Source organism: Amycolatopsis sp. NPDC004747 (assembly GCF_053601335.1).
This window is the reverse complement of record NZ_JBSGBQ010000052.1, coordinates 1-47592: the sequence shown is the minus strand read 5'-3', so window position 1 is coordinate 47592 and position 47592 is coordinate 1. Positions and strand designations below refer to the sequence as shown.

The following is a 47592-nucleotide window of genomic DNA, read 5'->3' as shown; positions in this document are numbered from 1 at the left end:
CCCGTGATCAGAAGGGCATCACGCGTGATCAGCTGGGTGTGCCCCTGGCGGGGCGCTCGTTCGGGGTTGAAAATGGGGTTGGTCGCTCGCTGACGTCGTAGCTCTGTGGTCGTTGGAGGCCGTTGATCAGCGGGACGCCGGGGGCCACGCCTTGGGCTCTTCAGTGTTGCTTCGAGCACGCGGATCAGATTCGCAGACTTTGCCTGGTGGCTCCCGCGGGCGACCGCAGCGGCAGCGGTGAGGAGCACGGGATGCTGACCGAATCTGAGGACACCGAGGAAATCGTCGCGCGGGTCGCGGCGCTGGACATCGGCAAGGCCGAGCTGGTGTGTTGTGTGCGGGTTCCCGACGAGCGCAGGCCGGGACGGCGGCTGCAGGAGATCACCACTCATCCGACGATGACCCGGGCGGTGCTGCTGCTGGCCGACCGATTGCGTGAGCTGCGGGTCGGCAGGGTGGTCATGGAGGCCACGTCGGACTACTGGAAACCGGTCTTCTACCTGCTGGAAGCCCACGGTTTCGACACTTGGCTGGTCAACGCCCGCGACGTCAAGCACCTGCCCGGCCGGCCCAAGACCGACACCCTGGATGCGGTGTGGTTGTGCAAGGTCGCCGAGCGGCAGATGATCCGGCCCAGCCTGGTCCCACCACCGCCGATCCGCCGGTTGCGGGATCTGACCCGCTACCGCATCGACCTGGTCAACGCCCGCGGCGCGGAGAAGAACCGGGTGGAGAAACTACTCGAGGACGCCTGCATCAAACTGTCGGTCGTGGCCTCGGACATCTTCGGAGTCTCCGGCCGCGACATGATGGCCGCCCTGATCGCCGGGGAACGAGACCCGAAGGTCCTCGCGCAGCTGGCACGGACCCGGATGCGCACCAAGATCACCTTGCTGGAAGAGGCGTTCACCGGGCACTTCACCGACCATCACGCGTTCCTGCTGACCCGGATGCTGGGACGCATCGACGCGATCAACACCGACATCGCCGCGGTCGAAGACCGGATCGGTGAGCAGATCATCCCTTTCGCCGACGCGGTCGGCCGGCTGGCTGAGATCCCCGGCATCGGCCCCACCACCGCGGCCGTGATCATCGCGGAGACCGGGAGGGACATGAGCCACTTCCCGACCGCCGGGCATCTGGTGTCCTGGGCCCGGTTCGCGCCCACCGTCAAGGAATCCGCCGGCCGCAAAAAAGGCACCGGCAGCACCGGGCACGGCAACCCCTACCTCGCCCGAGCCCTCGGCGAGGCCGCCGTCGCCGCCGGCAAAACCAACACTTTCCTCGGCGAACGCTACCGGCGCATCGCCAGACGACGCGGCAAGAAACGCGCCATCGTCGCCGTCGGCCGCTCCATCCTCGTCATCGTCTGGCACCTGCTCACCGAACCCGGCACCCGCTTCCGCGACCTCGGCCCCGACTTCCACACCGCCCACACCCACCCCGACCAGCGCAAACACAACCACATCCGCCAGCTCGAAGCACTCGGATACAAAGTCACCCTCGAACCCGCCGCCTGAACCCCACCACCCCAATCCGGCTCCGCTCCGCTACGCCGGATGCTGACGCATGCCACCCAAGACCCATTTTCGGATCAGAGGGGACACACCCGTGATCGGAGGGGAATCACGGGTGATTGAGCGGGCATCAGCGCGATGCCCCGCCAATCACGCATGATGCCTCTCCAGACACGCGAGATGCCTCCCTGATCACGCGAGTTACGTGCTCAATCACGCGAGTTGCGGGTGTGGAGGCGGGCGGCCTGGCGGGTGAGGTGCTCGACCTCGGCGAGACTCGACGCCTTGGCCGCCGCCTCGGCGTACAGCTTCGCCGCCGTTTCGAGGTCGCCGTCGCGCTCGTGGAGGTAGGCCGACACCGCCGTGTGGCGCGGGACCGCGGGGTCCACCTCGGCCAGGGCCGCGAGGCCGGCGCGCGGCCCGTCCGCCTCGCCGACGGCGACCGCGCGGTTGAGCCGCACGACCGGGCTGCCGGTCAGGCGCACGAGCTCGTCGTACCACTCGACGATCTGGACCCAGTCGGTCTCGGCGGCGTCCTGCGCGTCGGCGTGCAGGGCCGCGATGGCGGCCTGGGCCTGGAACTCGCCCAGCCGGTCGCGGGACAGCGCCCGTTGCAGGACGGCCACTCCCTCGGCGATCAGCGCGGTGTCCCACCGGGACCGGTCCTGCTCGGCCAGCGGGACCAGGTCGCCGGCGTCCGTGGTCCGGGAAGCGCGGCGGGCGTGGTGCAGCAGCATCAACGCCAGCAGCCCGGCCACCTCGGGGTGGTCGATCGACGCCGCGAGCTGCCGGGTCAGCCGGATGGCCTCGGCCGCGAGGTCGACGTCGCCGGAGTAGCCCTCGTTGAAGACCAGGTAGAGGACGCGCAGCACGGTGGCGACGTCGCCGGGCCGGTCGAACCGGACGCCCGCCACCGTCCGCTTGGCGCGGCTGATGCGCTGCGCCATGGTCGCCTCGGGCACCAGGTACGCCTGCGCGATCTGCCGGGTGGTCAGCCCGCCGACGGCCCGCAGCGTGAGCGCCACCGCGGACGACGGCGTCAGCGACGGGTGCGCGCACAGGAAGTACAGCTGCAGCGTGTCGTCCACCGCCGCCGCGGGCTCGGGCGCCACCTCCGCGTCGACGACGTCCTCGCGCCGCCGGCGGGCGGCGTCCGCCCGGGTCGCGTCGAGGAACTTGCGCCACGCCACGGTGACCAGCCAGCCCTTGGGGTCCCTCGGCGGCTCGGCGGGCCAGACGCGCAGCGCCTCGACCAGCGCCTCCTGGACGGCGTCCTCGGCCGCCGCGAACTCGGCCCCGCGGCGGACGAGGACGGCCAGGACGCCCGGGGTGAGGCTCCGGAGCAGGGCTTCGTCCACCGGCTCAGCCGATCCGCTCGGCCAGCTCGACGATGATCCCCTCGGGCCCGCGGACGTAGCAGAGCTTGAAGCTGTCCTCGTACCGCACCAGCTCCCCGACGAGCTCGCCGCCGTGCGGCCGCAGCCGCTCCAGGACGCCCTCGATGTCCGCGACCTCGAACAGGATGTGCCGCAGCCCGGGCACGTTGGCCGGCGCCGCCGGGTCCCCGGCCGGCCCCGCCGGCGTCCGGTACCGGATCAGCTCCAGCTTCCCGTGGCCGTCCGGCGTCCGCAGCATCGCCACGTCCGACCGGACGCCGTCCAGCCCGACGATCCGGTCGACGGCCTCGCCGTCGACCGCCATCTCCCCTTCCACCTCGAGCCCCAGCTCGGCGAAGAACGCCTTCGCCGCCTCGAGGTCGCCGACGACGACGCCGACGTGCTCCAGCCGTGGCAGCACCGTGGTCTCCCCCGTCATTCCGTGATGGTGGGCGGCGCGGCCAGGAACGGGCGCAGCTCGAGCCACTCGTGGATCGGCTCGCCGTTCGGGCCGGGCGCGGCCGACAGCTCCGCGGCCAGTTCGAGGGCGCGTTCGTGGCTGTCGACGTCGATCACCGTCCAGCCGGCGATGAGGTCCTTGGTCTCGGGGAAGGGCCCGTCGGTGACCGGCGGCTTTCCCTCGCCGTCGTACCGGACCCACGTCCCCTCCGGGGCGAGCGCCTGGTGCTCGACGAACTCGCCGGTGGCCACGAGCTTGTCCCCGAATTCCCGCATGTACTGGATGTGCGCCCGGATCTCCTCCGGCGTCCACTGGTCGATGGTGGTGTCGCAGTTGGCCGGGGCCGGCGCGCCGCGGTAGTGCTTCAGCAGCAGGTACTTGGCCATCGTGGTGCTCCCTCGGTGTCGGACGGCCCATTCTGGCCGCTCTCACCCCGGGGACGGAGCCGGTTCCGGCGTTTCGACATCGCCGGAGAAGATTTTTGCCGTGACATCCGGGGCTCCGCCACCCGGACCCCCGCAAAGACTTCGCGGTGACATCCGGGGCCCCGCCCCGGGCCGGGGGCTCCGCCACCCGGACCCCCCAAAGACTTCGCGGCCGCCCCGGACAGCGGGGCGGCCGCAACCGCTCACTGGCGGTAGGACTCCACCTCGGACACCGGGCGGGCCGCGGCGTCGTCCGGGTTCTCGTGGAACTCCGCCTTGGCGCGCCGCTGGCGCAGCAGGTCCCAGCACTGGTCGAGCTGCTGCTCGACCGCGGTGAGGCGGTCCTTGTCGCCGCCGCTCAGCCCCACGCCGACCGAGCGCGACCGGAGCTCGTGCTCCTCCGCGATCAGCTCGTCGATCCGGCCCAGGATCTCGCCGTCGGCCATCAGGTCCTCCTCTTCGCAGGTGCGCTCGGTGCAGACGCTACCCCGGCCCCGGGAATTCCCGCCGGGCCCGGTTCGTTGACCAGGTCATGAGCACCGTTGAGCTGACCGCCGAGAACTTCGACCAGACGGTAACCGACAACGAGTTCGTCCTGATCGACTTCTGGGCGAGCTGGTGCGGGCCGTGCCGCCAGTTCGCGCCGGTCTACGAGAAGGCCTCCGAGAAGCACGAGGACATCGTCTTCGCGAGCGTCGACACCGAAGCGCAGCAGCAGCTCGCGGCCGCGTTCGACGTCCGCTCGATCCCGACGCTGGCCATCATTCGGGACAAGACGCTGATCTACGCCCAGCCCGGTGCGCTCCCCGAAGCCGCCCTCGAGGACCTGATCAAGCAGGCCCGCGAGGTCGACATGGACGAGGTCAAGCGCAAGGCCGCCGAAGCCGAGGCCGAACAGGCCTGACCACCACCACACGGCGAAGGCCGCTCCCGCGGGAGCGGCCTTCGCCGTGTTCAGGACCGGGTGGCCAGGCCGCGCAGGAAGAACGCCAGGTTCGCCGGGCGCTCGGCCAGCCGCCGCATGAAGTAGCCGTACCACTCGTCGCCGTAGGGCACGTAGACGCGCATGCGCGCACCCGAGGCCGCGATGCGCCGCTGCTCCTCCGGACGGATGCCGTAGAGCATCTGGAACTCGTGGTCGTCGTCGGTCCGGCCGTTCTCCTCGGCCAGCGCGGCGGCGATCTCGATCATCCGCGGGTCGTGCGAGGCCACCATCGGGTAGCCCTGTCCCGCCATCAGGACGCGCAGGCACCGGACGTAGGACTTGTCCACTTCGGACTTCTCCTGGAACGCCACCGGCTCCGGCTCGGCGTACGCGCCCTTGCACAGCCGCACCCGGGAACCCGGGCCCGACAACGTGCGGCAGTCCGCCTCGGTCCGGTGCAGGTAGGCCTGCAGCACCGCGCCCACCCACGGGTACTCGCCGCGCAGCTCGCGCAGGATGCCGAGCGTCGAGTCCGTGGTGGTGTGGTCCTCCATGTCGAGCGTCACGGTGGCCCCGACCGCCTCGGCCGCCGCGCAGATCTTCCGGGCGTTCTCCAAGGCGACGTCTTCGCCGTTCGACGGCAGGAACTGGCCCACCGCCGACAGCTTCACCGACACGTCCGCGCCTTCGGCCAGGCCTTCCGCGGCCAACGCGGTCAGCACGGCCTCGTAGGCCGCCACGGTCGCCGCCGCCTGGGCGGCGTCGGTGGTGTCCTCGCCGAGGTGGTCGAGGGTGATCCGCCGTCCGTCCGCGGCCAGTTCCCTGGCCACCCGGACGGCGTCGGCGGTCTCGGACCCGGCGACGAACCGGCGCACCACGGACCGCGTGGCGGGGACGGCTTCCACGAGCCGCCGGATGCCCTTCGACCGGGCGGCGGCGAGCAGCGGGGCACGCAGCATGACGGTCTCCTTCTCAGCCCTGGTGCGGGTAGCGCACGGAGGTCGGCGGCACGAACGTCTCCTTGACCGAGCGGGGGCTCGTCCAGCGGAGCAGGTTGAAGACCGAGCCTGCCTTGTCGTTGGTGCCCGAGGCCCGCGCCCCGCCGAAAGGCTGCTGGCCGACGACGGCACCGGTCGGCTTGTCGTTGACGTAGAAGTTGCCGGCGGAGAACTTGAGCGCCTCGGACGCCTTCGCCACGGCGGTGCGGTCGTTGGCGATCACCGCGCCGGTCAGCGCGTAGGCGGCGGAGGAGTCGATCAGCTTGAGGACGTCGTCGAACCCGCCGTCCTCGTAGACGTACACCGAGAGGATCGGGCCGAAGTACTCGGTCGAGAAGATCTCGTGCTTCGGGTCGTCCGAGACCAGGATCGTCGGCTGCACGAAGTAGCCGACGCTGTCGTCGGCGGTCCCGCCGGTGAGGATCTCCACCGAAGCGTCGCCCCGCACGCGGTCGAAAAGGTCGGCGTGCTTGGTGAACGCGCGCCGGTCGATGACCGCGCCGCCGAAGTGCGAGAGATCGGTGACGTCGCCGTAGGTCAGCGCCTCGGTCTCGGCGACCAGGCCGTCCTTCAGCTCGTTCCAGACGCTGCGCGGGATGTACGCACGCGAAGCGGCCGAGCACTTCTGGCCCTGGTACTCGAAGGCGCCGCGGACCAGCGCCGCGCGCAGGACGTCGACGTCGGCGGAGGCGTGCGCGAGCACGAAGTCCTTGCCGCCGGTCTCGCCGACCAGCCGCGGGTAGCCGCGGTAGCCGGCGATGTTCGCGCCGACCGTGCCCCACAGGTGCTGGAAGGTCGCGGTCGAGCCGGTGAAGTGGATGCCGGCCAGGTCGCGGTGGGTCAGGGCGACCTCGGAGACGGCCTTGCCGTCGCCCGGCAGCAGGTTGATCACGCCCGGCGGCAGGCCGGCCTCTTCGAGCAGCCGCATGGTCAGGTGCGCGGCGAACGACTGCGTCGGCGACGGCTTCCACAGCACCGTGTTGCCCATCAGCGCGGGCGCGGTCGGCAGGTTGCCGGCGATCGCGGTGAAGTTGAACGGCGTGATCGCGTAGACGAAGCCCTCCAGGGGCCGGTGCTCCATCCGGTTCCACACGCCCGGCGAGCTGATCGGCTGCTCGGCGAGGATGCGGCGGCCGAACTCGACGTTGAAGCGCCAGAAGTCGGCGAGCTCGCAGGCGGAGTCGATCTCGGCCTGGGTAGCGGTCTTGGACTGGCCGAGCATGGTGGCCGCGTTGAGCGTGGCGCGCCACTTGCCGGTGAGCAGGTCGGCGGCGCGCAGCAGGATCGCGGCGCGGTCGTCGTAGGACAGCGCGCGCCACTCCGGGGCAGCCTTCGCGGCGGCCGCGATGGCGTCGGTCGTGTCCTGCTGGGTGGCGCTGTGGATGGTGCCGAGGACGTGCTTGTGGTTGTGCGGCTGGACGACGTCGATCTTCTCGCCGCCGCCGGGGCGCTGCTCGCCGCCGATGGTGACGGTCAGGTCGACCGGTTCCGCCTGGCCCAGCCGCTGGAGCGCACCCTCGAGCTCGGCGCGCTCGGCGCTGCCCGGTGCGTAGGTCAGCACCGGCTCGTTCGTCGGGGCGGGGGTCTGGGTCACGGCGTCCACGGCGGCTCCTCTGCTCTGTAGTCCAGATGCCCCGAACGGTAACTCCGGACACGCCCCGGCGGCTTGTCCGATCGGCTAAAATCGATCGGGTGAGCTTGGCCGATCGAATAAGGCTGTCGTGACGTCGCTGCGCCACGTCCTGGCGACCTTGGGCGAGCCCCTCGTCGAGGTCGTCGTGGCGCCGCACGGGCTCGGCGTTCCGGTCGGCGACGTCGTGATCCTCGACCCCGAAGACCCCTTGGAGGCGTCTCCGGGCGACCTGGTGCTGGTGATCGGCGCCCGCGGCCGGGCGGCGGCCCCGGCGATCCGCGCGGCCGGGCGCGGCGGGGCGGCCGCGGTGGCGGTCAAGGGCGCCACGGGCGCCGACGTCGCCGCGGACGCGGGTGTCGCGCTGCTGACGGTCGGGGCGGAGGCACGCTGGGAGCAGGTGGAATCGCTGGCCCGCGGGGTCGTCGAGGCCGCCCGCGCGGGTGGCGAGGCCGCCAGCGGCGAGGTCCTCGGCGACCTGTTCGCACTGGCCCAGACCATCGCGACGCTCACCGGCGGCCTGGTCAGCATCGAAGACACGGCGAACCGGGTCCTCGCGTACTCGCGGGCGGGCGACGAGGTCGACGAGCTGCGGCGGCTGTCGATCCTCGGCCGCGAAGGCCCGGAGCGCTACCTCGCGATGCTGCGCGAGTGGGGCGTCTACCAGCGGCTGCGCGCCGGCGAGGGGATCGTCCGCATCGACGAACGGCCCGAGCTGGGCATCCGCCGCCGCATCGCGGCCGGCATCCACGCGGGCAAGCAGCCGCTGGGCACGATCTGGGTCCAGGAGGGCGCCCAGCCGCTCACCGAACGAGCCGAGACGGCGCTGCTGGGCGCGAGCCGCACGCTGGCGCCGCAGCTGATCCGGGCACGCACGCTGCCGAGCCCGGAGCTGCGGCTGCGCGAGGACCTCCTGGCGAGCCTCCTGGAAGGCCGGCTGGACGCGGAGTCCGTCGCCGACGACATCGGCGCGGACCCGGCGCGGCCGGCGCAGGTCCTGGCGTTCTCGCTGGAGCGTTCGGACAACCGGCAGCTGCGGCGCGCCGAGCTCGTGCACCTGATCGCCGTCCACACGGCGGCCTACCGGCGCAGCGCGCTGGTCAGCGTGATCGGCGGCCGCGTCTACGCGCTGCTGCCGGACCTGCCCGAGCACTCGGACGCCGCGGTGCTGGCGCTGGCCCGCGAGATCACCGCGACGGCCCGCCGTCACCTGGACGTCCCGGTCCGCGCGGCCCTCGGCGGCGTGGTGCCGCGGCTCTCGGAGGCGGCGGCGTCCCGCGGCGACGCCGACCGCGTCCTGGCGGCGATGACGCGCGGGCACTGGGCGGCGGACGTGGCCTCGCTGGCCGACGTCCGCGCCGAAGTGCTGCTGTCGGAGGTGCTGGCGTTCCTGGGGTCGCAGCCGCGCATCCGCGACCCGCGGCTGGTTTTGCTCGTGGAGCACGACACCGAGCACGGCGGCATCCTGGTCCCGGCCGTCCTGGCCTGGCTGAACGCGTTCGGCGACGTCCGCGCCGCGGCCCGGGTGCTCAACATCCACCCCAACACGGTCCGGTACCGCGTCCGCCGCGCGGCCGAGGTCTCCGGCGTCGATTTCGACGATCCGGCACAACGGCTCTTGACTCAGCTGCAGCTGCGGCTGGGACAACCGGGGCTTCGCCACCCGAACCCCCCAAGCGAGCTGTGCCCCTGCTAGCTTCGCGCGCGTGGATCTCTTCTCGCGCACGTGGTCGGCGTTGCGCCTTGCGGTCGCTTCCCTTTCCGACGCGGACTTCGGGAAGCCGTCCGGCTGCCGGGGGTGGCTGGTCCAGGACCTGGTCTGCCACCTGGTGATCGACGCGCAGGACGTGCTGATCACCCTCGCCACCCCGGCGTCCTCGGCCTTGACCCACGACTCCATCACCTACTGGGCGGTGTCTTCCGAGCCCCCGACGGGCGAAGACCCGCTGTCGGCGCTGATCGTCCGCCTGGCGGCGGCGTACGAAGACCCGGCGCTGCTGAAGTTCCACCTCGACGACGTGGGTGCGGCGGCGGGCCGCGCGGCGGACCTGGTGGACCCGGGCGAGCGGGTGTCGACGCAGGAGATGGTCCTGACCGCGGGCGACTACCTGTCGGCGTACGTCCTCGAGTGGACGCTGCACCACCTGGACCTGGTGGCGCACGTGCCGTCGGTGGCCGGGCCGCCGGCCGAGGGCCTGGCCCGGACGCGGGTGATGGTCGAGAAGATCGCGGGCGCGGAGTTCCCGGCGTCGTTCTCGGACACCGACGTCCTGCTGGTGGCGACGGGCCGGCGCGCGCCGACCGAGCCGGAGACGGCCGCGCTGGGCGACCTGCCCGAGCGGCTGCCGCTGGTGCTCGGGTGAGGCAGGGCGCCCTGCCTCACCCGGCTCACGTCACGCCTTCACCAGGCTGAACCGGCGCCGTTCGACGTCGATCCGCTCGATGCGGACGGGCAGCCGCGTTCCCGGCTGCGGGGCCGCGTCCGTCACCAGCAAGCCGTGGACACCGTCCGCGACTTCGACGAACGCGCCGAACGGCAGCACCCGGGCCACGACGCCGTCGAGGACACCGCCCTCGGCGTGGGCCGAAACGAACTCCTGCCATGGGGTCATGCGATTTCACCTCCTTCCCGCGCACGTCCCGATCGGGGTTGGTGCGCGGGACCGGCGGCCCGCGGGGCCGCCCGGAGGTCACGGCTCAGCCGGGTACCCCGTCTGCTCACGGCTCGAGGCCGACCCGGCAGTCACGGGGAAATCGTACCACCGGAATACGTCGCCGAAATTCTTTGACGCGATATCCGCGGATCAGGAAATGGGCTGACGCCGGTCGGCCAGTTCGGCCAGCGCGGCGAATGAATCGAGCCGCGCGGATTGGTCGTGGGCGGCCGTCGTGGCGAGGATTTCGTCGGCGCCGGTCAGCGCGACCAGCCGTCCCAGCCGGTCCTCGACTTCGGCCGGTGTCCCGGAGATCTGACCGTCCAAAGTCTCTTCGAGCCGGCGGCGTTCGCGGCCGGTCATCGGGGCGGCGAGGACGTCGCCGGGCGGGTCCAGGGGCGGGAAGACGCCGTGGGAGCGCGAATACACCGTCGCCCAGGCCTCCGACACGAGCAACCGGCGGGCTTCCGCCGCGGAGTCCGCCACCGCGATGGCCGACGACACCACCACGTACGGCTCGCGCGCCCACTCGGACGGGCGAAACCCGTCCCGGTAGCGCGTCACGGCTTCGGCCAAGGCCTGTTCTCCGCGCACCGGCGCGATCACCAGCGGCAGCCCGAGCTCCGCGGCGAGGTCCGCGCCGGACCCGGTGGCCAGCAGGAACGGCGGCACGCGCAGCCCCTCGGCCGGATAGGCGTGGACGCCCGGGTAGGCGTGCTCGCCGGTGAAGAACCCGAGCAGCTCGCGGACCTGCGCGCCGAAGTCGTCGGCGGCCTCTTTGCCGTGCCCCAGCGCCGATCGGACGCCGCCGGTGAAGCCGACCGACCGGCCGAGGCCCATGTCGATCCGGCCGGGGTGAAGCGCTTCCAGGACGCCGAACTGCTCGGCCACGACCAGCGGCCGGTGGTTCGGCAGCATCACGCCCCCGGTGCCGACGCGGATCCGGCTCGTCGCCCCCGCGACGGCGGCGGCCAGCACGGTCGGCGCGGACCCGGCGACCCCGGGCACGCCGTGGTGTTCGGACACCCAGAACCGGTGGTAGCCCAGCCGTTCGACGCCGGCGGCGAAGGCGACGGTGTCCCGCAGCGCCTGCGCGGGCCCGCGGTCCCGCCGCACGGGCGAGCGGTCGAGCACGGAGAACCTCACGCCGGGTGCAACGCCCGGCGTCCGGCGGGATTCCCGTCAGGGCCGCCAGCGCTCGCTGTACTCCGGGTGGTCGGCGTAGGGCAGGGCCAGCAGGCGCAGCGTGAGGCACCAGTTGGAGCCGGCCTCGTCGGCGGGCACGTGGCAGGTCTCACACCAGTATTCGCTGCCGTAGAGCGGAAAACCGGGCACCTTCTCCGACACGGTGGTGCGGTGGGCGAGCAGGATCCGCCGGGTCGCCTCGATCTCGTTGATCATCTGGTTGACCACGTCGAGCTCGAGATCGGTGAGCCCCCGGATCTTCTGCTCCACGGCGACCTTGGTTTCGCCGCGGTTCATCGCCTCGCCGGCCTTCGCCTTGTTGACGGCCTGCATGATCAGCGCCTGCCGCGCGCCCACACGTGCCGCGAGGAAAGCGATCAGGTCGTCCACGAACGGCCTCCTTCCTCGGACCCGCTCCCCGATGGTCCCGGGGAGTCGTCGATCCGGGACCGCACGTTACGCCGTCGGAGACCAAGATCGTGACATCGAGAACGGCCGTGCAACATTTGTGACCCGAAAGGCGACAGCGGGCGCTTGAGTGATCACTCGCTGTTCGGGATTCGTTCTTTCAGCCGAATGAAAGCCGCAGCTCGGCCGCTGATTCGGTGATGGCAGCCACCGCTGTGGCCGTGGTTACTCCGGGCGGGCTTTGCTCGGCTGGACCCGCTTCGGCTCCCCCGGCATCTTCGGATAGTCCGGCGGATAGGGCATCTCCCCCAGCCCGTGGTCCCGCAGGTCCCGCTCGTACCACTCCAGCGCCGTCTCCAGGCCGAACGCTGCCGAGTCCATCCCCGCGTGCAGGTCGCCGTGCCGGTCCAGGAACTCCGGGATCGTCAGCACGTCGAAGTCGTCCGCGTCCACCTCGCCCAGCAGGTCCCACGTCAGCGGCGTCGACACCGTCGCGCGCGGTGTCCCGCGGACCGACCACGCCGAGGCCACCGTCCGGTCGCGGGCCGCCTGGTTGTAGTCGAGGAACACCCGGCCCGCGCGTTCCTCCTTCCACCAGGCGATCGTCGCCTTGTCCGGGATGCGGCGCTCCACCTCGCGGCCCAGTGCGATCACCGCGTGGCGGACCGCGACGAAGTCCCACTCCGGCCGGATCCGGACCAGCACGTGCACCCCGCGGCCGCCCGAGGTCTTCGGCCAGCCCGTCAGGCCCGCGTCTTCCAGGACCGCACGGACCACCATCGCCACCTCGACCGCGTCCGCGAAGCCCGCCCGGTCCGGCGGGTCGACGTCGATCCGCAGCTCGTCCGGGTGGTCGACGTCCGACCTGCGGACCGGCCACGGGTGGAAGTCGAACGTGCCCAGGTTGGCCGCCCACGCGAACACCGCGGGCTCGGTCGGGCACACCTCGGCCGCCTTGCGGCCCGACGGGAACGTGATCTCCGCGGTCGACACCCACGGCGGCGCCCCCTTGGGCACGCGCTTGGCGTAGAACCACTCGCCCTCGACGCCGTCGACGTAGCGCTTCAGCGTCGTCGGGCGCTCGCCGATCGCGCGCAGCAGCGGCTCGCCGACCGTGATGTAGTGCTCCACCACCTGCCGCTTCGTGATGCCGCGCTGCGGGAAGTACACCTTGTCGGGGCTGGTGACGCGGACCGTGCGCCCGCCCACCTCGTACTCGACCGGATCACCGTTCTTGGGCATGCGGCCACGCTAGCGCCCGGACGCCGCCCGGTAGGCTCGAACGGGTGTCCGGCCGCACCAAGCTGATCGTCGCGCTCGCCGTGCTCGCCGTCTTCGCGGTGGCCGCGGTGCTGCTGCCGATCCCGGGCCCGGCCGAGCTGCGGGCCTGGGCCGCCGCCACCGGCCCCGCGACGCCGCTCGTGCTGCTCGTCGCGTATTCGCTGCTCACCGTGGCGCCCATCCCGCGGACCGTGTTCAACCTCGCCGCCGGCCTGCTCGTCGGCACCGCGGCCGGGATCGTGATCGGCCTGGTCGCCACCACCGTCGCGGCCGGCCTCTCCTTCGGGCTGGCCCGGCTGCTCGGCCGCGACCTGGTCACCCGGCACCTGCACCGCTCGGCCGTGAAAACGGTCAACGACCGCCTTTCCGACGGCGGTGTCCTCGCCATCACGTCGCTGCGGCTGATCCCGGTGGTGCCCTTCGCGCCGTTCAGCTACCTCTGCGGGGTGTCCTCGGTGCGCCTGGCCCCGTACCTGGCCGGTACGCTGCTCGGGAGCGTGCCCGGCACGGTCGCCGTGGTCGTCCTCGGCGACGCCCTGACCGGCGACACGCCGCCCGCGCTGCTCGCCTGTTACGGCGTGTTCGCGCTGGCCGGAGCGATCGGCCTGGTCAAGGTGTTCAAGAAGCGGGCACCGGCCGAACCGCAGCCCACCGGACCGGCTGGCTGACGGGAAGAGCACGCGGCCGACCGCTACACTCGATCGGGTGCGCGAAGCGGTAACGCGCTGAGCAGGGCCACCACCACCGGGAATTTCGTCAGGAGCAGTCGCCATCGACACCGGTCAGCTGATCGCGGGGCACTACCGCCTCGTCGAGCACATTGGTAGCGGTGCCATGGGTGTCGTGTGGCGCGCGACCGACGTGCGCCTCGAACGCGACGTCGCGGTCAAGCAGATCCTCCCGCAGCCGGGCGTCTCCGAGACCGAGCGCGACAACATGCGCCAGCGCGCGATGCGCGAGGCGAAGAACGCCGCCCGGTTCCAGCACCCGAACGCGATCGTGGTCTTCGACATCGCCGAGCACAACGGCGACCCGTGCCTGGTGATGGAGTACCTGAACGGGCCCAGCCTCTCGACGATCCTCGCCCAGGAGGGCTCCCTCCCGCTCGGCCGGGTCGCCCGGATCGGCGAGCAGGTCGCCTCCGCGCTGGTGGCCGCGCACCGCGCCGGGATCGTGCACCGCGACGTCAAGCCGGGCAACATCCTCATCGACGAGACCGGCACCGCGAAGATCACCGACTTCGGCATCTCCCGCGCGGCCGGCGACATGACGCTGACCGCGACCGGCCTGATCGGCGGCACCCCCGCGTACCTGGCGCCCGAGCTGGCCCGCGGCGCCGACCCGGTGCCCAGCTCCGACGTCTTCGCCCTCGGCGCGACCCTCTACCAGGCGATCGAGGGCACCACGCCGTACGGCAACACGACCAACCAGCTCGCGCTGCTCTACGCGGCGGCGAACGGCCAGATCAACCCGCCGGTGCAGGCGGGCGCGGCCACCGCGCTGCTGATGAGCCTGCTGCGCAGCGAGCCGGGCGAGCGGCCGAGCATGGCCGAGGCCCGCGAGCGGCTGGCCGCGCTGGCCCGCACCGAGCCCGGCGGCATGACGGCGTCCCCGCCGCTGCTGTCGGGCGGCGCGGGCCGCAAGCCCGCCGCCGCGCCGGCGGCACCGGCGTCTTCGGACGACGGCGAGCGGCCCCCGTGGCAGCGGACCGTGAGCAAGGCGCCGTCGTCCCCGCCGGTCGGCACGCCCGCGCCGGTGAACAAGGCCGCTTCGAACCCGCCGCGCCCGACCGCGGCGTTCATGCCGATGCGGTCCCCGGCCGCGCCGCCGAACACCCCGCCCAGACCGATGCCCGCGGCCGCGCCGACGGCCAGGGCGCCCCAGTACTCGTCGAACGCGCCGAAGCCGGACAACAAGCGCAAGTACGCGCTGTTCGCCGGGGCCGGCGCGGCGGTCGTCGTGGTCGCGGTGATCGTGTTCCTGGTCCTGAACTCGGGCAACGGCGGCTCGGGCGGCAACCAGACGGCCCAGTCGCCGGGCAACCAGCCGACGACGGGCCACAGCACGTCGAAGAGCAGCAGCCCGACCAACTCGGCCGCGTCCGCCGATCTCGGCAAGACGCCATCCGAGGGCAAGATCACCGACTACGGTGCCGCCGGGCGGCTGCTCGCCAACAGCTTCTACCCCAACGTCGAGCAGGGCTGGGGCCTGCTGACGCCCGCCGCGCAGGCCGTCTACGGCTCGCAGGCCGACTACCAGGCGTACTGGGCCGAGCACAAGAGCGAGCTGTCCGGCTGGCAGAAGGCCCAGGCGAACGGCCCCGGCGGATCCGACGGTTCGCTGAACCTCTCGATGGAGCTCAACGGTGTCCGCCGGGCGTACCACATCGTCCTGGTGGGCGGGCAGCTGCTGATCGACAGCAACACGAAGCTCGACGCGAACCCGAACACCGGTCTCTGAGACGTAACGCGCGTCCGGTGGGCTGAGCGGCCCGGATGGCCTACCGTGGTGGCATGGCCGACGACGGAGCTTCGCTGCCGGGCCAGAATCCTCGCTTCCACGAGGACCTGGTCGGCCTGGACCCGTACGACCCGGAGGCGCGCGCGTTCGCCGAGCACCTCGACCGCATCGAACGGTGCGGCCCGAACTTCACCATCGAAGCCGCCCTCGACGGCGTGGCCGACTTCGCCGACTCCAGCAACCGGCTCGGCGGGCTCCGCTACTGGGTGTCCGCCCTGATCGTGGTCCTCATCGTGCTCGGCGTGATCGTGGCCGCATGGGACATCGTGGTGCACGCCCTCGCCTGGCTCGCGGCGTAACGTGGGCCGGGTGAAAGGTATGAAACCCGTTGTCGGCGCGACCCCGCGCGTCGTGAAGTCCGAGCAGGAGTGGCGGGCGCAGCTCAGCCCCGACGAGTACGCCGTGCTCCGCCAGGCGGGGACCGAACGGCCCTTCACCGGCGAGTACACCGACACCAAGACCACCGGCGTCTACGAGTGCCGCGCGTGCGGTGCCGAGCTGTTCCGCAGCGACACGAAGTTCGAAAGCCACTGCGGCTGGCCGTCGTTCTACGACCCGGCCGATTCGGACGCGGTGCTGCTGCGCGAAGACCGCACCATGGGCATGAAGCGGATCGAGGTGCTCTGCGGCTCCTGCCACAGCCACCTCGGGCACGTCTTCGAGGGCGAGGGCTACCCGACCCCGACCGACCAGCGCTACTGCATCAACTCGATCTCGCTGAAGCTGGTCCCCCAGCCGTAACAGCCGGCAGCCTAAATCTCCCTTAAACCGGCAACCCGCCGCCCTTCCTCGAACGTAGTCTCCGCACACGGACGAGGGAGGGCGGACTCATGACCGACACCTGGGGCATTCCCGGACCGGTGTTCGCGGGGCTCTACGGGGGCCTGCTGCTCCTGACGGCGCTGGCCGCCGTGCTGCGGGCCGGGCTCGTGCTGCGCGGCCGCGCGGGCGGCGGCCCGGACCGGCCGGAAGAGCTGGCCCTGCTGACCGGCGGCCGCCGCCGCTTCGGCGAGTACGTCGTCGCCGTCCTGCTGGAGCAGCAGGTGATCCGGCTGGCGGGCAACGGGCGGCTGAGCCGGGTCAAGGGCACCGCGCCCGACGCGGTGGGCCGCGAGGCGCTGAGCCGGATCGGCAAGAACGGTTCCGCGGTCGAGCGCGTGTGCGACGCCGCAGGCAACCACAAGGTGGCGCACGAACTCGAGACCGCGCTCATCGGCCGCGGCCTCCTCGCCGATCCCCGGAAACTGCGCTCGAACTGGATCGCCACCGCGGTGGCCTACTGGGCCGTGGTCGCACTGGGCCTGGTCCGGCTGATCGCCGGGGCGAGCACCGGGCACCCGGTGGGGATCCTGCTGGGCCTGCTCGCCGTGGGCACCGTCATCGCGATCTTCACCACGGTCAAGGCGCGGAACCGGCCGGCGGTCAAGGCCACCTTCGCGGGCCGGGCGGCGGTCCGCCGGGCCGGCCCGCTGTCGACCGGCGCGGCCGCGGCCGTCGCCGCGGAGGGGCTGGCCGGGCACCCCGACCAGGATGTCCGCGCGGCGGTCACCCGGGCCGCGCAGCACGCCACGACCCGCCTCCACAATCGCCGCGCCCGCCTGGCCGGGGCCGGCGGAGGCACCGCCGTCGGCTACTACGGCGGCAGCTCCTGCGGCGGCGGGGGCGGCAGCTCGTGCGGCGGCGGGGGTGGCGGCTGCGGCGGTGGTGGTGGCGGGGGCTGCGGCGGTTGAAACGCCGACGCGAGCGCGTGCGTCTCACAGCTACGGTAACCGCGACACACTGAGGGGAGACGGGCGATGACCGACCCGTGGGGCATCTCGGGCCCGGATTTCGTGGTCCTCTACATCGCGTTGCTCGGCGCGGTCCTGGTGATCAGGGCGATCGTGTCGGGGATCGCGAACAGCCGGGCGATGCGGGCGGACGCCGTCACGCCCGGCCCGCCGCCGACCGTCTACCAGCTCGCCTTCCTCGCCGGCGGGCCCGACCGGGCCGTCGACGCGGCGATCGCGGCTCTGGTCGAGCGCGGGCAGCTGCGCGTCAACAGCTACAAGCAGGTCAGCCAGGCCGGGGCGCGGCCGGTCGAGCCGCTGGAGCGGGCCGTCTTCGACGCGGCGCAGCTGAAGACGACGGCGGCGCTGCGGGCGCACGGCCGCCAGTCGGCGGCGATGCGGGCCCTGGAGGAGGACCTCGACCGGCGCGGGCTGCTGGCGTCGGCGAACGCCAAGCGGCAGGCGCGGACGTTCGGGCTCCTCCTGCAGCTGGGCGTGCTGGCGTTCGGCGTGGCCCGGCTGGTCAACGGCATCTCCCTCGGCCGCCCGGTCGGGATCCTGGTGTTCCTGGTGATCGTCGCGGCGGTGCTGGCTGTCCTGGCGGCGGTCCGCCGGTCGAAGACGGGTGCCCGCCGGCCGTCGGCCGCCGGGCACCGTGTGCTCGGCCAGGCCCGCGCCGCGGCGAGCGGGCCGATCCCGGCCGGCATGCTGGCGGGCGGCGTCCTGCTCGGCGGGGCGGCGGCCGCGGTCGCGCTGGGCGGCTGGGCGATGTACCCGGACGAGGAGATCAGCGCGGCGCTGATGCCCCCGGTGAACTACGGCGGCGGCTCCTCGGGGTCGTCCGGGTCGTCGTGCAGCAGCGGCTCGTCCTGCTCGAGTTCGTCGTGCAGCAGCGGTTCGTCGTGCGGAGGCGGCGGCTGCGGCGGAGGGGGTTGCGGTGGGTGAGCTGGGCATCGGGATCGGCTGGCGGCACGAGCTCGACCTGTCCATCGCGCGGCTGCCGGGCGTGGACTGGGTCGAGGTCGTCGCCGAGAACCTGCACGCCGACCACCTGCCGGAGACGCTCGTGGCATTGCGCAGGCGAGGCCTGCCGGTGCTCCCGCACGCGGTTTCGCTCTCCTTGGGCGGCGCCGAGCCGCTCGACACCGGGCGCGTGCAGCACCTCGCGGAGATCGCGCGGGCGCTGGACGCGCCGCTGGTCAGCGACCACGTGTGCTTCGTGCGCGCGGGCGGGCTGGACTCGGGCCACCTGATGCCGCTGCCCCGCACGCGCGAGGCCCTGGACGTGCTGGTGGCGAACGTCCGACTGGCCCAGTCCATCGTGGACGTGCCGCTGGCGCTGGAGAACATCGCCGCGGTGCTCGACTGGCCGGACGCCGAGCTGACCGAGGAGCAGTTCCTCACCGAGCTGACCGACCGGACGGGCTGCCGGCTGATCATCGACGTGGCGAACCTGTACGCCAACGCCCGCAACATCGGCACGGACCCGGTGGCCTTCCTGGACGGAATCCCCTGGGAGCGGCTGGCGTACGTCCACATGGCAGGCGGCATCGAGCGCGACGGCGTCTACCACGACACGCACGCGCACCCGGTGCTGCCGGAGGTGCTCGCGCTGCTGGCGGAACTCCGCCGGCGCACGGACCCGCCGGGGGTCCTGCTGGAGCGCGACGACGACTACCCGACCGACGCCGAGCTGGCGGCGGAACTGGCTTCGCTGCGGGCGGCGGTGACGGCATGAGCCGCGAGGAGCTGGCCCGCCGCCAGGCGGAGCTGCTGCAGGCGTTGCTGGCGGGCGGGCCGGCCCCCTCGGGTTTCGACCCGGCGCGGCTGCGCGTGGAAGCCGTGGTGCTGCGGCGGAAGCACGGCCGGGTGCTGGCTCATCAGCGGCCGGAGCTGGCGGAGGCGCTGGGTGAGCGGTTCGGGCCGCTGTTCGCGCAGTTCAGCGCGGAGCGGCCGAAGAAGGCAACGGAACGCTCAGGGGCGTACGCGGACGAGTTCGTGACGTGGCTGATCGAGGGGGGCCACCTGCCGAGGCCGAAGCGACGGCTGGTGGACCGCCTGCGGCGCCGCTAGGGCGTCCAGGTCGGTTTGTCGACTCCCGGCTCGCGCGTCCCGAACTCCCAGTACGGCTCCGCCCCCGGCAGCCCGCCGGCCATCTTCACCCGCGTCAGCCGCCCGTACCCGCTGTCCGCCTCCTCCAGCAGGTCGCCGAAGTCCACGTCGGCCGAAGCCGGGTCCTTGCGGCCCAGCGAATCCAGCCACCGGCCCGTCCCGGCCAGGGACAGCCGTGCCCGCCACGTTCCGCCCTCGGTCAGCTGGCGGCGCAACGCCGTCATCACCGCCGCCGCCGTGAGCCAGCCCGTGGCGTGGTCCAGTGCCTGGACCGGCAGCGGCGATGGCGGGTCACCCCAAGCCAAGCCGCTCGACATCTGGACCAGGCTGTCGAACCCGCGCCGGCGGGCCCACGGGCCCTCCCAGCCGTACGCGCTCAAGTCCGCGATGACCAGCCCGGGCCGGAGCTCGGCCAGCTCCGCGGGACCGAATCCGATGCGCTCCAGCGCTCCCGGGCGGAACGACTGCACCAGCACGTCCGCCCGGCTGATCAGCTTCTTCAGCCGCGCGCGGCCGCCCTCGGTGTCCAGTGCGACGAACGTCGAGCGCTTGCCCTGGTTCGTGTCGCGCACCAACGCCTCGACCCGCGGCAGGTGCGCCGCCCCGACGTGCAGGACGTCCGCGCCGTGCGCCGCCAGGACCCGCCCGGCCACCGGGCCGGCGAGGACGTGGGTCAGCTCCAGGACGCGGATCCCGCCCAGCGGCCGGTCCGAGTAGAACAACGTCCGCTTCGGCGCGTCGGCGACCGGGGAAAGCGAAACCAGCGGCAGCGAGGCCACCGCCTCACCCTGCGGGTGCGCGGCCCAGTCCGACGGCGACCGCAGCTCGGCGGCCGCTCCCCCGGCCGACACGACCGCGTGCTCCACCTCGCGCGCCGCCCGTCCGGCCACCGCCTTCTCGACGGCTTCCCGTACCGCGGGGACGCCGAGGCCCCAGCACACCGCCGCTTCGTGGCGCGGGTAGTTGCAGTGCAGGCGCACCCAGCCGTCGGCCGTGCGGTAGTCGCCCGAAAGCGGCGCCCAGACCGACTCGGCGGCGGCACCGTCGACCCGCAGCAGCTGCTCGCTCCGGAACGCCGCCGCCGCGTGGCGCGTGTCCGCCGTGACCACGCCGGGTTCGATGCCGCGCACCCGGAGCATTTCGCCGGCCGCCAGGGTCGCCGCCGCCACGGAAGCCGTGGCCGCCGCCGCGACCCGGTACCGGCCCGGCAGCACGTCCTCGGTCCCGGTCAGCTCGAACGGCCCCGGCGAACCCTCGGAAAGCGCGGCCCAGACCCCTTCGACTACGTCGCGCACTACGGGAGCGCCGCGACGAGCTCGGCGGGCGGCACGCGGGTGCCGGTGTAGAACGGGATCTCCTCGCGCACGTGCAGCCGCGCCTCGGTGCCGCGCAGGTGGCGCATGAGGTCGACGATCCGGTGCAGCTCGTCGGCCTCGAAGGCGAGGATCCACTCGTAGTCGCCCAGTGCGAACGACGCGACCGTGTTCGCGCGGACGTCCGGGTAGTCGCGGGCTTCCTTGCCGTGGTCGGCGAGCATCTTGCGGCGGTCGGCGTCCGGCAGCAGGTACCACTCGTAGGACCGCACGAACGGGTACACGCAGACGTACTTGCGGGCCTCTTCCCCGGCCAGGAACGCCGGGATGTGGCTCTTGTTGAACTCGGCGGGCCGGTGCAGCGCGGTCTGGCTCCAGACCGGCGTCGACGCGCGGCCCAGCGGCGTCCGCCGGAATCCGGCGTAGGCGGCCTGGACCTGCTCGATCTCCTCGGCGTGCCACCAGATCATGAAGTCGGCGTCGGCGCGCAGCGCGGACAGGTCGTAGACACCCCGGACGGTGACGCCCTTGGCCTCCAGGCCGTCGAGGTACTCGGCGGTCTCCCGGCCGGCGGTCCCCCGGTCCTCACCCAGCCTGCCCGGTTCGATCCGGAAGACCGACCAGGTGGTGTAGCGGATGGTGTCGTTGAGCTCGTTGTAGTTGACCCGCGCCATGGGTCCATCCTGTCACCGCGGCGGTGCGCCCGCCGCCACGGGTCGAGTGAGCGCACTCACGAAGAGAGCTGGGCCGCGATCCGCTGCGCCGCCGCCTCCGCGGTGGCCACGCAGGCGGGCAACCCGACGCCGTGCAGGGTCGCGCCGGCGACCGCCAGGCCCGGCACGGCCGCCACGGCCTTCTCGATCCGCTCGACCCGCTCCAGGTGCCCGGTGCCGTACTGCGGCAAGCCGCCGCCCCACCGCGTCACCAGCGTTTCGATCGGCGCCGCCGTCACCCCGGTCAGCCGGGCGAGGTCGTCGCGGACGACCCGGACCAGCTCGACGTCGTCGTACCGCAGCGCGCCCGGCTCGCCGAACCGGCCGACCGAGCCGCGGACCAGGACCGGACCGGTGCCGTAGTGCGCCCACTTGCGCGAAGAGAAGGTGAACGCCTTCGACGCGTACGGCACGCCGAGTGCGTCCCGCTCGCCCTGGCCGATCAGGATCCCCGACGCCTCGGGCAGCTCGGTGCCCGGCGGCAGCGCCAGCGCGACCACGGCCATCGACGCCAGTTCGACCTCGCCGAAGGCCGCCGAAGCCGCGGGGACGACGTCGGCGAGCAGGCGGCGGGCCGACGGCGCGGGCACGGCCAGGACCACCGCGTCGGCTTCGGCGGTGTTGTCCGCGGGCGCGTGCGCGGTCGGCGCCGCGCCGATGCGCAGCCGCCAGCCGTCACCGTGGCGCTCGATCTCGCACACGGGCAGCCCGGTCTTCAGCTCCGCTCCGGACGCCGTGGTGAGCCGGTCGATCACCGTGCCCAGGCCGCCCGGGACGGTGCCGAACACCGGCGCCGTCGAGGGGTTGGCCGGGAGCTGGGCGGCGGCCGCCGCGGTCAGCGAACCCGCGCCCGCGGCCAGCGCGGCGGCCAGGCCGGGCATGGTCGCGCGCAGGCCGAGGCCGTCGGCCCCGCCCGCGTAGACGCCGCCGAGCAGCGGGTCGACCAGCCGGTCCACCAGTTCGTCGCCGAAGCGCTCGCGCAGCAGCGGCCCCAGCGGCAGGTCCCCGCCCGGCAGCCGCAGCTCGGGCAGCGACGGCTCGGTCTCGACGGCCTGCCGCCCCGCCTCGGAGAGGACCCCGGCCACCGACTCCGCGGACGCCGGCACGCCCATCACCGTGCCCGGCGGCAGCCCGGTGACGGCGCCGCCGGCGTGGATCTTCGCGCGGGCCTTCGTGGGGTGCACGACTTCGAGCCCCAGCTCGCGGACCAGCGCGAGCATCTCGGGACGGCGGACGAGGAAGGCCTCGGCGCCGACGTCGTAGGGCACCCCGGCGAGCTCGGCGGTGCGGAGCTTCCCGCCCGGCGTCGTCGTCTTCTCGTAGACCGTGATCTCCGCGTCCGCGCCGAGCAGCTGCCGCAGCCGGTGGGCGGCGGTGAGCCCGGAGACGCCCCCGCCGACGACCGCGACGCGCTTCACAGCTCGTGCACCAGCCCGACCACGCGGGTCAGCACGTCCGGGTCGACGCCCGGCAGCACGCCGTGGCCGAGGTTGAAGATGTGGCCGTCGGCGGCCTTGCCCTCTTCGACGATGCGGCGGACCTCGGCCGCCAGGACCGGCCAGGACGCGTGCAGCAGCGCCGGGTCGAGGTTGCCCTGGACCACGGCGCGGCCGCCGAGGCGCCGCACGGCCTCGTCCAGGGGGACCCGCCAGTCGACGCCGACGACGTCGGCGCCCGCGTCGCGCATCGCGGCGAGGAGCTCGCCGGTGCCGACGCCGAAGTGGATCCGCGGCACGCCGTACTCCGCGACACCGGCGAGGACCTTCGCCGAGTGCGGCAGGACGAACTCGCGGTAGTCCCGCTCGGACAGCGCGCCGGCCCAGGAGTCGAACAGCTGGATCGCGTCGACGCCGGCGTCGAGCTGCGCGCGCAGGAACGTCGTGGCGACGTCGGCCAGGCGCCCGGCCAGCTCGTGCCACACCTCGGGCGAGGAGTGCATCAGCGCCTTGGTGTGCTCGTGGTTGCGGCTCGGGCCGCCCTCGATGAGGTAGCTGGCCAGCGTGAACGGCGCGCCGGCGAAGCCGATCAGCGGGGTCTCGCCGAGCCGCTCGACCAGCAGCCGGACGCCGTCGGCGACCTTCGACACCTGCCCGGGCTCCAGCTCCGGCAGCGCTTTCACGGCGGCGAGGTCGCGCACCGGCTCCGCCACGACCGGCCCGGTGCCGGGGACGATGTCGAGGTCGACGCCCGCGGCCTTGAGCGGCACGACGATGTCGCTGTACAGGATCGCCGCGTCGACGCCGTGGCGCCGGACCGGCTGCAGCGTGATCTCGGCGAGCATCTCGGGGTCGAAGCAGGAGTCGAGCATCGGCACGCCTTCGCGCAGCGCGCGGTACTCGGGCAGCGAGCGGCCGGCCTGGCGCATGAACCAGACGGGCGTGCGGGCCGGGCGTTCGCCGCGCGCGGCGGCCAGGAACGGGGCTTCGGGCAGCTCGCGGCGGCCGGACGGGGCGGCCTGGCGCGGCAGGGGCGTGGTCTGAGACATCGCCGTCAATCGTGCCACGAGCCCGGGCGGGCCGTTCTCTCGGCGCGCCTGCGCCCGCAACGGGGCGTGGCCGCCCTAAAGTCGAAGCGTGACCGCGATGACGCCAGTGCCCGAACTCTTCCGCGAAGCAGTCGCGGCGCTGCAGTCCGTCCGGCCCCGCCGGGAGGTGCTGCTGGAGCCGATGCGCGCCCCGCAGCGGCTCGCGCCGTGGTCGTACGCGGTCAGCTGCGAAGTGTCCGGGCCCGCCGACGTGCTGGCCTCTGGCCGGCTGGTCCTGCTGCACGACCCGGAGGGCCAGGACGGCTGGGACGGCGTGCTGCGCCTGGTCATGTACGTGCGCGCGGAGCTGGACCGGGAGCTGGCGACGGACCCGTTCCTGCCGGCGGTCGGCTGGTCGTGGCTGACCGACGCCCTCGAGGTTTCGGGCGCGAGCTGGACGGCGCTGGGCGGCACGGTGACCGAGACGTCGTCGGCCCGCTTCGGCGACATCTCCGGGCCCGCCCGCACCGACGACCTGGAGCTGCGGGCGTCGTGGACGCCGACGGACGCCGGGCTGCTGCCCCACGGGCAGGCCTTCTGCCAGGTGATGGCGAGCGTCGTGGGCCTGCCCCCGGTCGGCGTGACCCTCTTCGGGCAGCGCCAGGGCTCCTGACCCACGCCGCTCGTGAGTGGCAAGGCGGGTTAGAACCCGCCTTCGCACTCACGACGAGCCGCGGCAGACCGGGCGATCTTCGGCAACGAATCGGCAACGGCAGGCCGCCGCCGCCCGCCCCGGGCTGCCACCTTGTCCGGAAGTGAGCAAAATTCACGTCCGCTGAACGCCGTTCATCTCGCTGTCGGGCCCTGAGATGCCCCCAGACGCCCGGACGGGCCCGGATGACCATCGGGGCCCGCCGGAGGTGCACCACGGTCTGCGAGGCCGTTTCACGTCTCCTCGTTCGTGACTCCCCGCGGTCACGCACCGCAACAAGATCAAAACGCCGCCCGGAAGCCCAGCGGCACCCCGGGACGGACACGGAGGGTCACAGTTCCCGGCCTCGGCGGCTACTCGAGAAGCCTCGCGGCGGAGGCGGTGCGGAGTTGATCAAGCCCCGGCCGGAGCCACATTCCGAGGCTTGGGGGAGCCCATCCGGCCCCTCGTCACTAGGCGCACCGGAAGCTGCACGCCTCATCTGCACGGCCATTTGGGCGCCGGTAACTCCTTAGCATCGTGTTCACTGGGCTATCCGTTAGCAACCGGCCGTGTACTAGCCCGATCGTGTTACTACGAACCCACTGAGTGACTGTTCGTTTGAGATAGATACCCATTCGATCCCCCCGCAACGGCCTCAGGACGGCTACAGTGCCTTCGACGACACCACTTTCGGTCTAAAGCTGGCGCGGCTGAACGGCCGAAGGTCCCGGTGCCGGTCGGGGGGCACGACCGACTCCAGGGAGGTAGTGACGTGGCTACCGTCGGCATTTCTCAGGCCGTCCGATCCACGCCAGCCGGCGCGTTGCCGGCGAGCATGGTTCCGCACCCGCGGGAAGAGCTCTTTTCGGTACTGGTGGTCGACGACCACCCGCTGTTGAGGGAGGCAATCGCAGCAAGACTCGCACAGATGGGTGCGGGCACCGTCCACGAAGCCGCCACGGTGGCCGAGGCGAGGGCGCGAGCACAGGCCACCGGGCCTTGTGACCTGGCGATCCTCGATCTCGGACTGCCGGACGGCAGCGGCATCGAGCTGGTTACGGAACTCCGTAGCCACGGCTGGCCGCGCGTGGTGGTCCTCGCATCCTCGGACGACCCGTACGCGGTCCGCTCGGCCTTCCAGGCCGGGGCCCAGGCGTACCTGCTGAAGTCCGCGTCGCCGGTCGTCGTGACCGATGGCGTGCGGCGCGTGCTCGAGGGCGGCGTCTACGCCGACCCGAGCGTGGCTCCGGTGCTGGCCACCGGGACCCGCGTCGCGGGCACCGACAACACCCCGCGCGAGCTGTCCGCTCGTGAGGTGGAGGTGCTCCAGCTGGTCGCCGACGGGCAGTCCAACAAGGAGATCGGCGAGGAGCTTTCGCTCTCCGCCCTCACCGTCAAGTCCCACCTCTCCCGGATCGGGCGCAAGCTCGGCACGGGCGACCGGGCGCAGATGGTGGCGCTGGCCATGCGGGCCGGCGTCATCCGCTGACGAAAGCACACCTCCCTGCGGGGCGGGCGGACCAGGCGCGGTACGCCCGTCCCGTAGGGTCGTCAACCATGGGAAGCACAGAGGCCGAGGACACCGGGATGGAGATCGAGTCCACGGGCGGCCCCGTGCTGCTACGCGAACCCGCCGAGGGCACGCCCCCGGTGATCACCGACGCTGCCGCGCTGGCCGAAGCCTGCGCGAAGCTCGCCGCGGGCTCCGGGGCGGTCGCCGTCGACACCGAACGCGCGTCCGGCTACCGGTACTGGCCCAAGGCCTACCTCGTGCAGCTGCGCCGCGAGGGTTCCGGCACGGTGCTGATCGACCCGATCGCACTGGCCGACGACCTCCAGCCGCTGCGCGACGTCCTGAACGACCTGGAGTGGGTGCTGCACGCCGCCTCCCAGGACCTCCCCTGCCTCGCCGAGCTGGGCCTGCACCCGGCGGCGCTGTTCGACACCGAGCTGGCCGGCCGGCTGGCGGGCTACGAACGCGTCGCGCTGGGCACGCTGGTCGAGCTGCTGCTGGGGTACACCCTCGAGAAGGGCCACAGCGCGGCCGACTGGTCGAAGCGGCCGCTGCCGGTCGACTGGCTGAACTACGCCGCCCTCGACGTCGAGCTGCTCGTCCAGCTGCGCGAAAAGCTGGAAGCGGAGCTGGGCGCCCAGGGCAAGCTGGAGTGGGCGCGGCAGGAGTTCGAGAACGTGCGGACGGCCCCGCCGCCGGCCCCGCGCGCCGAGCCGTGGCGCCGGACCTCCGGCGTGCACAAGATCCGCAGCCCCCGCGGCCTCGCCGCGGTCCGCGAACTGTGGCAGGCGCGCGACGAGCTGGCCCGCAAGCGCGACCGGGCGCCGAGCCGGATCCTGCCGGACAGCGCGATCGTCAACGCGGTCACGGCCGACCCGAAGACGGTCGAGGAACTGCAGGCGCTGCCGGTGTTCAGCGGCCGCGTCCAGCGCAAGTACACGGCGAGCTGGCTGCGCCACCTGCAGGCGGCCCGCGCGCTGCCGGCCTCGGAGCTGCCGTCGCCGTCGCAGCCGACGGACGGCCCGCCCCCGGTGAACCGCTGGGCGGACAAGGACCCGGACGCCGCGGCCCGGCTGTCGGCGGCCCGCGCGGCGCTGACGGCCATCGCGGAGGACCGACGGCTCCCGGTGGAGAACCTGCTGCTGCCGGATCTGGTCCGCCGGACGTGCTGGCGCCCGCCGGCCGAGACGGACGAGGACGCGGTGGCGGCGGTGCTGCGCGCGGGCGGGGCGCGGCCGTGGCAGGTGGAGCTGACCGCGGCGGCGCTGAGCAAGGCGTTGCAGGCCACCGCTTCCGCTTCCTGAACGGACAGATCCGGGACAGTTCCCGGGTTCGTGCTGCGCCGGCCACCGGCTGCCCTAGGCTGCGCCGGAAAACGACGTGTCGCCCGAAGGTCTTCCGATGCCCGGTTTCCTGTCCGACCAGCCCGCCGTGCAATGCTTTCTCAGCTTCACGCACGAAGATGACAGTTTCCTGAATTTCGTCACGCCGCTCAAGAATTCACTGGAAAAGTTCTGCGCTTCGGCGCACGGTCGCAAGGTCGAAGTGTTCGTGGACCGCGAAAGCATCGGCTGGGGCGAGGACTGGCGGACGAAGATCCAGGACGGCCTCAACGCCGCGATGGTGTTCCTCCCGGTCGTCTCGATGAACTACTTCTACGAGAGCAGCGCCTGCCGCGAAGAGCTGACCGCCTTCTACGCCAAGGCGAACGAGCTCGGTCTCACCCAGCTGATCCTGCCGCTGATCGTGCTCGGGCACGAGCTCATCACCGGCCAGAGCGAAGACGCCAACATCCGGATCATCGAAAAGCTCCAGTACGTCGACATCAAGGAGGCGGTCCTCTCCGGCGCCGGCACCGCGGAATGGCGGCGCACCATGGACCTGGTGGCCGACCGGCTCGTCAAGGCGATCCGCTCCGCGGAGGCGGCGCTGGAACAGCTGAAGAAATGCGACCGGCTGCTGCTCGAGTGCGGCCTGCCGGAAAGGGACGGACCGGGTCTGCAGGAATACAAGGAAAGCCTGGCGAAGATCGGCGACCTGCTGGAGCGGCAGTTCGACGCGATCAGCCACTCGCTCGACGAGCTGGCCGAGGAAATGCGTCAGGTGAGCGGCGAGGTGGCCGGGCTGGCCCCGGAGGCGATCAAGGCCAGGGTGGTCCGCGCGGCCGACACGATCAAGCCGATGGCGGTCAACATCCAGCAGGTCGGCACGGCGTTCGAGAGCACGGTCGCGAAGACCGACGCGACGATCCGCTCGTACATGCGCCTGATGGACTCGCAGATGACACCCGAGCTGCTGGACCGCGCGCGCCGCGAATACGACGAGTTCGTCGAAATGCTGACCGGGCTGATGGAGCTCGAAGCCCGCATCACGGAGTTCCTGGCGCAGATCCGCCCGCTGGAAGCGATCAACGCACCGTTGCGCGCGGCGATCCGCCCGCTGCGCGCCGGCGCCCAGTCGGTCCAGCTCGGGATGCACACGATGCGCGAGCTGTCGCGGGTGATCAGCGGCCTGCTGAGCGGCTGTCCCCGGCCACCGGGTTGACCACGGGCCCCTCTTCGGCCGGCGCCGCCAGCAGCCGGTGCGCCTCCGCCCGCAGTTCGTCCGTCGGCTCGGCGGCGCCCACCAGCCGGACGACCCCGTCGGCGCCCTCGCGCACGTGGGCTTCGACGTCCAGGTCCGGGTCGTCCCTGCGGATCACCGCGATGCTCTCCACCAGCCCGAACACCAGATCCGTCCGGATGCCGGCCGCGTCCGGTGCCACGCCCGAAGCCACCACCAGCCTGCCGTACGCCGCCTTCAGTTCCGCGCGCTCCGTGCGGAAGCGGGCCAGGTTGGGCGAACCGACCTCCGGCAGCAGGTACAACGCGCCCAGGTTGTGCCGGGCGCCGCCGAGCAGGCCGATGTCCGCGTACGCCAGTGCCCACAACCGGACCGCCGCCGGGGCCGCGCCGGCCACCAGGCGGGCCGCCAGTGCCAGTGACGGGCGGACCGTCTCCGCCAGCAGCGCCGCGAGGATGTCTTCCTTCGCCGGGAAGTGGTAGTACAGCGAAGCCTGGCGCAGTCCCGCGCGTTCGGCGATCGCTCGGGTGGTCGTGGCCGCGTACCCGGCTCCGGTGAACAGCTCCCCCGCCGCGTCGAGCACCGCCTGGCGCGCGTCGGGACGGCTCGCCGCCGCTCCGCTCGCCCTCGGCCTGCCGACTCCCGACCCTTTGACCACGCATGTGATCTTGCCAGGTCACCGTGCGCGACACGCGCACGGAGGTGCGGTTACGCCCGGATGTCGTCCTTGACGCCGGGTTCATCCGGCCGTTAACGCGTCCCTAACAAGACGGAGATCACCGCGTCGTGGCGGCGACCTAATTTCTGTCAAGCGATCGAAACAAGGAGTCCGCATGACGCCACCCGACGAACTCACCGCCTTCGGTTACCGCCAGGAGCTCCGCCGGTCGCTGGGCGGGTTCTCCGCCTTCGCCGCCGGGTTCTCCTTCGTCTCCATCCTCACCACCGTCTTCCAGCTCTTCGGCTTCGGCTACACCTTCGGCGGCCCGCTCTTCTTCTGGACGTGGCCGGTCGTGCTGGCCGGCCAGCTGCTCGTCGCCCTCAACTTCGCCGAGCTCGCCGCCCGCTACCCGCTCGCCGGATCCGTGTACCAGTGGGCGAAACAGCTGACCAAGGGGTTCCTCGGCTGGCTCGCCGGCTGGATGATGCTGCTCGGCTGCATCGTCGCCCTCGCCGCCGCCGCGATCGCGCTGCAGGTCGTGCTCCCGTCGGTGTGGGACGGCTTCCAGTTCGTCGGCGGCGACCCGTCGGTGACGTCGCCGACCGGCGCGGCCAACGCCGTGCTGCTCGGCACCGTGCTGCTCGTCTTCACCACCGCCGTCAACGCCGGCGGCGTCCGGCTGATGGCGCGGATCAACGACGTCGGCGTCGCCGCCGAACTGCTCGGGGTCGTCGTCCTCGTCACCGGGCTGCTCCTGTTCGCCGTCCGCGGCCCGCAGGTGGTGCTCCACGACGCGCCCGGCACCAGCGCCGGGATCGGCGGCGTGCTCGCTTCGGCGCTCATGGCGGCGTACGTCCTCTACGGCTTCGACACCGCCGCATCGGTCGCGGAGGAGACGAAGGACGCGCGCCGGACGGCGCCACGGGCGGTGCTGCGAGCCGTGCTCGTCTCCGGGATCGGCGGGCTCGCGGTGGTCGTCACCGCGCTGATGGCCGCGCCGAGCCTCACCGACGGGCAGCTCGCCGGCAAGGGCCTGCCGTACGTGATCACCGCCGTCTTCGGCGACACCCTCGGCCGGGTCTTCCTCGCCGACGTCGCGATCGCCGTCGTCGTCTGCACCCTCACCATCCAGACCGGCACCGTCCGGCTGATCTACGCGATGGCCCGCGACGGCGCGCTCCCCGCGTCCGGCCGCCTCGCCGGGGTGAGCCCGCGCACCGGGACGCCGGTCGCGCCCGCGCTGCTGTCCGGCGCGCTGGCCATCGGGCTGCTGCTGCTCAACGTCGGCAACCCGACGCTGTTCAGCACGATCACCGGGACGTCGGTGGTGATCGTGTACCTGGCCTACCTGCTGGTGACGGGCCCGCTGCTGGTGCACCGGCTGCGCGGGCGGTTCCCGGCCGAGCCGGGCCGGTTCTCCCTCGGCCGCTGGGGAGTACCGCTGAACGGAGCAGCCGTCCTGTACGGGATCGCCATGATCGTCAACATCGCCTGGCCGCGCGCGGAGATCTATGATCTCGCCGGTTCGGGCGCCCCCTGGATGCTCCTGTTCCCGATAGAGTTCGTCGGCGGCGCACTGGTGATCGGCTGGCTCTGCTGGCTGCGGCTGCGTCCCGCTCCGGCCCTCGAACCCGCGACCTGAGAGAGGACGACCATGAGCACCACCGCGACGACCTACGGAGCGCGCGACCACGCCCGCGCCCAGGCCGGCACCGTGGTCGACACGATGCCGTCGATCCCGGCGAGCACCTGGCCGACGCCGCCGGCCGAGGTCGCTCCCGAGGCGCTGACCTGGGCCGAAACCGTGGCCGGCGGCGGGTACACGCACAAGGTGCTGGCCCGGGGCACGCGGCTGCGGCTGACCGACGTCGACGGCGACGCCTGCGCGCACCTGCTGCTGTTCAACGCCGACCAGCCCTGGGAGCGGCTGAACGTTGCGGACACCGTCAAGGTGCAGTGGAATGCCTACCTCGGCGAGTCGGTGGCCCTGCTGTCGGACCAGGCGCGGGTGCTGGCCACCATCGTCGCGGACTCGAGCGGGCGCCACGACGCCCTCTGCGGGACGTCCACAGTGGACGGCAACACCGAGCGCTACGGCGACGGTGCCCCGGAGGGCCCCTCCCCCGCCGGCCTGCCGCTGTTCACCCTGGCCGCGGCCAAGAACGGCCTCGGGCCACGGGACCTCCCGCCCAGCCTGTCGTTCTTCCAGGGCGTGCGGGTCCAGCCGGAAGGCGGGCTGGAGTTCACCGGCTCCGCGGGCGCGGGCAAGGCCGTCGACCTCCGGATCGAAATCCCCTCGATCGTCCTGATCGCCAACGTCGCCCACCCGGTCGACCCGCGCCCGGACTACCCGGTGTCGAAGCTCGAAGTGCTGGCCTGGCGCGACCGGCCGACCGCCCCGGACAGTCCGGAGTGGACACACACGCCGGAAGCGCAGCGCGCGTTCGAGAACACCGCCGACTACCTCACCGCACGGGGGATCGCATGAGCACGGCCTACGAATCCCAGCTGGAAGTCAGCGTCGACGTGCCCGCGCGGGCGCCGTACTCGACCGTGCTGCAGCAGGGCCAGGAGCTGGCGATCATCGACCTCGGCGGCAACCAGGCCGTCGACTTCCTCTGCTACGACGCGAACGACACGTCGAAGCGCTACAGCGCGGCCGCGACGATCGCCGCGCAGGGCAACATCTTCCTGACCACCGGCAGTGTCCTGCGCACCCAGGAGGGCGCGCCGCTGCTGACCGTCGTCGCCGACACCTGCGGGCGCCACGACACCATCGGCGGCGCGTGCAGCAAGGAGTCCAACAGCCTCCGCTACGGCCAGCACACCCGGTACCAGCACGCCTGCGTCGAGAACTTCCTCATCGAGGGCGCCAAGTGGGGCCTGGGCAAGCGTGACCTGGTCAGCAACGTCAACTGGTACATGAACGTGCCGGTCGAGGCGGACGGCACGCTCGGCATCGTCGACGGCATCTCGGCGCCGGGCCTGGAGGTCCGGCTGCGCGCGGAGACCGACGTGCTGGTCCTCGTGTCGAACTGCCCGCAGATCAACAACCCGTGCAACGGCTTCGACCCGACGCCGGTGCGGATGGTCGTCATCTCCCCGGGAGTCGGCGCGTGAGGCTGCTCGTCGCCAACCGCGGTGAGATCGCGGTCCGCATCCTGCGCAGCGCGAAGGAACTGGGCCTCGAAACCGTCGCGGTGTACTCCGACGCCGACCGCCTCGCCCCGCACGTGCGGCTGGCCGACCGGGCCGTCCGGCTCGGCCCGGCACCCGCGGCGGAAAGCTACCTTCGGGCCGAGGCGATCATCCAGGCCGCGCTCGACACCAGCTGCGACGCGATCCACCCCGGCTACGGCTTCCTCTCGGAGGACGCGGCGTTCGCGCGGGCCTGCGAAGACGCCGGGATCGCCTTCGCCGGGCCGTCCCCGGAGCACCTGGAGGTGTTCGGCAGCAAGCACACCGCCCGCGAGGCGGCGATCGCGGCCGGCGTGCCGCTGCTGGCCGGCACCGGCCTGCTGTCCGATGTGGACGAAGCGCTGGCCCGCGCGGGGGACATCGGCTACCCGGTGATGCTCAAGGCGACCGGCGGCGGGGGCGGGATCGGGATGCGCGCGTGCGCGTCGCCGGACGAGCTGCGCGCCGCCTGGGAGACCGTGCGCAGCGTGGCGGCCAAGAGCTTCGCCAGCTCGGGCGTCTTCCTCGAACGCCTGGTGACCCGCGCGCGGCACGTCGAGGTCCAGGTGTTCGGCGACGGCTTCGGCGAGGTCATCGCCCTGGGCACCCGCGACTGCTCGCTGCAGCGGCGCAACCAGAAGGTGGTCGAGGAGTGCCCGGCACCCGAGCTGCCCGAAGACGTCCGGAAGCAGCTGGTCGACTCCGCCGTCGCGCTGTGCTCGTCGGTGCGGTACCGGTCGGCGGGCACGGTCGAGTACGTCTACGACCCCGAGCGCGGCGAAGCGGCGTTCCTCGAGGTCAACACCCGGCTGCAGGTCGAGCACCCGGTCACCGAGGCGGTCTACGGCGTCGACCTGGTCGCCTGGATGCTGCGGCTCGCCCAGGGCGACCGGGCGATGTTCCGTGCGGTGCCGGTCGCCCGCGGGCACGCCGTCGAAGCCCGCGTCTACGCCGAGGACCCGGGCGCCGGGCACCGGCCGAGCGCGGGTCTCGTCACCCGGGTCACGCTGCCCGCAGGCACCCGCGTGGACACGTGGGTCGAGCCGGGCGCGAACGTCACCACGCACTACGACCCGTTGCTGGCCAAGGTGATCTGCACCGGCACCGACCGCGCCGACGCGCTGGCGAACCTCCGGGAAGCGCTCGCCGCCACCCGGTTCGACGGCGTCCAGACCAACCTGGGCCAGCTGCGGGCCGCGGCCGCCGAACCGGATTTCGCGGCCGCGGCGCACGATACGTCCACTTTGGACGACGTCGCGGACGCGGAGCCGCGGATCGACGTCCTGCGCGGCGGCACGATGACGACCGTGCAGGACTGGCCGGGCCGCACCGGGTACTGGGCCGTCGGGGTGCCGCCGAGCGGGCCGATGGACGACCGGTCGCTGCGGCTGGGCAACCTCGCGCTCGGCAACCCGGAGGGCGCACCCGGCCTGGAGTGCACTGTGGACGGCGTCGCGCTGCGGTTCTCGCACGCCACCGAGGTGTGCGTCACCGGCGCGCCGACGACCGTGCTCGTCGACGGCACCGAGGTTCCCCTGTGGACACCGGTCGAAGTCCCGGCGGGGGCGACCCTCGACGTCCGGGCGTGCACGGCCGGGCTGCGCAGCTACGTCCTGGTGCGCGGCGGCGTCGACGTCCCGGAGTTCCTCGGCAGCGCGGCGACGTTCACGCTGGGCAAGTTCGGCGGGCACGGCGGCCGCGCACTGGCCGCCGGGGACGTCCTGCGGTCCGGGCCGGCGCCCGCGGACCCGGTGGTGGGCCCGGTCCCGGCCGCCGACCGGCCGGAGTTCGCGCCGCGGTGGACGATCGGCGCGCTCGAAGGCCCGCACGCGGCCCCCGAGTTCTTCACCCCCGAAGACGTCGACACGTTCTACGCCACGGACTGGCAGGTGCACTTCAACTCGGCCCGCACCGGCGTCCGGCTGGTCGGGCCGCGGCCGCAGTGGGCGCGGCCGGACGGCGGCGAAGCGGGCCTGCACCCGTCGAACATCCACGACACGCCGTACGCGATCGGCGCCGTCGACTACACCGGCGACCTGCCGATCCTGCTCGGCCCGGACGGGCCCAGCCTGGGCGGGTTCGTCTGCCCGGCGACGGTCGCCACCGGCGAGCGGTGGAAGCTCGGCCAGCTGCGGCCGGGTGACACCGTGCGGTTCGTGCCGATCGGCACCGACCACGCGGCGGCGCTGCGGACGCGGCCGGCGTCGGCGGTCGAGCCGAGCCGCCCCGGACGCGAGGACGGCGGCGTCCTCGCGCGGCTGTCCGCATCGGAGGACGAGCCGTCGGTCACCTACCGCCGCAGCGGCGACGACAACCTGCTCGTCGAGTACGGCGAGATGAAGCTCGACCTCGCGCTGCGGATGCGGGTGCACGCGCTGGCCGAGCGGCTGGCCGCCGAAGGCGTGCCGGGGATCGTGGACCTGACCCCGGGCATCCGGTCGCTGCAGGTGCACGTCGACCCGGACGCGCTGCCGGTCGGCAAGGCCCTCGGGCTGGTCCGCGAGCTGGAGCGGGACCTGCCGCCGACGCACGACCTGGTCGTGCCGAGCCGCAGTGTCCGGCTGCCGCTGTCGTGGGACGACCCGGCCACCCGCGAGGCGATCGAGCGGTACATGACCGGCGTCCGCGACGACGCGCCGTGGTGCCCGTGGAACATCGAGTTCATCCGGCGGGTCAACGGGCTGGCCGGTGTGGACGACGTGTACCGGACGGTGTTCGACGCGGAGTACCTCGTGCTCGGCCTCGGCGACGTCTACCTCGGCGCGCCGGTGGCGACACCGCTGGACCCGCGGCACCGCCTGGTGACGACGAAGTACAACCCGGCCCGGACGTGGACGGCGGAGAACTCGGTCGGCATCGGCGGTGCCTACCTGTGCATCTACGGCATGGAGGGCCCGGGCGGCTACCAGTTCGTCGGGCGCACGGTCCAGGTGTGGAACAGCTGGCACGGCGGGGAGCAGCCGTGGAACCTGCGGTTCTTCGACCGGATCTCCTGGTACCCGGTGTCGGCCGAGGAGCTGCTTGACCTGCGGGCGCAGAGCGCGTCCGGGACGCTGGAGCTCGACACCACCGAGGGCTCCTTCGCCCTGGCGGACTACCAGAAGTTCCTCGCGGACAACGCCGAGAGCATCGCCGGCTTCCGGGCCACCCAGGCGGCCGCCTTCGAGGCGGAACGGCAGGCGTGGGCCGCGGCGGGCGAGTTCGACCCGAAACCGGAGCCGGTCACCCGGCCGCCGGCGCGGGTCGAGGCGCCGCCGGGCGGGCACGTGGTCGAGGCGCCCTTCGCGGCGACGGTGTGGCGGGTCGACGTCACCGCGGGCGAACGCGTCGAGAACGCGCAGTCGCTGGTGACGCTGGAAGCGATGAAGACCGAGGCGCGGATCCCCGCGCCGGCGAGCGGTGAGGTGGTCGAGGTGCTCGTGTCCCCCGGTGACCAGGTGGCCCCCGGCACGCCGCTGGTGGTGCTCGGATGACCGCCCTCGAAGAGCGGGTGCGGGCGGCCTACCGGCGGATCGAGCAGGTCGACCGGCCGGAGATCTGGATCGACCTGCGGCCGGAAGCCGACGTTCTGGCCGAGGCCGCGGCACTGGAGCCACGCGGCTTGCCGCTGTACGGGAAGCTCGTGGCGGTCAAGGGCAACATCGACGTCGCCGGGCTGCCGACGACGGCGGCCTGCCCGGAATACGCCTACAAACCGGAGGCCGACGCGCCGGTCGTGGCGCGGCTGCGGACGGCGGGCGCCTTGGTGCTCGGCACCACCAACCTGGACCAGTTCGCGACCGGCCTGGTCGGCACGCGCAGCCCGTACGGCGCAGTCCGCAACGCCGTCGACCCGGCCTACGTCTCCGGCGGGTCGAGCTCGGGGTCCGCGGTGGCGGTCGCCCTCGGCATCGTGGACCTGGCGCTGGGGACGGACACCGCGGGCTCGGGCCGGGTGCCGGCGGCGTTCAACGGGATCGTCGGGCTCAAGCCGACCCCGGGCCTGCTGCCGACAGCCGGTGTGGTGCCCGCGTGCGCGAGCATCGACTGCGTGTCGCTGTTCGCCAGGACGGTCGAGGAGGCGTCGTTCGCGCTGACCTGCCTGGCCGAGCCCGCGCAGGTCCACACGGGACGGTTCCGGCTCGGCGTCCCGGCCCCGGGCCAGCTGGGTCCACTGGCGCCGGGCTGGGCCGAGGCGTTCGATGCGGCTGTCGCGGAGTACGCGGCCGCGGGCGCCGAAGTGGCCACTGTGGACATTTCGGCGTTCCTGGAGGCGGCCCAGCTGCTGTACGGCGGCGCGTTCGTCGCCGAGCGGTACACGGCGGTCGGCGAGTTCATCGACGCCCACCCGGACGCCGTCGATCCGGTCGTGCGCTCGATCATCGGCCCGGCGCGGGACATCCCCGCGCACCGGCTGTTCGCCGACCAGGCAACCTTGGCGGCCCTGCGAACCGAAGCGCTGGTGGCGCTGGCCGGCGTCGACGCGCTCCTGCTCCCGACGACGACCGAGCACCCGACGATCGCCGAAGTCGCCGCGGACCCGGTGGCGGTCAACGCCCGCCTGGGCCGGTTCACCAACGCCACCAACCTGTTCGGGCTCTCGGCGCTGGCCGTCCCGGCCGGCTCGGTGGCCGGCCGGCCGTTCGGCGTGATGCTCCTCGGCGCCCCGCACGACGACCTGAAGCTGACGGCGCTGGCGGGTTTGCGTTCCGAACGCATCCCGATCGTGGTGGTGGGCGCGCACCTGAGGGGCCAGCCGCTGAACCACGAGCTGACCTCCCGCGGCGGCCGGTTCGTGTCGGCGGTCTCGACGGCGGCGGCGTACCGGTTGTACGCGCTGGACACGGTGCCGCCGAAGCCGGGCTTGGTGCGGGTGGGATCCGGCGGGGTCTCGGTCGCCGCGGAGGTGTGGGACCTGCCGGCGGCGGGGTTCGGCTCGTTCGTGGCCGGAATCCCGGCGCCACTGGCGATCGGCAAGCTCGAACTGGCCGATGGCACCCGGGTCCCGGGCTTCCTCTGCGAGCCGTCGGCCACGGAGGGAGCGGAGGACATCTCGGCGAAGGGCGGGTGGCTGGCACACCTCGGCGTCGGATAACGGGTTGCGGGGCGGGGTGACACTGAGGTCATGAACACCCTGCCTTGCGGCCATCCGGGCCGCATCGGCACCCTGCGCACCTGTTTGCATCTGGCTGTCGAAGAACCTCCCTCGTCCACCCGCCACCTGACCGGCGTGGGCACCCGCTACGACCTCGTCTGCGCCGAGTGCACCCCGGCCGCGCTGGTCGAGGTCTGCGAAGCCTGCGCCGATCGGGCCGACCAGAAGAGCTTCCCCTCGGGCTGGCACGGCGAGCCCGAAATCCTGGTGCGGGACCGGGAAGTCGGCGGCACCTGGTCGACCCGCCCCTGCCCGGTGCGCCCGCTGAACGACGGCTGCCTGGCCCCCATGCCCGGCCATTGGCTCGCGCTCACCGCGGCGGGCTTCGTCCGCATCACCGACGACGACCAGTGGCTCGTCGGCCCGGTCGAGCTGCCCGAAGAGAACCCCGTGGACATGCGCGACTTCCCCGACCGCCCCCGACGCGGCCTGCACACCTCCCGGGACGGGAGGTTCGCCGCCGTCGTCTCCGACTACGGCCGGTTCGCGACGGTCGTCGACCTCGACGAGTGGGTCACCGTGGTCCACCTCGACCGGGACTGGGTCGACAACGAATTCACCCGGTTCCCGCTGGCCTTCCTCGGCGAAGGCGAGACGGCGAAGGTCGTCGCGGGCACGGATTGGAACCGCCTGGACGTGTTCGCCCTGCCCAGCGGAGAGCTGCTGACCGACCGGGAAACCGCGGCACCGCAGAAGGGGGAGCCCGAACCCGAGCACTACCTCGACTACTTCCAGGGCGCACTCCACGTCAGCCCGTCCGAACGGCTGCTCGTCGTGGACGGCTGGGTCTGGATGCCGGTGGGTTCCCCGCTGGTGGTGGACGTCAGGGCATGGCTCGCCGGCGATGTCCACGCGGCCGAGACCGGCCGGCATCTCACCCCCGGTCGCAGCAGCGACTGGGACCAGCCGATCGTCTGGCTGGACGACACCACCGTCGCCATCCAGCGCATGGGCGCCTCTTGGCAGCAGATGCTCGACGGCGTCGAGCTCTACGACGCCGGGACCGGGCGCCGCACCGGGATGTTCGCCGGGCCCACCGGACGGATGTGGGCCCACAGCGGCCTCCTGTACGTCACTGCCGAAACCGGGCTCGAAGTCTGGAACCCGGCCGAAGGCGCCCGAATCGGAGTCCTCGAAGGCTTCACCCCCACCGCCCACCGCGACGGCACCTGCGCCGAACTCCGTAACGATCAGCTGAGAACTTGGACAACTGCGCGGTAACAAGCCTCACCCCTGGGCACTTCGCCGCCGATCCACCTGAGTGAACCCTCGGAGGCGGCCATGACCACGGCGACCAGATCCCCGCAGAACACCCTCGTCCACTCGTACCTGTTCCTCCGGCGCGCCATCGGCCTCATCGGCCTCGCGCTGCCGTTCGTGCTCATCCTCGGCAAGCAGCTCGTCCAGGGTGGCGACCTCCTCGGCTCGCTGAGCAGCTACTACTACACCGGCCTGCGGGACGTCCTGGTCGGCGCGATGTGCGCGGTCGGCGTGTTCCTCCTCGCCTACTACGGCCACGACTACATCGACAACATCGTCAGCACCATCGCCGGGCTGGGGGCGATCGGGCTCGCCCTGTTCCCGACCACCCCCGACCACGACGTCACGGCGTGGGACCGGACCGCCGGCGTCCTGCACCTCGCCTTCGCGGCCGTGTTCTTCCTCTCCCTCGCGTATTTCTGCCTCCGCCTCTTCCCGCACGACGGCGAACAGCCCGAGAAGTTCGGCGCCCTCTACCGGGTCTGCGGCGGCGTGATCCTCGTCTGCCTGGTGCTCATCGCCGGGGCCAAGTACCTCGGGCTGACCCCGGACCTGCACCCGGCACTGTGGCTGGAGGCCGTCGCCGTGGAGGCGTTCGGCGTCGCCTGGGCCGTCAAAGGCGGGACGCTGAAGCCCAAGAGTGTGCCGTAGCCCACTCGACCGGGCCACACCACTGGTTACCGGTGGGTAACAAGGGCTATCGTGCGGCTGTGACAACCGGGGCTCCGCCCCGGGCCGGGGGCTCCGCCACCCGGAGCCCCCGAACGAGTCAAAGACGTCTACTTGATGGAGCATTCGTGGCCGCACCAGCAACGCCGCTCGCGCCGAACGCGCGGGGCGTGCGCAATGTCGCCTTCGTCGAGGGGGTCCGCACCCCCTTCGGCAAGGCCGGCGACAAGGGCATCTACGCCGGGACCCGGGCCGACGACCTGGTCGTCAACGCCATCCGTGAGCTGCTGCGGCGGCACCCCGAACTGCCGCCCGAGCGCGTCGACGAGGTGGCCATCGCCGCCACCACCCAGACCGGCGACCAGGGCCTGACCATCGGCCGGACCGCCGCGCTGCTGGCCGGGCTGCCCAAGTCGGTGCCCGGCTTCGCCATCGACCGCATGTGCGCCGGCGCCATGACGGCCGTCACCACCGCCGCGTCCGGCATCGGCTTCGGCGCCTACGACATCGCCATCGCCGGCGGCGTCGAGCACATGGGCCGCCACCCGATGGGCGAGGGTGTCGACCCGAACCCGCGGATCATCGCCGACAAGCTGGTCGACCCGACCGCGCTCGTCATGGGCCAGACCGCCGAGAACCTGCACGACCGCTTCCCGGCGATCACCAAGCAGCGCACCGACGCCTACGCCGCGCGCAGCCAGGAGCGCTACGCCGAGGCCGTCAAGACCGGCAAGATCGGTCCCGAGCTGGTCCCGGTCGCCACCCGGTCGAAGGAACTCGGCTGGGGGCTGGCCACTGAGGACGAGCCGCCGCGGCCGGGCACCACCGTCGAGCAGCTGGCGAACCTCAAGACGCCGTTCCGCCCGTTCGGCCGGGTCACCGCGGGCAACGCGGCCGGCCTCAACGACGGCGCCACCGCCTCGCTCCTCGCCGACGAGGACACCGCCCGCGAGCTGGGCCTGCCGGTCGCCATGCGGCTGGTCGGCTACTCCTTCGCCGGCGTCGAGCCGGAGGTCATGGGCATCGGCCCGGTGCCGGCCACCGAGAAGCTGTTCAAGCGCACCGGCCTGTCGATCGACGACATCGGCCTGTTCGAGATCAACGAGGCCTTCGCCGTGCAGGTGCTGGCCTTCCTCGACCACTTCGGCATCGACGACGAAGACCCACGCGTGAACCAGTGGGGCGGCGCCATCGCGTGCGGCCACCCGCTGGCCTCCTCCGGCGTCCGGCTCATGACGCAGCTGGCCCGCCAGTTCGCCGAGCGGCCCGACGTCCGGTACGGCATGACCACGATGTGCATCGGGATCGGCATGGGCGGCACCGTGATCTGGGAGAACCCGGCCTTTGAGGGGGCGAAGTAATGACTTTCACCGCTGAAGAAGCGAAGGCCGCGTTCCCGGACGAGGTCGTCACCCACGCGAAGACCCGCCTGGTCAAGGTGCCGGGTCTCGCCAAGCAGGTCGCGCTGATCACGCTCGACAACGGCCACGACCACACCCGGCCGAACACCTTCGGCCCGCAGGGCCTGGTGTCGCTGAACACCGCGCTGGACGAGGCCTTCGCCGCCGAGCCCGCCGCGATCGCCGTCACCGGCAAGCCGTTCATCTTCGCCGTCGGCGCCGACCTGTCCGGTGTCGAGCAGGTCAGCGACCCGAAGCTGGCGCGCGAGATCGCCCAGACCGGGCACGACGTGTTCCGCCGCCTGACCGAGTCGAAGATCCCGACGTTCGGGTTCGTGAACGGCGCGGTCATGGGCGGCGGCCTGGAGCTGGCGCTGTCCTGCCACTACCGGACGCTGTCGGAGAACACCGCCGCGATCGCGTTCCCCGAGGTCTTCCTCGGCCTGTTCCCGGGCTGGGGCGGCACGCAGCTGCTGCCGAACCTCATCGGCGCGGACGCGGCCGTCACGGTGATCATCGAGAACGCCCTGGCGCAGAACAAGATGCTGAACGTCAAGCAGGCGGCCGAGCTCGGCATCGTCGACGAGGTCTTCGGCTCGGCCGACTACCTCGAGCAGTCGCTGCTGTGGCTGGCTCGCGTCGTGAACGGCGAGATCACCCCGGTTCGCCGCGAGATCGACCGCGGTTCGGCCTGGGACGCCGCCATCGCCCGGGCCAAGTCCATTGTGGACGGCCGTACGCACGGCGCCTCGCCGGGCGCGACCAAGGCCGTGGAACTCCTCGCACTTGCGAAGGAAAACGACCTCGACCGCGGCTACGCGGCCGAGACCGACGGGCTCGCCGAGCTGCTCATGTCCGACGTCCTGCGCGCCGGGCTGTACTCGTTCAACCTGGTCAACAAGCGCGCCAAGCGCCCGGCGGGCGCGCCGGACAAGTCGCTGGCCCGCAAGGTGAACAAGGTCGGCATCGTCGGCGCCGGCCTGATGGCCAGCCAGCTCGCGCTGCTGTTCGTCCGCCGTCTGAAGGTGCCGGTCGTGCTCACCGACGTCGACCAGGAACGCGTCGACAAGGGCGTCGGGTACGTCCACGCCGAGATCGACAAGCTCCTGGCCAAGAAGCGCGTCTCCCCGGACGGCGCGAACCGGCTCAAGGCCCTGGTCACCGGCTCGCTCGACAAGGCCGCGTTCGCCGACGCCGACTTCGTCATCGAAGCCGTCTTCGAGGAGCTGGGCGTCAAGCAGCAGGTGTTCGCCGAGCTGGAGCAGCACGTCAAGCCCGAGGCGATCCTGGCGACGAACACCTCGTCGCTGTCGATCACCGCGATGGCGTCGAAGCTGCAGCACCCCGAGCGGGTCGTGGGCTTCCACTTCTTCAACCCGGTGGCCGTGCTGCCGCTGCTGGAGATCGTCCGCGGCGAGCAGACCGACGACGCTTCCCTGGCGACGGCGTTCTCGGTCGGCAAGCAGCTGAAGAAGTCCAGCGTGCTGGTGAAGGACGCTTCGGCGTTCGTCGTCAACCGGCTGCTGCTGCGCTTCCTCGGCGAGGTGCTGGTGACCGTCGACGAGGGCACGCCGTTCGACGTCGCCGACAAGGCACTGGAGCCGCTCGGCCTGCCGATGACGCCGCTGACGCTGATGCAGCTCGTCGGCCCGGCCATCGCCCTGCACGTCGGCGAGACGCTGCACGAGGCGTTCCCGGACCGGTTCACCGTGTCCGAGAACCTCGCGAAGTTCGTCAAGGCGGGAAAGAAGGGCGTCTGGGTCTGGGACGACCAGGGCAACCAGTCGGCCGACCCCGAGGTCGTCGAGCTGTGGACGCAGGGTGACAAGCCGTCCACCTCGGAGGAGGTGCGTGACCGGGCGCTGTCCGCGATCGCCGAGGAGATCCGGATCATGCTCGACGAGGGCGTGGTCGCCGAGGCGCAGGACATCGACCTGTGCCTGATCCTCGGCGCGGGCTGGCCGTTCTGGAACGGCGGCATCACGCCGTACCTGGACCGCTCGGGGGTGTCCGAGCGCGTGAACGGCAAGCCGTTCCTCGCCCCGGGCGTGGCTTCGGTCCCGACGGTCTAGTACTCGCCCTCACGAGGGCACTTCGGCGGCGGCGCGGTGAGGTTCAGCTGCGCCGCCGTCGCGTCGGAGTCGATCACCGTCACCCGCTCGGCGGTCCGGTAGCGGGCGTGCAGCTGGAGCGCCCACGCCTTCAGCTCGGTGCCCGGGACGGCGAGCAGGGAGACCGACGGCGGGTCGAGGAACACCCGCCGGGCCTTCGGGTCGTCGTGGAACGACGGCACCGCCGCCCGCATGTCCTCTTCGGACAGGAACGTCACGACGACCGCCGCGCACAGCGTGTGCCCGGCCAGCGGTGCGGGGTTCGTGTCCACCGGCAGTTCGGGCGGCCGGACGAGCGCGGCGACGAAGAACGCCAGCCCGACGCCTGCGGCGAGTGCCAGCGCGATCACCGGCGGCAGCACCCGCGCCAGGGGTTTCTCCTCCACACCGAAGATCACAGCACAGTTGGCCGCCGGGACACCGCCCGTTCACCCCGGCGGCTTAGCGTCCCGCCGTGACCACCGATCGACGCCGCTTCCTCAAGGGTGCCGGCCTCGCGGCTGCCGCCGCGAGCGTGCCCCTCCCCGCTCCCGCTCTCCCCGACCTCGACGCGGGCCGGGTGTGCGGCCGCTACCAGTGGCTGGTCGGCGACCACCACACGCACAGCCAGTACTCCTACGACGCGATGTACCAGATCGAGGACATCGCGCGCGGCGGGCGGGCGCACGGCGCGGACTGGATCGTCTTCACCGACCACGGCCACGCCGAGCACGAGAAGGTGTCGGTCGAGCCGACCGAGGCCGACTTCCTCGCCGCCCGGCGGAAGTACCCGGACCTGCTGCTGTGGCACGGCATGGAGTGGAACGTCCCGGGCGCCGAGCACGCGACCGTCTTCTTCCAGGCCGGTTCGGCGCAGGCGGCCAAGCTGCGCGAGTTCGAGCGGTCCTTCGACTGGCGGCTGACGAACTCGGAGGCGTCGAGCCCGGCGAACGAGGCCCTCGCCCTGCGGGCGTTGCGCTGGCTCGCCGACGAAGAACGCGCGCGGCGGATCCACGCGCCGGTCGTGCTGATCAACCACCCCCTGCGCAACGGCCGCGTCGCCCCGCACGAGCTGCGGGCCTACCGCGACGCCGCGCCGGGCATCGTCATCGGCATGGAGGGTGCGCCCGGCGCGCAGGCCGACGGCTTCCCGAAGCCGCTCGGCAACGGCGGCGCGCGCGGCGGCTACGCCAACAGCCCCGGCGCGAACTCGTGGCCGGGCTTCCCGGCCGAGGCCTACCGGACGCACGGCGGCTGGGACTGGGCGACGGCGAAGGTCGGCGGGCTGTGGGATTCGCTGCTCGCCGAGGGGAAGCCGTGGTGGATCACCACGAACTCCGACTCGCACTACAACCGCGGCGACACGCTGGTCCGCCCGGACGTGCCGGGCGACTGGTACGACACGCACGGCAGGTTCCCCGACCCGCTCGACACCGGAACGCCGCAGCTGCTCGCGCCGTACGCGGACTTCTACCCCGGCGAGTTCAGCCGCACCTACGTCGGCGTCACGCGGCGCAGCCTCGAAGGCGTGCTGGAGGGCCTGCGGGCCGGGCGGATCTGGCTGACGCACGGCGGGCTCGTCCAGGGCCTCGAGGTCGAGGCGCACGGCGGTGGTTCCGCCGTCACGCTGGGTGGACGCCTGCGGGTGCGGCGGGGCTCCGACGTCACGGTGGTGGTCCGCGCGCGGCTGGCGGACCGGCCGAACGGCGGCGGCTCGGTGCCGCGGCTGGCCCGCCTGGACGTCGTCTCGGGCCCGGTGACCGGCCCGGTCGCCGACCGCGACGCGATGACCGCGCCGGGCACGCGGGTCGTGGAGTCGTTCGAGCCGCGGTGGGCGCCCGGGCGGCAGGTGGTCTTCCGGCACACCTTCCGGAACGTGCGGGACCCGTTCTACTTCCGGATCCGCGGGTCGAACGGCGATGCGGAGCCCACACCGGACACCGTCGGGCAGGCGAACCCGTTCGAGGACTTGTGGTTGTACGCGAATCCGATATTTGTGGACCTGTGCTGAATGGACTGTCCCGCCGGCTGCTCGTGCGGTCGATCATGGCCGGGTTGCGCTTCCTGCTCCGGCTGCCGTCGCCGGTGCTGCGGGTGATCGCCGGGCGCCCGGTCGTCGTCGACGGCCGTCAGCCGGTCCTCACCGCCCAGGTGCTCATGCGGGTGTCGCGCTTCGCGCCGTTCGACGCGCCGCACCAGAACGGCAGCCTGGTGCGGGCGCGGGCCGAGCTGAACCTGGCGGGGGCGCTGGCCGGCGCCGGGATCTGCCCCGGCGTCCGGACCCGCGACTCGTCGTGGCCCGGGCCGGGCGGGCCGCTGCCGCTGCGGTGGTACGAGCCGGCCGGCGTCCCGGCGCCCGGCCCGGCGATCGTGTACTTCCACGGCGGCGGGTTCGTGCTCGGCAGCATCGACACGCACGAAGGCGCGTGCCGGCTGCTCGCCGAGGAAGCCGGGGTGCGGGTGGTGTCGATCGGCTACCGGCTCGCCCCGGAACACCCGTTCCCCGCGGCGGCCTCGGACGCGGTGGCGGCGTTCGCCTTCGTCTCTTCCCACGCGGAGGAGTTCGGCATCGACCCGGCCCGGCTGGCGGTGGGCGGCGACAGCAGCGGCGGCAACCTGGCGGCGGTGGTCGCCCACGCGGCGGCCCGCGCCGAACTGCCCCGCCCGGCGTTCAGCCTCCTGCTCACCCCGGCGACGGACGCGCTCGGGGAGTCGCCGTCGCACCGGCAGTTCGGCTCGGGCTTCCGCCTCGACCGCGACGAGTGGGCCTGGTACCGCGCGCAGTACCTCCGCGACCCGGAGTCCTATCGGGACCCGCGAGCCTCGGTCCTCTACGACGAGACCCTCGACGGCCTCCCCCCGACGTACGTCGCCACGTGCGGCTTCGACCTCCTCCGCGACGAAGGCGAGGCCTACGCCCGCCGGCTCGCTTCGGCGGGAGTCCCGCTGGTCCACCGCCGTCACGAAGGCCAGCTCCACGGCTTCGCCAACCGAGTCGGCGTGGACCCGGACGCCCGCGCGGCCATGCTCCACGCCGCCGGAGTCCTCCGCGCCGCCCTCGCCCTGGGGCATCACGCGTGACTGCAGGGGAATCTCGCGTGATCAGCTGGGTGTGCCCCTGGCGGGGCGCTCGTTCGGGGTTGAAAATGGGGTTGGTCGCTCGCTGACGTCGTAGCTCTGTGGTCGTTGGAGGCCGTTGATCAGCGGGACGCCGGGGGCCACGCCTTGGGCTCTTCAGTGTTGCTTCGAGCACGCGGATCAGATTCGCAGACTTTGCCTGGTGGCTCCCGCGGGCGACCGCAGCGGCAGCGGTGAGGAGCACGGGATGCTGACCGAATCTGAGGACACCGAGGAAATCGTCGCGCGGGTCGCGGCGCTGGACATCGGCAAGGCCGAGCTGGTGTGTTGTGTGCGGGTTCCCGACGAGCGCAGGCCGGGACGGCGGCTGCAGGAGATCACCACTCATCCGACGATGACCCGGGCGGTGCTGCTGCTGGCCGACCGATTGCGTGAGCTGCGGGTCGGCAGGGTGGTCATGGAGGCCACGTCGGACTACTGGAAACCGGTCTTCTACCTGCTGGAAGCCCACGGTTTCGACACTTGGCTGGTCAACGCCCGCGACGTCAAGCACCTGCCCGGCCGGCCCAAGACCGACACCCTGGATGCGGTGTGGTTGTGCAAGGTCGCCGAGCGGCAGATGATCCGGCCCAGCCTGGTCCCACCACCGCCGATCCGCCGGTTGCGGGATCTGACCCGCTACCGCATCGACCTGGTCAACGCCCGCGGCGCGGAGAAGAACCGGGTGGAGAAACTACTCGAGGACGCCTGCATCAAACTGTCGGTCGTGGCCTCGGACATCTTCGGAGTCTCCGGCCGCGACATGATGGCCGCCCTGATCGCCGGGGAACGAGACCCGAAGGTCCTCGCGCAGCTGGCACGGACCCGGATGCGCACCAAGATCACCTTGCTGGAAGAGGCGTTCACCGGGCACTTCACCGACCATCACGCGTTCCTGCTGACCCGGATGCTGGGACGCATCGACGCGATCAACACCGACATCGCCGCGGTCGAAGACCGGATCGGTGAGCAGATCATCCCTTTCGCCGACGCGGTCGGCCGGCTGGCTGAGATCCCCGGCATCGGCCCCACCACCGCGGCCGTGATCATCGCGGAGACCGGGAGGGACATGAGCCACTTCCCGACCGCCGGGCATCTGGTGTCCTGGGCCCGGTTCGCGCCCACCGTCAAGGAATCCGCCGGCCGCAAAAAAGGCACCGGCAGCACCGGGCACGGCAACCCCTACCTCGCCCGAGCCCTCGGCGAGGCCGCCGTCGCCGCCGGCAAAACCAACACTTTCCTCGGCGAACGCTACCGGCGCATCGCCAGACGACGCGGCAAGAAACGCGCCATCGTCGCCGTCGGCCGCTCCATCCTCGTCATCGTCTGGCACCTGCTCACCGAACCCGGCACCCGCTTCCGCGACCTCGGCCCCGACTTCCACACCGCCCACACCCACCCCGACCAGCGCAAACACAACCACATCCGCCAGCTCGAAGCACTCGGATACAAAGTCACCCTCGAACCCGCCGCCTGAACCCCACCACCCCAATCCGGCTCCGCTCCGCTACGCCGGATGCTGACGCATGCCACCCAAGACCCATTTTCGGATCAGAGGGGCATCA

44 protein-coding genes are annotated in these 47592 nt (G+C 72.4%); 28 read left to right on the top strand and 16 right to left on the bottom strand.

The features are described 5' to 3' along the window. Positions 1–251: 251 nt before the first annotated feature. On the top strand, positions 252–1520 hold the full coding sequence (locus ACWEGE_RS44590) for an IS110 family transposase (protein ID WP_449666534.1): 1269 nt from the start codon (positions 252–254) through the stop codon (positions 1518–1520). 206 nt (positions 1521–1726) lie between these two features. Here ACWEGE_RS44590 and ACWEGE_RS44585 read toward each other — a convergent pair whose 3' ends face one another. From ACWEGE_RS44585 to ACWEGE_RS44570, 4 genes are all read right to left on the bottom strand, one after another. Further along, positions 1727–2875, bottom strand: coding sequence for an RNA polymerase sigma factor (locus ACWEGE_RS44585; protein WP_449666569.1), 1149 nt, complete (start codon positions 2873–2875; stop codon positions 1727–1729). A gap of 4 nt (positions 2876–2879) precedes the next feature. Further along, positions 2880–3332 (bottom strand): VOC family protein, encoded by a 453-nt coding sequence (locus ACWEGE_RS44580; RefSeq protein WP_449666568.1) that lies wholly within the window; start codon positions 3330–3332, stop codon positions 2880–2882. Next, on the bottom strand, positions 3329–3739 hold the full coding sequence (locus ACWEGE_RS44575) for a YciI family protein (RefSeq protein WP_449666567.1): 411 nt from the start codon (positions 3737–3739) through the stop codon (positions 3329–3331). The genes ACWEGE_RS44580 and ACWEGE_RS44575 overlap by 4 nt, the downstream gene beginning before the upstream one ends. Before the next feature lie 242 nt (positions 3740–3981). Then, a complete protein-coding gene (locus ACWEGE_RS44570; protein WP_091308255.1) occupies positions 3982–4224 on the bottom strand; it encodes a DUF2630 family protein in 243 nt (80 codons plus the stop codon). Positions 4225–4310: 86 nt separating this feature from the next. On the opposite strand from ACWEGE_RS44570, the gene trxA reads away from it, so the two are divergent. Beyond that, positions 4311–4682, top strand: a complete 372-nt coding sequence (gene trxA, locus ACWEGE_RS44565; RefSeq protein ID WP_176176156.1) for a thioredoxin — start codon at positions 4311–4313, stop codon at positions 4680–4682. Between the two features lie 50 nt (positions 4683–4732). Here the strand turns inward: trxA and ACWEGE_RS44560 are convergent, their stop codons facing one another. Continuing rightward, the gene (locus tag ACWEGE_RS44560) at positions 4733–5662 is read right to left on the bottom strand and encodes a proline dehydrogenase family protein (RefSeq protein ID WP_449666566.1); all 930 of its coding nucleotides are present in this window, start codon (positions 5660–5662) and stop codon (positions 4733–4735) included. Between the two features lie 13 nt (positions 5663–5675). After that, the gene (pruA, locus tag ACWEGE_RS44555) at positions 5676–7304 is read right to left on the bottom strand and encodes an L-glutamate gamma-semialdehyde dehydrogenase (RefSeq protein WP_449666565.1); all 1629 of its coding nucleotides are present in this window, start codon (positions 7302–7304) and stop codon (positions 5676–5678) included. A gap of 118 nt (positions 7305–7422) precedes the next feature. Here pruA and ACWEGE_RS44550 point away from each other — a divergent pair, with 118 nt between their 5' ends. Together ACWEGE_RS44550 and ACWEGE_RS44545 are read left to right on the top strand one after the other, a co-directional pair. Then, on the top strand, positions 7423–9027 hold the full coding sequence (locus ACWEGE_RS44550) for a PucR family transcriptional regulator (protein ID WP_449666564.1): 1605 nt from the start codon (positions 7423–7425) through the stop codon (positions 9025–9027). Positions 9028–9037: 10 nt separating this feature from the next. Beyond that, entirely contained in the window at positions 9038–9694 is a 657-nt protein-coding gene (locus tag ACWEGE_RS44545) for a maleylpyruvate isomerase N-terminal domain-containing protein (protein WP_449666563.1), read from the top strand. Between the two features lie 30 nt (positions 9695–9724). Here the strand turns inward: ACWEGE_RS44545 and ACWEGE_RS44540 are convergent, their stop codons facing one another. The 4 genes from ACWEGE_RS44540 to ACWEGE_RS44525 form a co-directional block, all read right to left on the bottom strand. After that, on the bottom strand, positions 9725–9943 hold the full coding sequence (locus ACWEGE_RS44540; RefSeq protein ID WP_449666562.1) for a S1 RNA-binding domain-containing protein: 219 nt from the start codon (positions 9941–9943) through the stop codon (positions 9725–9727). Positions 9944–10135: 192 nt separating this feature from the next. After that, complete coding sequence (locus ACWEGE_RS44535; protein WP_449666561.1) at positions 10136–11131, bottom strand: LLM class flavin-dependent oxidoreductase; 996 nt, start codon at positions 11129–11131, stop codon at positions 10136–10138. Between the two features lie 36 nt (positions 11132–11167). Next, entirely contained in the window at positions 11168–11560 is a 393-nt protein-coding gene (locus ACWEGE_RS44530; RefSeq protein ID WP_003068867.1) for a DUF6221 family protein, read from the bottom strand. Positions 11561–11803: 243 nt separating this feature from the next. Beyond that, entirely contained in the window at positions 11804–12820 is a 1017-nt protein-coding gene (locus ACWEGE_RS44525; protein ID WP_449666560.1) for a DNA polymerase domain-containing protein, read from the bottom strand. Between the two features lie 44 nt (positions 12821–12864). Here ACWEGE_RS44525 and ACWEGE_RS44520 point away from each other — a divergent pair, with 44 nt between their 5' ends. From ACWEGE_RS44520 to ACWEGE_RS44485, 8 genes are all read left to right on the top strand, one after another. Beyond that, a complete protein-coding gene (locus ACWEGE_RS44520) occupies positions 12865–13527 on the top strand; it encodes a TVP38/TMEM64 family protein (RefSeq protein WP_449666559.1) in 663 nt (220 codons plus the stop codon). Positions 13528–13693: 166 nt separating this feature from the next. Beyond that, the gene (locus ACWEGE_RS44515; protein WP_449666558.1) at positions 13694–15319 is read left to right on the top strand and encodes a protein kinase domain-containing protein; all 1626 of its coding nucleotides are present in this window, start codon (positions 13694–13696) and stop codon (positions 15317–15319) included. Positions 15320–15372: 53 nt separating this feature from the next. Then, positions 15373–15678: a hypothetical protein gene (locus ACWEGE_RS44510; protein ID WP_176176147.1), complete on the top strand. Its 306-nt coding sequence runs from the start codon at positions 15373–15375 to the stop codon at positions 15676–15678. Positions 15679–15697: 19 nt separating this feature from the next. After that, positions 15698–16120: a peptide-methionine (R)-S-oxide reductase MsrB gene (msrB, locus tag ACWEGE_RS44505; RefSeq protein ID WP_449666557.1), complete on the top strand. Its 423-nt coding sequence runs from the start codon at positions 15698–15700 to the stop codon at positions 16118–16120. Between the two features lie 89 nt (positions 16121–16209). Beyond that, positions 16210–17109, top strand: coding sequence for a TIGR04222 domain-containing membrane protein (locus ACWEGE_RS44500; protein WP_449666556.1), 900 nt, complete (start codon positions 16210–16212; stop codon positions 17107–17109). 66 nt (positions 17110–17175) lie between these two features. Continuing rightward, complete coding sequence (locus tag ACWEGE_RS44495; RefSeq protein ID WP_449666555.1) at positions 17176–18093, top strand: TIGR04222 domain-containing membrane protein; 918 nt, start codon at positions 17176–17178, stop codon at positions 18091–18093. Then, a complete protein-coding gene (locus ACWEGE_RS44490) occupies positions 18086–18886 on the top strand; it encodes a DUF692 domain-containing protein (protein ID WP_449666554.1) in 801 nt (266 codons plus the stop codon). The genes ACWEGE_RS44495 and ACWEGE_RS44490 overlap by 8 nt, the downstream gene beginning before the upstream one ends. Beyond that, positions 18883–19221, top strand: a complete 339-nt coding sequence (locus ACWEGE_RS44485; protein WP_449666553.1) for a hypothetical protein — start codon at positions 18883–18885, stop codon at positions 19219–19221. Before ACWEGE_RS44490 ends, ACWEGE_RS44485 begins: the two co-directional genes overlap by 4 nt. Here the strand turns inward: ACWEGE_RS44485 and ACWEGE_RS44480 are convergent. Genes ACWEGE_RS44480 through hemE form a run of 4 tightly spaced genes read right to left on the bottom strand, consistent with a single transcriptional unit; the run spans position 19218 to position 23771 of the window. After that, the gene (locus tag ACWEGE_RS44480) at positions 19218–20555 is read right to left on the bottom strand and encodes a CoA transferase (protein WP_449666552.1); all 1338 of its coding nucleotides are present in this window, start codon (positions 20553–20555) and stop codon (positions 19218–19220) included. The genes ACWEGE_RS44485 and ACWEGE_RS44480 overlap by 4 nt on opposite strands. Then, a complete protein-coding gene (hemQ, locus tag ACWEGE_RS44475) occupies positions 20555–21247 on the bottom strand; it encodes a hydrogen peroxide-dependent heme synthase (RefSeq protein WP_449666551.1) in 693 nt (230 codons plus the stop codon). Before hemQ ends, ACWEGE_RS44480 begins: the two co-directional genes overlap by 1 nt. Before the next feature lie 56 nt (positions 21248–21303). After that, positions 21304–22704, bottom strand: a complete 1401-nt coding sequence (hemG, locus tag ACWEGE_RS44470) for a protoporphyrinogen oxidase (protein WP_449666550.1) — start codon at positions 22702–22704, stop codon at positions 21304–21306. After that, on the bottom strand, positions 22701–23771 hold the full coding sequence (hemE, locus tag ACWEGE_RS44465; RefSeq protein WP_449666549.1) for a uroporphyrinogen decarboxylase: 1071 nt from the start codon (positions 23769–23771) through the stop codon (positions 22701–22703). Before hemE ends, hemG begins: the two co-directional genes overlap by 4 nt. Before the next feature lie 88 nt (positions 23772–23859). Here hemE and ACWEGE_RS44460 point away from each other — a divergent pair, with 88 nt between their 5' ends. From ACWEGE_RS44460 to ACWEGE_RS44445, 4 genes are all read left to right on the top strand, one after another. Then, on the top strand, positions 23860–24423 hold the full coding sequence (locus tag ACWEGE_RS44460) for a DUF3000 domain-containing protein (protein WP_449666548.1): 564 nt from the start codon (positions 23860–23862) through the stop codon (positions 24421–24423). Between the two features lie 793 nt (positions 24424–25216). Beyond that, a complete protein-coding gene (locus ACWEGE_RS44455) occupies positions 25217–25933 on the top strand; it encodes a response regulator (protein ID WP_033261886.1) in 717 nt (238 codons plus the stop codon). A 98-nt stretch (positions 25934–26031) separates the two neighbouring features. After that, positions 26032–27261, top strand: a complete 1230-nt coding sequence (locus tag ACWEGE_RS44450; protein ID WP_449666571.1) for an HRDC domain-containing protein — start codon at positions 26032–26034, stop codon at positions 27259–27261. 97 nt (positions 27262–27358) lie between these two features. Further along, on the top strand, positions 27359–28501 hold the full coding sequence (locus ACWEGE_RS44445) for a toll/interleukin-1 receptor domain-containing protein (protein WP_449666547.1): 1143 nt from the start codon (positions 27359–27361) through the stop codon (positions 28499–28501). Here ACWEGE_RS44445 and ACWEGE_RS44440 read toward each other — a convergent pair. Beyond that, positions 28461–29177, bottom strand: a complete 717-nt coding sequence (locus tag ACWEGE_RS44440; RefSeq protein WP_449666546.1) for a TetR/AcrR family transcriptional regulator — start codon at positions 29175–29177, stop codon at positions 28461–28463. The two genes, ACWEGE_RS44445 and ACWEGE_RS44440, sit on opposite strands and share 41 nt — an antisense overlap. Positions 29178–29352: 175 nt before the next feature. Between ACWEGE_RS44440 and ACWEGE_RS44435 the strand changes: the two genes are divergently transcribed. From ACWEGE_RS44435 to ACWEGE_RS44395, 9 genes are all read left to right on the top strand, one after another. Continuing rightward, positions 29353–30822, top strand: coding sequence for an amino acid permease (locus ACWEGE_RS44435; RefSeq protein WP_449666545.1), 1470 nt, complete (start codon positions 29353–29355; stop codon positions 30820–30822). Positions 30823–30834: 12 nt separating this feature from the next. Next, on the top strand, positions 30835–31668 hold the full coding sequence (locus ACWEGE_RS44430) for an urea amidolyase associated protein UAAP1 (protein WP_449666544.1): 834 nt from the start codon (positions 30835–30837) through the stop codon (positions 31666–31668). Next, positions 31665–32300 carry an urea amidolyase associated protein UAAP2 gene (locus ACWEGE_RS44425; protein WP_449666543.1) on the top strand — a complete coding sequence of 212 codons (636 nt, stop codon included), beginning with the start codon at positions 31665–31667 and terminating at the stop codon, positions 32298–32300. The genes ACWEGE_RS44430 and ACWEGE_RS44425 overlap by 4 nt, the downstream gene beginning before the upstream one ends. Next, positions 32297–35830, top strand: a complete 3534-nt coding sequence (gene uca / locus ACWEGE_RS44420; protein ID WP_449666542.1) for an urea carboxylase — start codon at positions 32297–32299, stop codon at positions 35828–35830. Before ACWEGE_RS44425 ends, uca begins: the two co-directional genes overlap by 4 nt. Then, entirely contained in the window at positions 35827–37431 is a 1605-nt protein-coding gene (locus tag ACWEGE_RS44415) for an allophanate hydrolase (RefSeq protein ID WP_449666541.1), read from the top strand. The genes uca and ACWEGE_RS44415 overlap by 4 nt, the downstream gene beginning before the upstream one ends. A gap of 30 nt (positions 37432–37461) precedes the next feature. After that, a complete protein-coding gene (locus tag ACWEGE_RS44410) occupies positions 37462–38712 on the top strand; it encodes a hypothetical protein (protein ID WP_449666540.1) in 1251 nt (416 codons plus the stop codon). A 60-nt stretch (positions 38713–38772) separates the two neighbouring features. Beyond that, positions 38773–39402: a DUF998 domain-containing protein gene (locus tag ACWEGE_RS44405; RefSeq protein WP_449666539.1), complete on the top strand. Its 630-nt coding sequence runs from the start codon at positions 38773–38775 to the stop codon at positions 39400–39402. Positions 39403–39590: 188 nt separating this feature from the next. Further along, positions 39591–40781: a thiolase family protein gene (locus ACWEGE_RS44400; RefSeq protein WP_449666570.1), complete on the top strand. Its 1191-nt coding sequence runs from the start codon at positions 39591–39593 to the stop codon at positions 40779–40781. Beyond that, the gene (locus ACWEGE_RS44395) at positions 40781–42892 is read left to right on the top strand and encodes a 3-hydroxyacyl-CoA dehydrogenase NAD-binding domain-containing protein (protein ID WP_449666538.1); all 2112 of its coding nucleotides are present in this window, start codon (positions 40781–40783) and stop codon (positions 42890–42892) included. The genes ACWEGE_RS44400 and ACWEGE_RS44395 overlap by 1 nt, the downstream gene beginning before the upstream one ends. Here ACWEGE_RS44395 and ACWEGE_RS44390 read toward each other — a convergent pair. Continuing rightward, positions 42889–43317 carry a hypothetical protein gene (locus ACWEGE_RS44390; protein ID WP_449666537.1) on the bottom strand — a complete coding sequence of 143 codons (429 nt, stop codon included), beginning with the start codon at positions 43315–43317 and terminating at the stop codon, positions 42889–42891. The genes ACWEGE_RS44395 and ACWEGE_RS44390 overlap by 4 nt on opposite strands. Positions 43318–43385: 68 nt before the next feature. On the opposite strand from ACWEGE_RS44390, the gene ACWEGE_RS44385 reads away from it, so the two are divergent. The 3 genes from ACWEGE_RS44385 (at position 43386) to ACWEGE_RS44375 (ending at position 47504) form a co-directional block, all read left to right on the top strand. Then, on the top strand, positions 43386–44921 hold the full coding sequence (locus ACWEGE_RS44385) for a twin-arginine translocation signal domain-containing protein (RefSeq protein ID WP_449666536.1): 1536 nt from the start codon (positions 43386–43388) through the stop codon (positions 44919–44921). Next, positions 44915–45991 (top strand): alpha/beta hydrolase, encoded by a 1077-nt coding sequence (locus tag ACWEGE_RS44380; protein ID WP_449666535.1) that lies wholly within the window; start codon positions 44915–44917, stop codon positions 45989–45991. The genes ACWEGE_RS44385 and ACWEGE_RS44380 overlap by 7 nt, the downstream gene beginning before the upstream one ends. A 244-nt stretch (positions 45992–46235) precedes the next feature. Next, on the top strand, positions 46236–47504 hold the full coding sequence (locus ACWEGE_RS44375) for an IS110 family transposase (RefSeq protein WP_449666534.1): 1269 nt from the start codon (positions 46236–46238) through the stop codon (positions 47502–47504). Positions 47505–47592: the final 88 nt, after the last annotated feature.

Excerpts from the sequence above, each read along its gene's own strand:
- hemQ (WP_449666551.1), bottom strand. The coding sequence starts at position 21,247 with ATGGCGCGGGTCAACTACAACGAGCTCAACGACACCATCCGCTACACC.
- ACWEGE_RS44375 (WP_449666534.1), top strand. The coding sequence starts at position 46,236 with ATGCTGACCGAATCTGAGGACACCGAGGAAATCGTCGCGCGGGTCGCG.
- ACWEGE_RS44485 (WP_449666553.1), top strand. The coding sequence starts at position 18,883 with ATGAGCCGCGAGGAGCTGGCCCGCCGCCAGGCGGAGCTGCTGCAGGCG.
- ACWEGE_RS44495 (WP_449666555.1), top strand. The coding sequence starts at position 17,176 with ATGACCGACCCGTGGGGCATCTCGGGCCCGGATTTCGTGGTCCTCTAC.
- ACWEGE_RS44415 (WP_449666541.1), top strand. The coding sequence starts at position 35,827 with ATGACCGCCCTCGAAGAGCGGGTGCGGGCGGCCTACCGGCGGATCGAG.
- ACWEGE_RS44500 (WP_449666556.1), top strand. The coding sequence starts at position 16,210 with ATGACCGACACCTGGGGCATTCCCGGACCGGTGTTCGCGGGGCTCTAC.
- ACWEGE_RS44450 (WP_449666571.1), top strand. The coding sequence starts at position 26,032 with ATGGAGATCGAGTCCACGGGCGGCCCCGTGCTGCTACGCGAACCCGCC.
- ACWEGE_RS44410 (WP_449666540.1), top strand. The coding sequence starts at position 37,462 with ATGAACACCCTGCCTTGCGGCCATCCGGGCCGCATCGGCACCCTGCGC.
- trxA (WP_176176156.1), top strand. The coding sequence starts at position 4,311 with ATGAGCACCGTTGAGCTGACCGCCGAGAACTTCGACCAGACGGTAACC.
- ACWEGE_RS44515 (WP_449666558.1), top strand. The coding sequence starts at position 13,694 with ATGGGTGTCGTGTGGCGCGCGACCGACGTGCGCCTCGAACGCGACGTC.
- ACWEGE_RS44405 (WP_449666539.1), top strand. The coding sequence starts at position 38,773 with ATGACCACGGCGACCAGATCCCCGCAGAACACCCTCGTCCACTCGTAC.
- hemE (WP_449666549.1), bottom strand. The coding sequence starts at position 23,771 with ATGTCTCAGACCACGCCCCTGCCGCGCCAGGCCGCCCCGTCCGGCCGC.
- ACWEGE_RS44425 (WP_449666543.1), top strand. The coding sequence starts at position 31,665 with ATGAGCACGGCCTACGAATCCCAGCTGGAAGTCAGCGTCGACGTGCCC.
- ACWEGE_RS44590 (WP_449666534.1), top strand. The coding sequence starts at position 252 with ATGCTGACCGAATCTGAGGACACCGAGGAAATCGTCGCGCGGGTCGCG.
- msrB (WP_449666557.1), top strand. The coding sequence starts at position 15,698 with ATGAAACCCGTTGTCGGCGCGACCCCGCGCGTCGTGAAGTCCGAGCAG.
- ACWEGE_RS44395 (WP_449666538.1), top strand. The coding sequence starts at position 40,781 with ATGACTTTCACCGCTGAAGAAGCGAAGGCCGCGTTCCCGGACGAGGTC.
- ACWEGE_RS44570 (WP_091308255.1), bottom strand. The coding sequence starts at position 4,224 with ATGGCCGACGGCGAGATCCTGGGCCGGATCGACGAGCTGATCGCGGAG.
- ACWEGE_RS44445 (WP_449666547.1), top strand. The coding sequence starts at position 27,359 with ATGCCCGGTTTCCTGTCCGACCAGCCCGCCGTGCAATGCTTTCTCAGC.
- ACWEGE_RS44575 (WP_449666567.1), bottom strand. The coding sequence starts at position 3,739 with ATGGCCAAGTACCTGCTGCTGAAGCACTACCGCGGCGCGCCGGCCCCG.
- ACWEGE_RS44525 (WP_449666560.1), bottom strand. The coding sequence starts at position 12,820 with ATGCCCAAGAACGGTGATCCGGTCGAGTACGAGGTGGGCGGGCGCACG.
- ACWEGE_RS44430 (WP_449666544.1), top strand. The coding sequence starts at position 30,835 with ATGAGCACCACCGCGACGACCTACGGAGCGCGCGACCACGCCCGCGCC.
- ACWEGE_RS44510 (WP_176176147.1), top strand. The coding sequence starts at position 15,373 with ATGGCCGACGACGGAGCTTCGCTGCCGGGCCAGAATCCTCGCTTCCAC.
- ACWEGE_RS44580 (WP_449666568.1), bottom strand. The coding sequence starts at position 3,332 with ATGACGGGGGAGACCACGGTGCTGCCACGGCTGGAGCACGTCGGCGTC.
- ACWEGE_RS44435 (WP_449666545.1), top strand. The coding sequence starts at position 29,353 with ATGACGCCACCCGACGAACTCACCGCCTTCGGTTACCGCCAGGAGCTC.
- ACWEGE_RS44540 (WP_449666562.1), bottom strand. The coding sequence starts at position 9,943 with ATGACCCCATGGCAGGAGTTCGTTTCGGCCCACGCCGAGGGCGGTGTC.
- ACWEGE_RS44560 (WP_449666566.1), bottom strand. The coding sequence starts at position 5,662 with ATGCTGCGTGCCCCGCTGCTCGCCGCCGCCCGGTCGAAGGGCATCCGG.